The 57,671-nt window shown below is 35.9% G+C and carries 54 protein-coding genes and 1 riboswitch (1 of these 55 running past the window's edge); of the genes, 24 read left to right on the top strand and 30 right to left on the bottom strand.

Annotation, left to right across the window (positions count from 1 at the left end):
• The 3 genes in view from KO509_RS04675 to KO509_RS04665 are tightly spaced (at most 12 nt apart) and all read right to left on the bottom strand, a layout consistent with a single transcriptional unit that may run on beyond the window.
• Positions 1 to 287, bottom strand: partial view of a CusA/CzcA family heavy metal efflux RND transporter gene (locus tag KO509_RS04675; protein ID WP_215972125.1) — the start only. The gene continues 2,836 nt to the left of window position 1, outside the view; the window shows 287 of its 3,123 coding nt (coding positions 1–287); the start codon lies at positions 285 to 287; its stop codon lies beyond the left edge, outside the window.
• 12 nt (positions 288 to 299) lie between these two features.
• A complete protein-coding gene (locus KO509_RS04670; RefSeq protein WP_252727387.1) occupies positions 300 to 1,385 on the bottom strand; it encodes an efflux RND transporter periplasmic adaptor subunit in 1,086 nt (361 codons plus the stop codon).
• 10 nt (positions 1,386 to 1,395) lie between these two features.
• The gene (locus KO509_RS04665; protein ID WP_252727386.1) at positions 1,396 to 2,784 is read right to left on the bottom strand and encodes a TolC family protein; all 1,389 of its coding nucleotides are present in this window, start codon (positions 2,782 to 2,784) and stop codon (positions 1,396 to 1,398) included.
• Between the two features lie 172 nt (positions 2,785 to 2,956).
• Between KO509_RS04665 and KO509_RS04660 the strand changes: the two genes are divergently transcribed.
• Positions 2,957 to 3,376 carry a Cd(II)/Pb(II)-responsive transcriptional regulator gene (locus tag KO509_RS04660; protein WP_159820685.1) on the top strand — a complete coding sequence of 140 codons (420 nt, stop codon included), beginning with the start codon at positions 2,957 to 2,959 and terminating at the stop codon, positions 3,374 to 3,376.
• Between the two features lie 220 nt (positions 3,377 to 3,596).
• Here KO509_RS04660 and KO509_RS04655 read toward each other — a convergent pair whose 3' ends face one another.
• From KO509_RS04655 to KO509_RS04645, 3 genes are all read right to left on the bottom strand, one after another.
• Positions 3,597 to 4,637, bottom strand: coding sequence for an NADP-dependent oxidoreductase (locus KO509_RS04655; protein WP_215972123.1), 1,041 nt, complete (start codon positions 4,635 to 4,637; stop codon positions 3,597 to 3,599).
• Positions 4,638 to 4,655: 18 nt separating this feature from the next.
• Entirely contained in the window at positions 4,656 to 5,825 is a 1,170-nt protein-coding gene (locus KO509_RS04650) for an iron-containing alcohol dehydrogenase (protein WP_215972122.1), read from the bottom strand.
• Between the two features lie 76 nt (positions 5,826 to 5,901).
• On the bottom strand, positions 5,902 to 6,588 hold the full coding sequence (locus KO509_RS04645) for a type 1 glutamine amidotransferase domain-containing protein (RefSeq protein WP_215972121.1): 687 nt from the start codon (positions 6,586 to 6,588) through the stop codon (positions 5,902 to 5,904).
• Between the two features lie 175 nt (positions 6,589 to 6,763).
• Between KO509_RS04645 and KO509_RS04640 the strand changes: the two genes are divergently transcribed.
• Complete coding sequence (locus KO509_RS04640; RefSeq protein WP_215972120.1) at positions 6,764 to 7,675, top strand: LysR family transcriptional regulator; 912 nt, start codon at positions 6,764 to 6,766, stop codon at positions 7,673 to 7,675.
• Between the two features lie 44 nt (positions 7,676 to 7,719).
• Here the strand turns inward: KO509_RS04640 and KO509_RS04635 are convergent, their stop codons facing one another.
• The gene (locus tag KO509_RS04635) at positions 7,720 to 8,769 is read right to left on the bottom strand and encodes a hypothetical protein (RefSeq protein ID WP_215972119.1); all 1,050 of its coding nucleotides are present in this window, start codon (positions 8,767 to 8,769) and stop codon (positions 7,720 to 7,722) included.
• A 489-nt stretch (positions 8,770 to 9,258) separates the two neighbouring features.
• A complete protein-coding gene (locus KO509_RS04630; protein WP_215972118.1) occupies positions 9,259 to 10,935 on the bottom strand; it encodes an alpha/beta hydrolase-fold protein in 1,677 nt (558 codons plus the stop codon).
• A gap of 239 nt (positions 10,936 to 11,174) precedes the next feature.
• On the opposite strand from KO509_RS04630, the gene KO509_RS04625 reads away from it, so the two are divergent.
• The 6 genes from KO509_RS04625 (at position 11,175) to KO509_RS04600 (ending at position 19,630) form a co-directional block, all read left to right on the top strand.
• Positions 11,175 to 13,301 carry a TonB-dependent siderophore receptor gene (locus KO509_RS04625; protein ID WP_215972117.1) on the top strand — a complete coding sequence of 709 codons (2,127 nt, stop codon included), beginning with the start codon at positions 11,175 to 11,177 and terminating at the stop codon, positions 13,299 to 13,301.
• Positions 13,302 to 13,688: 387 nt separating this feature from the next.
• Positions 13,689 to 13,988 carry a hypothetical protein gene (locus KO509_RS04620; RefSeq protein WP_215972116.1) on the top strand — a complete coding sequence of 100 codons (300 nt, stop codon included), beginning with the start codon at positions 13,689 to 13,691 and terminating at the stop codon, positions 13,986 to 13,988.
• Positions 13,985 to 15,553: a PepSY-associated TM helix domain-containing protein gene (locus KO509_RS04615; protein ID WP_215972115.1), complete on the top strand. Its 1,569-nt coding sequence runs from the start codon at positions 13,985 to 13,987 to the stop codon at positions 15,551 to 15,553. Before KO509_RS04620 ends, KO509_RS04615 begins: the two co-directional genes overlap by 4 nt.
• Before the next feature lie 305 nt (positions 15,554 to 15,858).
• Positions 15,859 to 16,884: an extracellular solute-binding protein gene (locus tag KO509_RS04610; protein WP_215972114.1), complete on the top strand. Its 1,026-nt coding sequence runs from the start codon at positions 15,859 to 15,861 to the stop codon at positions 16,882 to 16,884.
• A gap of 158 nt (positions 16,885 to 17,042) precedes the next feature.
• Positions 17,043 to 18,524 carry an iron ABC transporter permease gene (locus KO509_RS04605; protein WP_252727385.1) on the top strand — a complete coding sequence of 494 codons (1,482 nt, stop codon included), beginning with the start codon at positions 17,043 to 17,045 and terminating at the stop codon, positions 18,522 to 18,524.
• Positions 18,525 to 18,529: 5 nt separating this feature from the next.
• Positions 18,530 to 19,630 carry an ABC transporter ATP-binding protein gene (locus KO509_RS04600; protein WP_215972112.1) on the top strand — a complete coding sequence of 367 codons (1,101 nt, stop codon included), beginning with the start codon at positions 18,530 to 18,532 and terminating at the stop codon, positions 19,628 to 19,630.
• 19 nt (positions 19,631 to 19,649) lie between these two features.
• Here the strand turns inward: KO509_RS04600 and KO509_RS04595 are convergent, their stop codons facing one another.
• From KO509_RS04595 to lysC, 3 genes are all read right to left on the bottom strand, one after another.
• Complete coding sequence (locus KO509_RS04595) at positions 19,650 to 20,297, bottom strand: response regulator transcription factor (RefSeq protein ID WP_215972111.1); 648 nt, start codon at positions 20,295 to 20,297, stop codon at positions 19,650 to 19,652.
• Entirely contained in the window at positions 20,297 to 21,631 is a 1,335-nt protein-coding gene (locus KO509_RS04590) for a sensor histidine kinase (RefSeq protein ID WP_215972110.1), read from the bottom strand. The genes KO509_RS04595 and KO509_RS04590 overlap by 1 nt, the downstream gene beginning before the upstream one ends.
• Positions 21,632 to 22,111: 480 nt before the next feature.
• The gene (gene lysC / locus KO509_RS04585) at positions 22,112 to 23,491 is read right to left on the bottom strand and encodes a lysine-sensitive aspartokinase 3 (RefSeq protein ID WP_215972109.1); all 1,380 of its coding nucleotides are present in this window, start codon (positions 23,489 to 23,491) and stop codon (positions 22,112 to 22,114) included.
• Positions 23,492 to 23,621: 130 nt separating this feature from the next.
• A riboswitch (Lysine riboswitch) is annotated at positions 23,622 to 23,826 on the bottom strand.
• Positions 23,827 to 24,145: 319 nt separating this feature from the next.
• Between lysC and KO509_RS04580 the strand changes: the two genes are divergently transcribed.
• Positions 24,146 to 24,907 carry an ElyC/SanA/YdcF family protein gene (locus KO509_RS04580; protein ID WP_215972108.1) on the top strand — a complete coding sequence of 254 codons (762 nt, stop codon included), beginning with the start codon at positions 24,146 to 24,148 and terminating at the stop codon, positions 24,905 to 24,907.
• A gap of 127 nt (positions 24,908 to 25,034) precedes the next feature.
• On the opposite strand, the gene icd is transcribed toward KO509_RS04580, so the two are convergent.
• The 3 genes from icd to KO509_RS04565 all read right to left on the bottom strand — a co-directional run bounded on the left by icd (position 25,035) and on the right by KO509_RS04565 (position 29,533).
• The gene (icd, locus tag KO509_RS04575; RefSeq protein WP_215972107.1) at positions 25,035 to 26,285 is read right to left on the bottom strand and encodes an NADP-dependent isocitrate dehydrogenase; all 1,251 of its coding nucleotides are present in this window, start codon (positions 26,283 to 26,285) and stop codon (positions 25,035 to 25,037) included.
• Between the two features lie 281 nt (positions 26,286 to 26,566).
• Complete coding sequence (gene pntB / locus KO509_RS04570; RefSeq protein ID WP_215972106.1) at positions 26,567 to 27,976, bottom strand: Re/Si-specific NAD(P)(+) transhydrogenase subunit beta; 1,410 nt, start codon at positions 27,974 to 27,976, stop codon at positions 26,567 to 26,569.
• A gap of 9 nt (positions 27,977 to 27,985) precedes the next feature.
• The gene (locus KO509_RS04565; protein ID WP_215972105.1) at positions 27,986 to 29,533 is read right to left on the bottom strand and encodes a Re/Si-specific NAD(P)(+) transhydrogenase subunit alpha; all 1,548 of its coding nucleotides are present in this window, start codon (positions 29,531 to 29,533) and stop codon (positions 27,986 to 27,988) included.
• 177 nt (positions 29,534 to 29,710) lie between these two features.
• Between KO509_RS04565 and KO509_RS04560 the strand changes: the two genes are divergently transcribed.
• Positions 29,711 to 30,826, top strand: a complete 1,116-nt coding sequence (locus KO509_RS04560) for an ABC transporter substrate-binding protein (RefSeq protein WP_215972104.1) — start codon at positions 29,711 to 29,713, stop codon at positions 30,824 to 30,826.
• Positions 30,827 to 30,842: 16 nt separating this feature from the next.
• Here KO509_RS04560 and KO509_RS04555 read toward each other — a convergent pair whose 3' ends face one another.
• Genes KO509_RS04555 through KO509_RS04540 form a run of 4 tightly spaced genes read right to left on the bottom strand, consistent with a single transcriptional unit; the run spans position 30,843 to position 33,594 of the window.
• Positions 30,843 to 31,709 (bottom strand): DMT family transporter, encoded by an 867-nt coding sequence (locus KO509_RS04555; protein WP_215972103.1) that lies wholly within the window; start codon positions 31,707 to 31,709, stop codon positions 30,843 to 30,845.
• A 37-nt stretch (positions 31,710 to 31,746) separates the two neighbouring features.
• On the bottom strand, positions 31,747 to 32,265 hold the full coding sequence (locus KO509_RS04550; RefSeq protein WP_215972102.1) for a YcgN family cysteine cluster protein: 519 nt from the start codon (positions 32,263 to 32,265) through the stop codon (positions 31,747 to 31,749).
• 14 nt (positions 32,266 to 32,279) lie between these two features.
• The gene (locus KO509_RS04545) at positions 32,280 to 33,320 is read right to left on the bottom strand and encodes a lytic murein transglycosylase (protein ID WP_215972101.1); all 1,041 of its coding nucleotides are present in this window, start codon (positions 33,318 to 33,320) and stop codon (positions 32,280 to 32,282) included.
• Positions 33,310 to 33,594 (bottom strand): YcgL domain-containing protein, encoded by a 285-nt coding sequence (locus KO509_RS04540; protein WP_215972100.1) that lies wholly within the window; start codon positions 33,592 to 33,594, stop codon positions 33,310 to 33,312. The genes KO509_RS04545 and KO509_RS04540 overlap by 11 nt, the downstream gene beginning before the upstream one ends.
• A gap of 113 nt (positions 33,595 to 33,707) precedes the next feature.
• Here KO509_RS04540 and KO509_RS04535 point away from each other — a divergent pair, with 113 nt between their 5' ends.
• Positions 33,708 to 34,118 (top strand): hypothetical protein, encoded by a 411-nt coding sequence (locus tag KO509_RS04535; protein WP_215972099.1) that lies wholly within the window; start codon positions 33,708 to 33,710, stop codon positions 34,116 to 34,118.
• A 110-nt stretch (positions 34,119 to 34,228) separates the two neighbouring features.
• On the opposite strand, the gene rnd is transcribed toward KO509_RS04535, so the two are convergent.
• The 4 genes from rnd to KO509_RS04515 form a co-directional block, all read right to left on the bottom strand.
• Positions 34,229 to 35,380: a ribonuclease D gene (rnd, locus tag KO509_RS04530; RefSeq protein WP_215972098.1), complete on the bottom strand. Its 1,152-nt coding sequence runs from the start codon at positions 35,378 to 35,380 to the stop codon at positions 34,229 to 34,231.
• A gap of 99 nt (positions 35,381 to 35,479) precedes the next feature.
• Positions 35,480 to 36,550 carry a 23S rRNA pseudouridine(2605) synthase RluB gene (rluB, locus tag KO509_RS04525; protein ID WP_289847520.1) on the bottom strand — a complete coding sequence of 357 codons (1,071 nt, stop codon included), beginning with the start codon at positions 36,548 to 36,550 and terminating at the stop codon, positions 35,480 to 35,482.
• 91 nt (positions 36,551 to 36,641) lie between these two features.
• Positions 36,642 to 37,262, bottom strand: a complete 621-nt coding sequence (locus tag KO509_RS04520) for an L-threonylcarbamoyladenylate synthase (protein ID WP_215972097.1) — start codon at positions 37,260 to 37,262, stop codon at positions 36,642 to 36,644.
• A 62-nt stretch (positions 37,263 to 37,324) separates the two neighbouring features.
• A complete protein-coding gene (locus KO509_RS04515) occupies positions 37,325 to 38,230 on the bottom strand; it encodes a PHP domain-containing protein (protein ID WP_215972096.1) in 906 nt (301 codons plus the stop codon).
• A 436-nt stretch (positions 38,231 to 38,666) separates the two neighbouring features.
• Between KO509_RS04515 and KO509_RS04510 the strand changes: the two genes are divergently transcribed.
• The 6 genes from KO509_RS04510 to trpA are packed head-to-tail and all read left to right on the top strand — an operon-like array spanning position 38,667 to position 45,520.
• Positions 38,667 to 40,322: an anthranilate synthase component 1 gene (locus tag KO509_RS04510; protein WP_215972095.1), complete on the top strand. Its 1,656-nt coding sequence runs from the start codon at positions 38,667 to 38,669 to the stop codon at positions 40,320 to 40,322.
• Entirely contained in the window at positions 40,322 to 40,990 is a 669-nt protein-coding gene (locus KO509_RS04505) for an aminodeoxychorismate/anthranilate synthase component II (protein ID WP_252727384.1), read from the top strand. The genes KO509_RS04510 and KO509_RS04505 overlap by 1 nt, the downstream gene beginning before the upstream one ends.
• Position 40,991: 1 nt before the next feature.
• Entirely contained in the window at positions 40,992 to 42,008 is a 1,017-nt protein-coding gene (gene trpD, locus KO509_RS04500; protein WP_215972094.1) for an anthranilate phosphoribosyltransferase, read from the top strand.
• Between the two features lie 2 nt (positions 42,009 to 42,010).
• Positions 42,011 to 43,426: a bifunctional indole-3-glycerol-phosphate synthase TrpC/phosphoribosylanthranilate isomerase TrpF gene (trpCF, locus tag KO509_RS04495; RefSeq protein WP_215972093.1), complete on the top strand. Its 1,416-nt coding sequence runs from the start codon at positions 42,011 to 42,013 to the stop codon at positions 43,424 to 43,426.
• Position 43,427: 1 nt separating this feature from the next.
• Positions 43,428 to 44,678, top strand: coding sequence for a tryptophan synthase subunit beta (gene trpB / locus KO509_RS04490; protein ID WP_215972092.1), 1,251 nt, complete (start codon positions 43,428 to 43,430; stop codon positions 44,676 to 44,678).
• Complete coding sequence (gene trpA, locus KO509_RS04485; RefSeq protein ID WP_215972091.1) at positions 44,678 to 45,520, top strand: tryptophan synthase subunit alpha; 843 nt, start codon at positions 44,678 to 44,680, stop codon at positions 45,518 to 45,520. Before trpB ends, trpA begins: the two co-directional genes overlap by 1 nt.
• 272 nt (positions 45,521 to 45,792) lie before the next feature.
• On the opposite strand, the gene KO509_RS04480 is transcribed toward trpA, so the two are convergent.
• Together KO509_RS04480 and ylqF are read right to left on the bottom strand one after the other, a co-directional pair.
• Positions 45,793 to 46,239, bottom strand: coding sequence for an HIT domain-containing protein (locus KO509_RS04480; RefSeq protein WP_215972090.1), 447 nt, complete (start codon positions 46,237 to 46,239; stop codon positions 45,793 to 45,795).
• A 53-nt stretch (positions 46,240 to 46,292) separates the two neighbouring features.
• A complete protein-coding gene (ylqF, locus tag KO509_RS04475; RefSeq protein WP_215972089.1) occupies positions 46,293 to 47,225 on the bottom strand; it encodes a ribosome biogenesis GTPase YlqF in 933 nt (310 codons plus the stop codon).
• Positions 47,226 to 47,434: 209 nt separating this feature from the next.
• Here ylqF and KO509_RS04470 point away from each other — a divergent pair, with 209 nt between their 5' ends.
• From KO509_RS04470 to KO509_RS04450, 5 genes are all read left to right on the top strand, one after another.
• Complete coding sequence (locus KO509_RS04470) at positions 47,435 to 47,728, top strand: hypothetical protein (protein WP_215972088.1); 294 nt, start codon at positions 47,435 to 47,437, stop codon at positions 47,726 to 47,728.
• 151 nt (positions 47,729 to 47,879) lie between these two features.
• Positions 47,880 to 48,692, top strand: coding sequence for a ribonuclease H family protein (locus KO509_RS04465; protein WP_215972087.1), 813 nt, complete (start codon positions 47,880 to 47,882; stop codon positions 48,690 to 48,692).
• A gap of 2 nt (positions 48,693 to 48,694) precedes the next feature.
• Positions 48,695 to 49,930 (top strand): MFS transporter, encoded by a 1,236-nt coding sequence (locus tag KO509_RS04460; RefSeq protein ID WP_215972086.1) that lies wholly within the window; start codon positions 48,695 to 48,697, stop codon positions 49,928 to 49,930.
• An 18-nt stretch (positions 49,931 to 49,948) separates the two neighbouring features.
• Complete coding sequence (locus KO509_RS04455; protein WP_215972085.1) at positions 49,949 to 50,185, top strand: hypothetical protein; 237 nt, start codon at positions 49,949 to 49,951, stop codon at positions 50,183 to 50,185.
• Positions 50,186 to 50,208: 23 nt separating this feature from the next.
• A complete protein-coding gene (locus KO509_RS04450) occupies positions 50,209 to 50,397 on the top strand; it encodes a hypothetical protein (RefSeq protein WP_252727383.1) in 189 nt (62 codons plus the stop codon).
• Positions 50,398 to 50,439: 42 nt separating this feature from the next.
• Here KO509_RS04450 and KO509_RS04445 read toward each other — a convergent pair whose 3' ends face one another.
• From KO509_RS04445 to KO509_RS04420, 6 genes are all read right to left on the bottom strand, one after another.
• A complete protein-coding gene (locus KO509_RS04445; protein ID WP_215972083.1) occupies positions 50,440 to 50,784 on the bottom strand; it encodes a YajD family HNH nuclease in 345 nt (114 codons plus the stop codon).
• 104 nt (positions 50,785 to 50,888) lie between these two features.
• A complete protein-coding gene (locus tag KO509_RS04440) occupies positions 50,889 to 51,278 on the bottom strand; it encodes a hotdog domain-containing protein (protein ID WP_215972082.1) in 390 nt (129 codons plus the stop codon).
• A 158-nt stretch (positions 51,279 to 51,436) separates the two neighbouring features.
• On the bottom strand, positions 51,437 to 52,093 hold the full coding sequence (locus KO509_RS04435) for a LiaF domain-containing protein (protein WP_215972081.1): 657 nt from the start codon (positions 52,091 to 52,093) through the stop codon (positions 51,437 to 51,439).
• A gap of 350 nt (positions 52,094 to 52,443) precedes the next feature.
• Positions 52,444 to 52,977: a sugar O-acetyltransferase gene (locus tag KO509_RS04430; RefSeq protein ID WP_215972080.1), complete on the bottom strand. Its 534-nt coding sequence runs from the start codon at positions 52,975 to 52,977 to the stop codon at positions 52,444 to 52,446.
• A gap of 26 nt (positions 52,978 to 53,003) precedes the next feature.
• Complete coding sequence (locus KO509_RS04425) at positions 53,004 to 53,576, bottom strand: tRNA-(ms[2]io[6]A)-hydroxylase (RefSeq protein WP_215972079.1); 573 nt, start codon at positions 53,574 to 53,576, stop codon at positions 53,004 to 53,006.
• A gap of 57 nt (positions 53,577 to 53,633) precedes the next feature.
• Entirely contained in the window at positions 53,634 to 54,269 is a 636-nt protein-coding gene (locus KO509_RS04420) for a sulfotransferase (RefSeq protein WP_303495720.1), read from the bottom strand.
• Positions 54,270 to 54,422: 153 nt separating this feature from the next.
• Here KO509_RS04420 and KO509_RS04415 point away from each other — a divergent pair, with 153 nt between their 5' ends.
• Entirely contained in the window at positions 54,423 to 56,285 is a 1,863-nt protein-coding gene (locus tag KO509_RS04415) for a GNAT family N-acetyltransferase (protein WP_215972078.1), read from the top strand.
• Positions 56,286 to 56,391: 106 nt separating this feature from the next.
• Positions 56,392 to 57,351, top strand: coding sequence for a histone deacetylase family protein (locus KO509_RS04410; RefSeq protein WP_215972077.1), 960 nt, complete (start codon positions 56,392 to 56,394; stop codon positions 57,349 to 57,351).
• Positions 57,352 to 57,671: the final 320 nt, after the last annotated feature.

Genomic DNA, 57,671 nt, shown 5'->3' with positions numbered 1-57,671 from the left:
ATAATAGTCACTTGCGATAACCCATAACGAGAAATAGATCGCGTATATGACAAAGCAGGAATGCCTCTAATCGCCGTTTCAATAGGTACAGTGATTCGCTGTTCCGTCTCCAATGGTGAATACCCAGGCGCACGCGTGTTAATTTGTACTTGGACATTAGTTATATCGGGTACAGCATCAATAGGAAGCTTTTGATAACTCCAGTAACCTATAGCAATAATAACTAAAATCATCGCCATCATTAGCCCACGACGCGCTATCGAGAAGCGCAATATTGATTCAATCATATTCTCTTCTCCTTAATGAACATGCGCTGCGCCTGCTTTACCTAAATCAGCTTTAAGTAGATAACTATTAATAACGGCATATTGCTCGCCGGCATCAATTCCGGCGAAAACTTCAGTTAATTCACCATCTGTTTGACCCAGCGTTAACTCACGTTTTTCATAACCGCCTTTATTTCTTACAAAAACGACACGCTGACCTTCAATTTCTTGAATAGCTCGATTATCAACGGCAATAGTAACCTTCTCTTCGCTTGTTACTATGCTGCCAGTGAGCATTTCTCCTGGACTCCATAGGTTATTTGCATTATCTACAGCAACTATTGCGGTAATAAACGGCTGATTCTTATTGGCCAACAAATGTAATATTGTTGATTGGCTAGATTTGAATTGAGCAGTTTTTATTGAGAGCAAGTTTGAAGGTGGCTTTGAAGAGTGCTTTGAAGATTGTTTTGGAGATAAGATAGTGACTGCTTGTCCCTTTTTAACACTTACTTGCTGACTTGGAAAAATCTGAAACTTAGCCCACAACTGTGCATAATTCTCTATTGTGATTAATGTTTGTAACTCTGCTATTTCACCAGGATTAGCAAGTCGCTCTGCGACTACACCTGAAATAGGTGCGGTGATATTATATTTTTTTAAACTATCACTCGACTCAACTTCCACGAGAATATCGCCAGCGTTAACATTATCACCAACATCGACATTTACACGTGTAATTAAACCAGCAAAACGCGCTTTTACTTGGCTAATAGCATTAGGTTTTATTTCTGCCTTACCATAAACGGTTATACTTTTTTTTATTTGAGCACTATCGGCAATCAAGTTTACAATGCCAGCTTCTCTTGCGTTATCGACTGAGATCTCAACATGCCCTTCATGTCCATGATCATCTTGATGCTCATTTTCATCTCCGTGCTCATCTGCATGTGTACTTTCTTCTTCATCATGATCTGAATGTTTTTCTATACGTTTGTGCTCATGACTATCATGCTCAGACATAGCAAAGGTGTTTTTACTTATCACAACGCTACTGGTTGTTGCCATGGTTAATAAGAACATAAGTGTATATTTTGTAATTCTCTGGGTAATTGTCATGTAAAAGCCCTTAAAACTGGTCATTTAATTGTGATGTAAAATTATGCTGTGAAGCTGGTAATGGTTCAGCGATAAGCTGTTCTATTTCTATGCCATATCGTAGTGCGGCTGTAGCTGATTCTATAATGGCACGGCGTGCAAAAAGCAGTTCTTGTCTCGCACTTAAATAATCTAAATAGCTATAGCGACCACGTTGGTAGGCTATTTGGGTTTCTTTCAAGGCTTCTGTTAGTGTAGGAATAATGCTATTTTTTAAATTTATCGCTGTAAAAATTGCTTGTTTTCTATTGCTATAAGCTCGATATAATTGGTGATGTAACGCTAACAATTTCTCTTCTCTTTTGTAGTTAACTTCATCTCGTGCAGCTTGAGCAGATATAATGGCACCGGTATTCCGTTGAGATGAATATAAAGGCATAGTAAAACCAGCAGTAAGCGCTGTATCATTAAGCGCATGAATTTGCTTAATACCCACCGACCATTTTATGTCTGCACTTGACTCAGTCCGCGCTAAACGAAGTTGAGCATCTCTTAAACGCTCTTGTGCTGCATAAACTAAAATCTCAGGGTTTTGTTTAACCTTGTTATATAATTTTTCAAACGCTACATCTTTAGAAAACTGGAATAGGTTACCTTCAACGCTTTCAAACTCAGCTGTTGTTTCTTTCCACATCATTGCTAAAAAAACTTTTGCATAATCAAATTGTTGTTGCTCTGATGAAGTCACTAATCTTGCATTTCCTAGTGCAGCAAGTGCGCGTTTAATTTCTGCCTCTGGTGCAACCCCTGCTTTTGCCCGTTTCTCTACTTCAGATAATGTTTCCTCAGCTAATGCCGTTGCTTCTTTAGCCAATGACAATCGCGCTTGTGCCGCTAGAACATCAATATATCGGCGTGCAACTTCACTCAATAAATTTAAGGCCTTAATTTTGCGCATCGCAATCAGTTGGGAGTTACGACTATGACTAACACCTGTACGAGCAGAGCGTTTATCTCCCATCTCAACCACAGAAGAAAGAGATACCGTAAACTCAGTATTTTCAAAGGTACCTATACTGCCAGTACCGGCAAAGTTTTCCATTTCGAAACCGATTTCATAAGCAGGTTTTAAATGCTGACTTTGCAACTGACCTTCAATCGCACGTTGGCGAAATTCAAATACTTTAAGAGAAGGATTATCATTGAGTGTTTTTTTGATTGCTGAAGCTAACGTTAACGTGTTTAACACCACCTCTTTATTTTGTTGGCTTTTGTTATCACTATCAGCTAAAGAGAAAGGACTTAAGAAGCACAAGCTCATCATCAGAAGCTTCACAGGGGATAATTTAATCTTTAATGAGTCTTTTAATCGGTATGATAATTTTGCAACTTTACATGGCACAAAAAACAAATAACGCATTTACATTTCCTACATTTTTATTGACGTAATTAAGGGCGTTTTTTACTCTGGAGTACAAGGTGATAGAAGCCGCTACATCAAATGATGCTGTAGCAGTTTTTATGAATTTATGTTGAATAAGCCCTTATTTTGGCTCATCATAAACCTTACTGTAGGTGTAAGGTCAAATGTTATGAAAATAAATCAACTGTCTAAGTTAACGAACGTACTCAGTAAGACAATTCGCTATTATGAAGAAATAGGATTACTGCCAAAACCATCACGTAATAGTAATGGTTATAGAGAATATAATTTAGCTGATGTAGACAACTTGATTTTTATCCGTAGGTGTCGAGAATTACAAATACCGCTTGAGCAAATAAAAGTATTAATAGCAGTACAATCAGATAAAACATCTTCTTGCCTTGAAGTAGATTTACTTATAGATCAGCAATTAAAGAAAGTTCGTCGTACGATAAGTGAATTAACGCTATTAGAAAAAACGCTTCATACCTTATCTACATCTTGCTCAAATAATATTATTGGTGAATGTGAAATATTGAAGAAATTAAACAAAGAATCTACTGAGCATTTATCAGAAACACCTTACTAAAAAACTCGTGATTCAAACACTAGCTACTAGAAAGACAATCCTTAAAAAACAATTAAAAGAAAATTAAAATCAAAGACTACAAGCATAACAACTTAATTTGATAACTGATTAATTTAATAGAAGTAGTGCAATAACGAATAAACCCACAAATATAAAAAAGGGCTCTTAATTTATAAGAGCCCTTTAAAAATATAAAGCAGTTATTAAATCGGCGTTAAAATCAGAGGTTATCTGGACCAACACGTACAACTAACTTACCAAAATTATCGCCTTTTAATAAGCCGATAAATGCATTAACTGAATTTTCAAGTCCCTCAACCATTTGCTCTTTATATTTGATGTCACCAGCTATTAACCATTTAGCCATTTGTTCGCTAAATTCATTATAACGATGGCCATAGTCATCAAACACGATAAAGCCTTGCATTTTAATACGCTTAATTAACAATGTGCCCATTAATAATGACAATCTGTCAGGACCACTTGGTAATTCAGTCGCATTATATTGTGATATAAGGCCACATAAAGGGATACGGGCTGAGCTATTTAATAATGGCATAACAGCATCAAATACTTTTCCGCCAACATTCTCAAAGTAAACATCAATACCTGATGAACAAGCTGTCGCTAGTTGTTCAGCTAAATCATCTGAATAATGATCTAAACAAGCATCAAAGCCTAAGGTATCAACCGCATATTTACATTTAGTATCGCCACCGGCAATACCAATGACTTTACAGCCTTTCAATTTGGCTATTTGTCCAACTAAGCTTCCTACTGCACCTGTTGCTGCAGCAACGACAACAGTTTCACCTGCTTTAGGTTGGCCAATATCAAGTAGCCCCATATAGGCTGTTAACCCTGGCATACCTAAAACACCTAATGCATATGATGGGTTGACCATATTATTGTCAAGTTTAAGTAATTCACTGCCATTGATAACACTATAATCTTGCCAGCCACCAAAAGCGACAACCCAATCGCCTTTTTTATAATCAGCATGGTTTGATTCTTCTACTCGACAAACACTGCCACCAACCATTACTTCATTAATACCAACTGGCTCGGCATAAGATTTCGCATCATTCATACGGCCACGCATGTATGGGTCTAATGAAAGAAACACGGTACGAAGCAATACTTCATTTGCTTTAGGTGTCGGCTTTTCACTCGTTACTAGGTTAAAATTTTCGCTCACTGGGGCACCAAAAGGTCTTGATGCCAAGAGCATTTGACGATTTATATCCGTTGTTTGAGTCATATTACTTCCTATTATCTTTTATAGTGCTTGAGTTAAAATTTCACGGCTTATGTCTAACGTAATATCGCTATGTTCACCTAACGCGGTCATGCCGTGTTGTTCTAATCGCTCAACTAATAAATCAATATCTTTACTACCAAGCTCGACATCAGATAAACGTGTAGGCACTTGCATTTTTTCGAAGAATGCTTCAGTTAATTGTATTGCTTGGTCAATACGTGTGTTTTCATCACCTTTATTTACTCCCCACACGCGCGATGCATATTGCAGTAATTTTTCACGTTTTTGTTCTTTACAAACCTTCATCACTGCCGGTAAGACAATAGATAATGTCCGCGCATGATCAATACCAAAAGCACCAGTTAATTCGTGCCCAATCATATGTGTTGACCAATCTTGTGGTACACCCGCACCTATTAAGCCATTTAATGCCATGGTTGCAGACCACATAATATTGGCTCTGACTTCTAAATCATCTTTCGTTTCAGCTGCTAAAGCTTTAGGGCCTTCTTCAATTAGCGTTTGCAACAAACCTTCACTAAAGCGATCTTGCACCTTGCCATTAACACTGTAAGTTAAATACTGCTCAATTGTGTGAACAAAAGCATCAACCACACCATTACTAATTTGGCGATCTGATAACGACAAGGTGACTGTTGGATCTAGTACTGCAAATAATGGACGAACTAAAGGGCTAGCAAAAGGTAGTTTATTGCCATCTCGAGTCACTACAGAGTTACCATTACTTTCTGAGCCTGTAGCCGGTAATGTTAATATTGCCCCAAGCGGTAAGGCTTTAGTGATAGTTGCTTGTTTCGCTAGAATATCCCAAGGATCATTTCCTTCAGTATCCCCTTCATACAAAGCCGCGGCAGCAATAAATTTTGCGCCATCAACTACAGAGCCGCCACCTACCGCCAATAAATAATCAATTTTTTCGGCTTTAATGATATCTTGGGCTTTCATCAAGGTATCGTATGTTGGGTTTGGTTCAATTCCTGAAAACTCAAACCAAGTATGCTCAGTAAGCGCATTAACAACTTGTTGATATACGCCATTACCTTTAATGGAACCACCACCATAAACCACTAATACTCTTGCATTTAAAGGGATTTCTTTTGAAATAACCTTGATTTGGCCTTCGCCAAAGTTAATTTTTGTTGGATTTTGAAAATTAAAATTTAACATATATAGTCCTGTATTTGTCTGTAACGATTTAGCTAAGTTAATTAGTTAAATAACTTAGCTAAACGAAGTAATTTATTTAAGCTGAAAGATGAGTGAGTAATTTTTCTGCAGCTAATGCTGAACTAGCTGGGTTTTGCCCAGTAATAATTAAGCCATCTTGTACAGCAAAGGGATGAAAATCTTGCGCTTTTTGATATTCAGCACCACGCTTAATCAGTTCATCTTCTAGTAAGAATGGTACAACATCTGTTAACTGAACTGCTGCTTCTTCACTATTAGTGAAACCTGTTACAGCTTTGCCTTTTATAACAAAATTATCTGACACATCTTTTACATTTAATAAGGCAGTACTTGCATGACAAACAGTTGCAACAGCTTTCTCTGCATTTAAAAAGTTTTCAATTAAAGTGATAGAGTCAGTATTATCAGTAAGATCCCATAATGGGCCATGCCCCCCAGGATAAAAAACACCATCAAAATCTGCCGCACTCACTGAAGCTAGTTTTACTGTTGTGGCAATTTTAGCTTGTGCCTCAGAGTCAGCATCATAACGCTCTGTTGCTGCAGTTTGAAAGTCGGCTAATGTACTTGTTGGATCAATAGGTGCTTGTCCACCTAGAGGTGTAGCTAACGTTACTTCAACGCCGGCATCGATAAAAGCATAATAAGGAGCAGCAAACTCTTCAACCCAAAAGCCTGTTTTATTACCTGTGTTGCCTAGTTCATCGTGCGAAGTAAGTACCATCAATATTTTTTTAGTCATTCTTATTTATCCTTTTATCTATATACTTAGAAGTATGTAAGTCTCTTACAATTGTTTATTCATTTTCAATACAGCTAGTATATGCTTCAGCCTCCAAGTGAACAATGCAGATAAAACTAACAACTTTGTATCAATAATTGATACAATAATTAAAAGGTTTTTATTAGAGGGGTTTATGGATATATCATTTGAACAGCTCAAAAGTATGGTTGTATTTGCACAAGTTATTGAACAAGGAAGTTTAAGTGCTGCGGCAAAACACCTAGGCTTATCCCGAGCAGTGGTCAGTTATCATTTAAAAAAGCTTGAAGCACAACTAGAAGTAAAATTACTTAACCGCTCTACCCGATCCATTAATCTTACCGAAGCAGGCCAAGGATATTATGAACGCTGTCGTATCATTTCTGAACAAGCGAGTGCAGCTAATCAACAAATAGAGAATTTTAAAAATGAGCCTATTGGGCTACTTAAAATAACGTGTCCGGTGAATATTGGTTTACAAACCGTTGTACCGGCACTAAATGAATTTAAAAAAATCTATCCTAAAATATCACTTGATGTAATGCTAACAGATGAAGTTGTTAACATTATGAAAGAAGGCATTGATTTAGCTATTCGTGGCGCGCCTTTACTTGATTCTGGTTTGCAAGCAAGTAAATTAGCCACATTACAAACGTGTTTGTGTGGTGCTCCTGAGTATTTCCTTCAGTATGGCCGACCAAAAAACCCTGCCGATTTAAGTAATCATCAATGGATCATTTACAAGCTAACGTCAGGTGTAGTTACGTTAACTAAAGGTAGTCGTTCATTCAGCATTACGACAAAAGGCAGCATTAGTACCAATAATGCTGCTGCACGAACTTCTTTCGTTGAAGCAGGACATGGTTTAGGCCGGATACCTACTTATGATGCGTTACCAAAAATAAAAGCAGGCACGTTAGAAACAGTACTTGATGATTACCAACTTAGTGATATTAATGTGTATGGCGTATTTCCTCCAGGCACAGCTAATTCGAAAAAGCTTAGGTTACTGCTTAATTATTTAAAAGAATATTTCACAAGTCAAATAAGTATAACAACAGCCTAAAGGTATACTCCCTTATGCATAGCACCAGAGAATACGTAAAGTCATTAAGTATTCTCTGGTAATATTCCTTCAATACCATTGAACGAATTTAATATGTTTCTAATCCGCTCTGAAAATACGCTGGTATTTAATTGTGGAACTCGGGCTAAGTCCACTTGATAATTTTCTTTACGCCAATCTTCTTCAAAGTCCGACTTTTCTGCTGATTTGTGAAGTTCACGTGTATTAGCTGATATTTTAGCAATCGCTTTTATATCATTTTTTTGACTAAAACGAGGAACGCAAGAAAACATAAAGTTTTCGTCTACATGCCTATCACTTAATCGAATTAGCTCTGCCATTAATTGATAACAAACATTATTAAAGGTGAGTTTATTAATGATTAACACAATAAGTTGATCATGCTCTATTTCATCTAAGTGACTTGAAGCCTCAAGACATACTTTTAATTCAAGTATCCAATATTTTTCATGTCGGTTTTCAATATTAATTACCTGAAACTTAGCTTGTTCATAGCGCAAATTATCCAGCTCTTGTTGTAGTTCTAACCATGAAATTTCAGTCTCTTTACTTCTAATTTCTTGGCTATTAATCAACATAGTCACATCATGATGACAATTTAATGGTGTTGTTGTTTTGTTAAACGCTTTTAAACGAAATAGCTCTCTTACTTCATGCTCTCTCACCTTTTTTATCGCAAGAAAAGCGGTTTGTATTATTTCAGCACTAGGTAATTTAGGTTCTACTCGCCATTTACGCCCATACATTATTTTAAGTTTTTTATCTTTTACTGCTGAAACGCCATCACTTGATTTCTGATTCTGATGAAGAATAGAGTGACTTTCATAATTATTACCTTTGTAGTTATCGGCGCCGATGATACCAACTTGTATATAAATCCCTTGATTATCTTCTGAAACAAATATGGGATATCTATCGCAATAACTTATTTTTAAAATTAGCTCCTCTACACTCGCTAACGTGTGTCGATATTTAAGATAATGCTGTGGTATGCAAAAACTGCCATTATCAAGTTGTGCTTTGGGCGCATTTTCAGCAGAAAACTCACCATTAAATAATTGAATGATTTTCATATAGGTAACTCATCAGTTCAGCTTGTCATTATTTTTATCGCAATTGACAGGTAATACGTTTTAATTTCTTACCTAGACCACAAAATTAAAATAAATTATTCATCAATATAAAATTATTTTAATAAAACCGTTAACAACGCAATAATATAAGCTTTAAAAGAAAGATTTATGACAAAAAAAAACACCAAGCCAAAAAGTGATGAAAAAGGAGGGGTATGCACTATATTTCAATAATTTACAATACTAACAACCCAACTGGGCAGCTATGAATATTCTCTCATTCTATAATGCTATTGATTGTAAAACCGTTCCACTTGAATAGAGATAATGCAAATGTAATTAACAACATTTTCAAGCAGAACGGCTATAGTGAATAAATATGCTAAGAAGCTACCTCGATGTAGTGCCTTTCTAAACATTAATAACCAAGTTAGGTCAATAACTTAAGGGGTAACATGAAAAATCATACCTTAGGTTACATTATTTATTCTATTTTTCTCTGAGTTCATTGGTAGCAAAAAGAGATATTAAACCATCTGCTATAACCCCTCGCCAAGAAAAATAATCATGCCCAGCACCGTATTCTTGATAATGAGTTTCGTAGCCTTTTGCTAATAAAACATCACGTAAATGGCGATTAGTCTCTAAAATTCCATCACCAACGCCACGAGAGTTTTCAAATAAACCTGCGCTTAAGAATAAACGAACTGCTTTTTTATCCATCGCTATGACTTCAGAAGCTACAAAATGTTTATCATTTTCAGTCTGAGCTTTGGGACTCCACCAAAATGACCCTGACATAGAGATAACATTGCCAAATATCTCAGGATGACGTAATGCTATCGTCGTTGCTGCTAATCCACCATAACTAGAGCCAGCAATAACCGTTTTTTCTTTTGGTATTATAATTGGTAACCTCTGCTTTATTTGAGGAATAAGTTCATTAGCCAAAACATCAGCAAATATGCTATTAGCTGGCAATTCACGAGCACGAGCTTCACGATCAGGATTACTGATAAAAACGGTAATAACAGGAGGAATAGCGCCTTCTGCCATTAAATTATCGAGTATTGTTGGCAAGTTGACCAATTCTGTGTAAGCCTGCGCATCAAAAATATATAGCAGTACAGAATCCTTTTTATTTTTCTTAGTCATTAGAGGAGAATAAATAGTTATCTCGCGAGTATTCGCTAAGGTACTGCTCGTAAAATAAAATTGAGAAAATGTCCCTTTTGGCTTTATTTCTGTTGAATCGATCATAGGGTTTTTAGGCGCACCTTCAAGAGTGATAGTTGATTTCGTACTAAACTTGTCAAAACCCGAAGATGACCAAGGGTAATGGTTGTACGGATCAACCTGAGCCACAGCTTTTATAGCAACTCGACGAGCAAAACCAGTTAGTGGCGGTTGCGGCACATCAGGGGCTATTTGATAAGATAAATGAGTATTGTCAGGTACAATAAAACTTTTATACCAGGTATCAGAATTAGCAAGCCTTTGTAGGGACTCATGATTGTTAGAAGGCGCCCCAATAAGTTTAACATTTTTGTACGAACCTCTTGCCAAAAAAGTCATCAAAGTTCCGTTAGGTGTATTTTCAACCAATGGCGTCCCTGTTCTCTCTATCATTTTCCAAAAATTCTCAGTACTTTGCCCTTTTCGAAGCTCATCATTTAATGACGATATTACCGGACTTAAAATCTTACTTTGGTCATCAGGGATTTGTTCTTTTAAGCTAATACGATTTTCAAGCACAATATGGTATGAACCAGAGCCTGATATATGCCATATTTCATCACAATTTTTAGCGACTGAATAAAAATCTTGTTTCCCATTTTTGTTATCAATTAAACGTCTTGATAAATCACCCTTTGCATTAATAACATCAACCGTTATAGGGTGACTATTCTCAATATATCCCGTTAGATAGTCTCCTTTTTCACAGGGTACGATTATTTTTATCGTTTTAAAGTTTTGATTGAGTTCATTTTTTTTACTCTGAGTGTCATTAAATCTACCTGTTAAAGCATTACTAACCGTTAAGTTTGATAAAGCTGATGAAGTTATTTCAGCACTCAATACCGAAAATTGAATTAAAGATATTAGACACATAGTTCCAAGTCCACCCCGTTTAGCTCCCTTAACAAACACTTCTTTACTTATCATTAATTACCCCTTTTTACCTTGATTTTCGATTAGTTATTTAACGGAATCACAATAAAAATATACTAAGCATGTGAAAAAAATGAATAATAACCCATTTTTCTCATTAACGCTATTAACAATCATTATCATTTAGGTTAGTATTCGCAACGATTGAACCCCAATAACAATTTGGCAAACCTTATCGATTAATAATCATGCTTTGCCTTTGATCATTTTTCTAAAATATAATGGAATTCTAAATGAAAACTAATAACTTACGGTTAAATAAAGTTGCTGTGGCCTGTGCGGCAGTATTATCAGTAAACTGCTCTTCTGTTCTAGCTTCTGAAGAAACTGAAAAAAAAATAGAAGTAATCAACGTTGTTGGTCACAAGCTGACCGAACTTAGTGAAGAAAATAATGGTGGTGCTTTAGGTAATAGATCCCTACTTGACACGCCATTCTCTGTTGATGTTATTTCACTACAAGATATGGAGATTCGTCAGGTAAATACTTTAGACAGTTTATTCAGTCGTGAAGCTTCCGTTTCTGTAGATGGCAGCGCCTATAGTGCCTTTGGTAATACAGTGCGCGTACGTGGTTTAAATTTAGATTACACGCAAAGCTTTAAAGTTAATGGTATGTCTATTAACAGTTTTAGTGGTGAATTGCCATACGAAGCTTTTGAGCAAGTAACCTTAATAAAAGGTGCGACTGGTTTTATGTACGGTATGGCTGCACCCGGAGGCATAATTAATTATGTCACTAAAAAAGCAACTGATGATGCTATTAGCGTTAATGTAGGAATGCGTAGTGATAGTGTTTTCAGTGGACATCTTGATGCTAGTACTCGCATAGGTGATAACGACGATTACGGCTTACGTGTTAATTTGGTTAAAGAAAAAGGTGATACTTATTTAGATGGTGGCTCGATAGATCGTGAAACAGTATCATTAGCGTTTGATGCTCAACTAACCGACTCTTTATATTGGACAGTAGATATTATATCTAATGACCGATTAGTTGAAAACTCATGGACTCAATTTAGTAATGGTTTAGACAGCGATGACTCTTTACCTAAACCAGTCAATGGCACACATAATCTTGCTGCCGAAGGTACCTTTGACCGTTACGAAAATTTAATAGCGCTAACAAGTTTAAAATGGGAAATCAATGACAACTGGCATGCTAGCATTGATTATGATCATTCTAAAAATGAAACTCGTTGGGTTAAAAACTTAGACAGCATATTAAATAGCGATGGCGATATCAGTATTAGCTTATATGAGCAATATTTTGATGTTGAATATGATCAATTCCAAGGGTTACTTACGGGTAAAATCAATACCGGTAATATTAGTCATAACCTAGTTATTGGAGCGTCTCATCAAAAAGCAATAACATACCGAAATGACGGCGGTATTTACGGTCGTTTAGTAACTCGAGGTTATGCTGTTGACAATTTATATAACCCTGTTGAGGTTAAAACCTACAGCGCTGATTTAGAAAAAGATATACAAATGGCTTGGTCCGATACACAAACGTCTATGTTCATCAGTGACTTTATATCGATAACAAAACAGTGGGAAGTGCTGGTTGGTATTAGATCAAACAAAATTGAACATAGAGCCAGTGACTATTTTTCTTCACATGATGATTTAAATGATTCAGCCGTTAGCCCAACAGCGGCATTAATCTACAAACCCAGTGAAAATACTTCTTACTACATGAGCTATGTAGAATCTTTTGAAGGTAAAACAGGTGTTGTTAGTGAAGATTATGCCAATGCTGACGAATTACTTCCACCGCTAGAGAGCTCTCAGTATGAGCTTGGTCTTAAAACTACTGGAGATGGCTGGTCTATTACCTCTGCACTATTTCGTATTGAACGCGGTGCGACTCTTGTTACCAATGACAATTATTTAATTCAAGACGGAATAAGTCTTTACCAAGGATTAGAATTTAGTGGTGCATTAGAGTTCTCTGAGAATTTATCACTGTATGGTGATTTTATGCTATTGAGTGCTGAATATGACAAAACAAGTGAGCCAATTGAAGGTAACAATGTTGCAGGTGCACCTAAACAACAGTTCACCCTACAAACTAATTACAATGTTGCTGCTATTCCAGGGCTAACAGTAAACTTAGGTGGAAAATACCATGGTGTAACCACGGTAGATTCAAACAATACTTGGGAATTGCCTTCCTATACTATTTTTTATGGTGGTGCGAGTTACAGTACAAAGTTAGCTGAAAAAGACCTTACCGTTATCGCGACGATAGATAATTTATTTGATAAAGAATATTGGGCAAATAGTGATTCATATGGTGGTTTACGCATTGGTGAACCCAGAACCTTTGCTGTGAAAGTAAAAATGGATTTCTAACACTATTTATTTAACAAATAAATAACTATGTCGTTTTATACAATATAGATACCCATACTATTTCTGTTTTGGGTATCTATATTTAACATTGAGAGTTTTTAATATGTGGCAATTATTGGCACTACTATTTATTTTTTTTGGCGTATTTATTGTATATTCCACTAATAAAAATCAAAATTTATTTCGCAAACCATTAACAAAAAAATGGCGAACACTGGGTTACTTATGTTGGCTATTATCACTAGTTTCTTGCCTTCAAACACAGGTGCTTGCTGCTGCACTATTCACTTGGCTTTTTGTACTTTTAACCACTTTAGCTTGTATCCCTTTCCTTAGTTTAATGATTACACCAAACAAAAATAACGGCTCTAATAAAGGAGCATCATCATGAGTAGGTTAACCTCAGAACAAAAGATTCAACCCCATTGGTGGGTTAAAACATTTGCCGGAACAATTTTTGGTTTAACATTAGCTTACGCTTTTGTTGCTATTTTTGCTTGGTTTGGTCCTGGAGGCTTGGATGCCCCTGCAAAAGGTCAATTCAATATGTGGGTGCTTTCTCCCATTGCATTGTTTGTATTGTCATTTACCTATTTATTTAAAACAGCGTTAAAAGCTGTTGTATATCTATTATCTGCGAACATTATCGTTTACAGCGTATTTTTTCTTTTAAGGTGGTTATCATGAGAGTTCGTGGCGATATACTTAGAACCTACCAATCTGTACATACATGGACAGGCATTGTTGCTGGCTTAGTTTTATTTATCGGCTTTTATGCTGGCTCCCTTACTATGTTTGAGGAAGAAATTACTCAATGGGCAACGCCTCCAAGTCATCACCTTCCACAGGTCACTATAGATAAAATAGATAATTTAATCACTAAAGCCCTAGACACCTCAGAAAACGCGCAACAAGGTTTTAAAATAAATTTCAATGACGCAAGCTCCCCGATGACTTGGTATGAAAAAAAAGGAGGACGAGGTTTATATTTAGATAATGTTATGGTGCATGCCACCCTATCAGCTCAAGGAGATTTAATTACTCGAACGGAGCCTACCAATGAACTAGGTGATTTAATTGACATGTTACACCGTACGGCAGGTATTGCAGGAAAAGTTGGACACGAAAACCTAGGTGTTTTAGTGCTTGGTTTTGCTTCTATACTTTACTTTTTAGCCTTAGTTTCAGGTGTTATTTTTCTACTACCTACGTTAGTAAAAACTTTTTTTTCTGTTAGAAAAAATAAAGGCGCAAACCGATTTTGGTTAGACAGCCATAACCTAGTTGGCGTTGTGAGTCTTCCTTTTCATTTAATAATTGCTTGGTCTGTTGTGGTATTTGCTTTTCACGACGTATTATATGATGGTTTAGACTTAGTATATGGTAAACAACCCATATTTGAACAAGCGAAAAGTGCGCCAGTAAACTACTCTGCGAGCCAACTACCACCTATTTCAACATATATAGATAAGGTCAATGAGCTAACTGAGGGTTATAGTATCAAATACATTGAGTTTTCGCGCTTATCAACTCAACGCCCTTCTGTTGCAATAAGTGTGATGAATACAGCAGAAATGATGCGTAATAACACTGGCGACTTTATTTACATGAACCCTTACACTCTTGCTCCTGCATTTAGCAGTATTTCAATGAGCGAAGACGATTATTACGTTTCTTATGTCGCGAGCTTCTTTTCTTTACACTTTGGTGGATTTGGCGGTGAATTAGGCCGTTGGTTGTACTTTGTGATGGGCTTACTCGGTGCTTTTTTATTTTACAGCGGTAACTTGCTTTGGTTAGAAAAACGAAGACAAAAGAAACCGATTCAGAGTAAATCTAACCGTTTTATGGCTAATCTAACTATTGGTGTATGTTTAGGCTCGATATTAGCGGTCGTTGTTACTTTATTAGCAAGTAAGTGGTTATATTTGATTAACGCAAAAATTAACAATAGTTATGTAACTTGTTACTACCTAGTATTTTTTGCTGTTTTAATTTATAGCTTTGTTTTTGGCGCCGCAAAAAGTGCTATTCATATGCAAAAAATCATTGCTTTAACTTGTTTATGTATTCCTATTACAACACTTGTTGCTATAACAACACCAATCTTTAGCCAGTGGAATTTAAATGCGTTTAGCAATAGTGCTATTGATATATCCGCTTTAATTTTTGCCGCTATATTTTATTATGGAGCACTAAAAACTAAAAAACGCGCATATTTTGGAGAGCGTAATAGTATTTGGGCGTTATAACAATTTATTAAACGTATATTAATAAGCCATTATTGCCTTCTACCTAAAGTATAATTAACAAAAGTAGAAGGCTGATCTTATTATGTTGGGCCTAATTAATAATGAGGAATAAAAATATTAAAAGCTGTGATTAATAGAATAACGTAATATTTACTACACCTAAATAAATCAAATGAGAATCGCCATCAAATGAGAATGGTTATCAAATGATATTGACATAGTACAATGTTTTCTTTAATCTTGCCCCCCCTATTTGTATTAAAAACCTATTAAAGAGACTGACATCATATTGTCAGAATTATGTTATGCCTCAAATAACCAAGATTAGAAAAAAAATCCTGTTGACCTTTACTAGCCTATGTCTTATTTCATCTTCTCTTGTACAAGCGAATGAAGAAGTCAATGTGTATTCTTATCGCCAAGCATTTTTAGTTAAGCCTCTGTTCGACAAGTTCACTGAAAATACCGGCATCAAAGTAAATGTTATTTTTGCTAAAACAGGCATGGCAGAACGTCTAGAGCGTGAAGGTAAACATAGCCCTGCAGATGTATTATTAACTACAGATATTAGTCGACTTATTGAATTACAGGACCGTAACTTACTACAAGCAAATGACGCTGAAGTATTACTTGATGTTATTCCTAGTCAATACAGAGCAAAAGACAATACTTGGTTTGCATTAACAACGCGTGTACGAAATATTTATTCTGCCAAACGTTTAGGCACATTAGATATTAATTATGAAGACTTAGCTGATAGTAAGTATAAAGGTAGAATTTGTACACGAAGTGGTAAACACGCTTATAACATCGCACTAGTCTCTTCTATGATTGCTGAACATGGTAGCGCAGAGACACTTGTTTGGTTAGAAAAATTCAAAGCAAATTTAGCACGTAAACCTCAAGGCAATGATCGCGGACAAGTACAAGCTATTCATCAAAACTTATGTGATATTTCACTAGGAAATAGCTATTACTTCGGTAGAATGCTATCAGACGAAAAACAAAAAGTATGGGCTGAAGCGGTAAACATTAACTTTCCTAATCAAAGTAACCGTGGTGCTCATGTGAATATATCTGGCATGGGAATGGCAAAGTTCTCTCCTAATACTGGCAATGCTAAACAATTAATGGCATTTTTAATATCAAAAGAAGCACAACAACTTTATGCAGAAACAAATGTAGAATATCCAGTAAGAGCTGATGTAATGCCTTCTGAGTTAGTTGCTTCATGGGGTAAGTTTAAAGCCGATGACTTACCATTAGAAACTATTGCGAAATATAGAAAAGAAGCCCTTAAATTAATTGATCAAGCTAAATTTGATTTATAAGATGATATAATTACTCCTTGATTGCCCCGTTAAAAAATAATCTCTGGCGAACTGTCTGTTGGTTAATAGCATTACTACTCGTAATACCTATCGTAGTAATGTTGTTAGCGAGTCTCAGTTCGTCGAGTGACTTATTCTCTCATCTTTGGCAAACGGTTTTGCCAGATTATATTACTAATACGCTAATACTTGGTGTACTGGTCGTTTGCCTTACCTTAATTTTTGGTACCTTTAGTGCGGCCTTTATTGTTCACACCAATATAGTAGGTAAACGGTTTCTACGATGGCTGCTTTTATTACCCATGGCAATGCCAGGGTATTTAGTTGCTTATCTTTATACTGATGTTTTTGATTATGCAGGGCCAGTTCAACGCGCATTACGCTATTGGTTTAATTGGCAATCGCCAAATGACTACTGGTTTTTTGATATACGCACTTTACCCGGCGCCGCCGTTATTCTGGCATTTGTATTGTTTCCTTATGTTTATATGTTGGCACGAACTGCATTTGAACAACAAGATCAAAACTTATTAAGAGCCGGACGTCTATTAGGTTTATCATCAAAACAAAGCTTTTTAAAAGTTGCCCTACCTTTGGCGCGTCCTGCTATTGCAGTCGCTGCAAGTTTAGTTCTGATGGAAACATTAGCCGATTTTGCTACGGTAAATTATTTTGCGGTTAATACACTTACAACAGCGATATACGATACTTGGTTAGGTTATGGCGACTTAGCCGCTGCAAACGCATTAGCAAGTATCTTAATGTTGTTAATATTTTTTGTGGTTGTAGCAGAGCAACGTGCAAGAGCTGGACAAGGGCATCAGTCAAACAGGCCCAATAAAAATATAGAAGTAATAAAATTATCTTTTATACAACAATGTTTCATTGGTGCTTTTTGTTGGATATTAGTATTCGCAGGCTTCCTTGCACCTTTCATTTTATTGATTATTATGGCATTTGAATACAGTGACCTAAATCAACTAATAGCACTATTACCGCCAAGTATTAACAGCATTGAGGTATCTTTTTATGCTGCAACTATTGCAACTTTTTTAGCTCTATTATTCGGTTTGTATCGTAGACTTAGCCAAGATAAATGGCGTATGCTTCCATTAAGTTTGGCAGGTTTCGGTTATGCTATTCCTGGTACAGTCTTGGCGATGGTATTACTCGCGACTTTCGGCCCATTAGATCACATGCTTAATGAAGTCGCTGATTATTTAAGATTAGACTCTCCAGGATTATTATTATCAGGTACTATTTTTGCTGTCGTTTTTGCTTTTGTAGTTCGTTTTGCCGCTATTGCTAATGGCACAATATCCAGTGGTATTGAACAAATACCGAGATCTGTCGACTTAGCCCCAGCAAGTTTAGGTGCCGGCTTAGGTAAAATGCTAATAAAAATACATATTCCTATCCTAAAGCCTTCTATTTTAGTGGCTTGGTTATTGGTATTTGTTGAGTCGATGAAAGAGTTGCCAGCCGTACTATTATTAAGGCCTTTTAACTTTGAAACCCTGAGTATTCAAATTTATCAATTAATCTCTGATGAAATGCTAGAGCAAGGTGCATTGGGCGCTATTTTGATTGTTCTTCTGGGATTACTACCTATTGTTTGGCTTAATAAAGAAAGGAAATAACATAAATGAACAACATTGAATTATTAAGCATCAAACAGCTTTCGGTGAAATTACAAAAAAAAATCATTTTATCAGATACTAATTTGACCTTAAATTTTGGTGAAATACTTGGTCTAGTAGGTCCTAGCGGTTGTGGTAAAACAACATTACTTAATACCATTGCGGGCTTTAATGAGCTGAGTACTGGTGAATTAAAAATAAACAATAGTACGCAAACTGCGATGAATATATTGACTATTAGTCCCTCTAAAAACATACCACCAGAACATCGTAATATTGGTATGATTTTTCAAGACTATGCATTATTTCCTCACTTATCGGTTAAGAAAAACATCTATTTTGGTATTGATAAATTACCTAAAAGTGAACAAGAAACACGCACGGCTGATCTACTACATTTACTTAAGTTAACCGGTTTAGAATCAAGATATCCTCATCAGCTATCTGGCGGCCAGCAGCAAAGGGTTGCTATTGCACGAGCATTGGCCCTTCAGCCTAAATTATTATTATTAGACGAACCTTTTTCAAATATTGATGCCCGTTTGCGTAATGAATTAATGTTAGAAATGCGCCAGCTTTTAAAGCAACTAAAAATGAGTGCTATTTTTGTTACACATAACAAAGATGAAGTTTTTACTTTTGCAGATAAAATAGCGGTTATGCACCAAGGAAGAATTTTACAAACAGGCAGCCCTGCTTCAGTTTGCCAATCGCCGAGTAGTTGGCAAGTTGCTGACTTTTTACAATTAGGTAGTTGGATACCCGTAAAGGCCAAAGGTAATGAATACCAAACAGCCATCGGCAGTTTTTCATCAACCAATTCAGCAATTGTAGACACGAATAATGAAGCCAATAATAAGAATTCACAAACCTTACAATTCTTGTTAAAACCGCAAGCTATTGAGTATTGTGAGGATGAAAAGGTTAATGTAACAGTAGATAATATTGCCGTTACTGAACAAGGATTTCGTTATTTACTCAGTAGCATTGAAAGAGATTCATCATTAGCTTTTAAACAACTTAGTTTTTATAGTGAGATGTTACTCGCTCTAGGTCAAAAAATAGCGATAAAAATTAAACCGCATCCATACCAAATATATCAATAAAGTAAAAAATTAGTCTGGCCTAAATAATATTATTTACCATCGCTATATTAGCAAGATCAGCTGAGGTATTCGCATTCAGTTTACTTTTAATTTGTGTATTGTAATTGCAAATAGTTTTATAACTTAAACAAAGCTCGCTAGCGACATTATGAGCATTTAACCCTTTTGAAAGTAAGCGAAACACATCAAATTCACGTGGCGATAAAAGCTTAAGTTTATGCTTTGGTTTTTTAGCTTCGGTTAAGCATATATCATTTACTTCCGGCATTAAGCCTTCTTCAATATAACGTTTACCGCTAGCAATAACAGCAACCGCCTGCGCTAATACTTCAGCAGCACTATTCTTACTAACATAACCACGTGCACCTGCTTCTAATGCACGTTCAATATAAACTTTTTCATCATGAATACTATAAACTAAAATAAGTACATTAGGGTAATGCTTGCAAAGGCGACGAATAGCTTCTAAACCACCAATACCCGGCATTGACAAGTCCATCACAACAACATCAGGTTGGAAACGTTCATACTCCTTCACGGCCAGTTCACCGCGTTCAATGTCTACAATATCACCAATATAGGGTTGAGAGTCGAGCAACATTCTAAACCCTGCCCTAACAACCATATGGTCATCAACTAATAGAACTTTAATTTTTTTTGTTTCCATTACTTTTCCTCCCAGTAAGGTAATTCCACAACAACATTAACACCGGTATTTAATACAGATTCAAATGTAAATGTTCCGCCTAAATTTTCAGCTCGCTCGCGCATTCCCAACAAACCAAAGCCAGGAGTATTAAGCTGTTTTCCTTGACCATTATCAGATACAGTAATCATGACTTTATCACCGCGTTTAACGACTAAAATAACCACTTTAGTTGCATTTGCATGTCGAACAACATTGGTTAAGCACTCCTGAACAATTCGATAGACATGAATAGTAATATCGTGACTTAAATGCTCTAAAGCTTGGTCGTAATCTAAATCGAACTGAACCTCACTACTTCGTCTTTGCCATTCTCTAACCAGCTCAGATAAGGTGGCTCCTAAGCCAAGCTCTGACAAACTTAATGGGTGTAATGTTCTCATCATAGAACGAACGACCACAGATAGATGGTTACAAATATCAACAATTGAACTAGTTACTGCCTTTACATTTGTCTTTGGTTGTTGACATGTAATCGCCATTGCCTTGATTGCTGTTAACGATTGCCCCATTTCATCATGTAACTCTCGAGACAGATTTTGTCTTTCAGCTTCTTGAATTTGCATACTGTGGCGCGCCAAAGCTTGGTTCTTCTCTTGAGCCGTTTTAAGGGCTGATGACATACCATTAATTTCTAACGCTATTGCATCAAATTCACTAATTTTAAAGTGAGGTAGTACATGATCAAAGTGCCCTTTTTCAACTTGTTTAAGTCCAGTTAAAATAGCTTTAACAGAATCCAACATTGCATTAAACACTAGGTTCACTGTCAAAAACATAATAAAAAGCATTAACACAATAGAGCAAAAAAAAGACTTTGTTTCTTGCCAAGCTTCATTTATTTCATCCATTGGATTCGCGGTAATAACAATCGCTTTGATAGATCCATCCGCAATTTTAATATCATAATGATGTATAAAAAAGTCGACCATAACTGACTTTACAAACCAATGAGGTGTCGATTTTTTCTCATCATTTAAATCATCATTTAAATCATCATTTAGCTTAGTAGCATGGGTATTTTTAACTTGATTTTCACTCTTTTTGACAGAAATATTTAAATGCCTTACTGGTTGCATTGTGGCAATCTTGTCTAGCCATGCGTCTTTCTCTTCACTAGTGGAAGAGCTTTGATTAAGGCCAAATTCAATCATTTGTACGGCTAAGTTAATTGAAGAATTCACTTCTCGCTCTACTGAGCTTCTTGCCTGCCATACAGCAATAATTGCACTGAAAATTAAAATCAACAATACTGATGCAATTATTCTCATATTGATCAGAGCACGTATACTCATTTGTAGAATTCCAATAATGAGGTGAATAAGATAAAAAATGCACGAGCTAATTGAACTATAAGTGCTAAAAATATCAAAAATTTAAGAGACAACACCCCTAAAATTTTTTTCCTTATGTTTGTTTTATATAATCAATCATACGCATCATATTTAATATAGGCACTGTACGTTCGAATTATATTTCTCATACTTTTGCACTACACTCGAAATGACAATATCAGTGATGAGAATATAATCGGTGAGATGATTAATTGGGTAATTGGGTAATTGGGTATTAAAATAATAACAAGGAGATATAAACAGGATATACCAATTATTAAGATGAAGGAGTCGCAATTAAAGAAAGCAATAATTGATAGTTTACTGCTTTAGATGGTGCTAAGGGGCTTTTGGAATGATTTATTACCAAGTAAAATCGGAGCTCCTACTTGGTAATAATAAATGACGAGGAAAAGTTAATACTAGTAGAGTGCAAAAAGATTAGTTAAATAATTCTCCATGTAGTTTCTCAACAACATTATTCGCATCTCGCTCATTCACTAAGAAGCATAAGTTATTGGCACTTGCCCCATGACAAATTAAACGAACGCTGATGTCATTAATCGTTTGAAAAATACGTTGCCCTATGCCTTTTGCACAATCTAAGCCATTGCCAATAACAGCAACTAATGACAGACCATGTTCAACCGTTACTTCACAAAGCTGCTCTAATTCTTCTACGACTGTTGATGTTATTAACGCTTGTGTAGAGCCACTTGGGTTATCAAAAGTGAGGGCGACACTAATCTCACTGGTAGTAATTAAGTCTACACTCAGCTCATGTTTAGCTAAAATACCAAATACTTGTGCTAAAAAACCACTCGCGTGTAACATAGCCGGGCTTTTAACTGTGACTAAGGTTTGTTCTCGTCTTAAGGCGATTGACCGGTAAGTAGGATTAGAGGCGACCGATTTTTTGATTTGTGTTCCACCTTTTTCAGGCTCTTTACTTGAACCAACAAAAACAGGAATGTTCTGGCGCATTGCTGGGATCAAAGTAGCTGGATGTAATATTTTGGCACCAAAAGTTGCCATTTCAGCTGCTTCACCAAAACTAATTTCTTTTATAGCACGCGCCTGATCGGTTATACGAGGATCGGTGGTAAAAATGCCAACAACATCAGTCCATACTGATAAATTATTCGCATGAAGTGCTTCAGCCAATAAAGCCGCACTATAATCAGAGCCACCACGACCTAAGGTTGTTGTTTCACCTAAACCATCTTGACCAATAAAGCCTTGTGTTACTAATACTTGTTGAGTCAATTTAGGCGCTAAAAGCTCTGTACATGCTAAACTTAATTGCTCTATATCTACCACTGCTTTGCCGTATAAGCTATTAGTTTTCATAACTTGCTGTACATTAAAATAAGCACCGTTAACATCAATAGACTGTAAAACTTGCGCAAAGATGCGTGAACTTAACTGCTCACCAAATGACAGAATGGCATCACCTTGCTTAACACTATGCTGTTGCGATTGTTTTAACGCATGCGTTGCTAACTCTTCAAGTAACCCTTTTATTTCAGTATTTAAAGCTTGCTCAACATCTTTTGCCAAATGTTGAGTAATATTTAACTGAATAGCTTGAATTTTATCAATAATATCTGCTTGTTCATCAAGGGATAAATTTGCTTGGCTTAAGCGTACTAAATAGTTGGTAACGCCTGCACTAGCAGATACAACCACTAAGCGATTACTACAGTCATTTTTAATAATCTGAGCGCAACGCAACATAGCGGGAAAGTCAGCAACACTTGTACCGCCAAATTTAGCAACGGTAAGGGATAAATTTTCTTTTGGTGAACTTGGGTGTACCATGGGTAATCTTCCTAAATACAATAATTTACATTAGTAAATAATACTCACTAATTAAAACAGGAAGAGCATGACTGAACAGTTCGACAGGCTAGCCTATTTAACAATATAGGCATAGAGCATAGTAACTTTTTCAGCCAGAAGCTCTCCACCTTAGTCTATACAGACACTAAAATCAGGTGACAGTCCTAAGGATTCAGCCTTAGTGACCGAACGTAAACAGCCACGGTGTTTATGTTCTCGGCGATAATCTCCTTCAATAACGTATGTTGGAATGTGGTTCCTAATACTTTTCAGTATAACGTTATCTATCTAGTTATCGCTCCTCTTCTGGTGTTGTAAATATCACTTAAATTAAAAGTGTATAAACAACCCGTCTATTAGACATGAATTCAGTAGTAATTGCAATAGACTTTTAGATGGCTATAAAGAGAGTTAATTTGGAACAATAATTTTTATATTTAATAGTCAATACTAATCAAGCCTATTTCTATTTAACTAAAGATGACTAAAACTTAAGAAACAACTAAGCACATAAAGCAAAATAGTAGAAAAATACAATGCAATTTTTTTTGTGCACATAACTTTCCCCAATTTTACAGTTACATTTGTTATAGTCTAACTACAAACATGTATTACTAGCTTATGTAGAGCCTAATGGATTTATTTTTACTAAAAAAAGTTATTTCGGCTGCAATTATGCCGATTAATTTAGTGTTAATTTTATTAACCTTATCACTTTTGTATTGTCGAAAACGCCCAAAAAGAAGCATTAAGTGCTTAATCTCAGCAGGATTATTATTAACTATATCCTCTATGCCAGTGGTTTCTGATAAGTTAATGGTAAATATTGAAAATAAATATGAAAGCTTTACTCATTCTAGTAAACCTGTTGACTACATTATAGTGCTAGGAGGTTGGCACGTTGCTAATGATGCCTTACCCGTAACTAGCCAACTTAATACAAACTCATTAGAAAGATTAGTTGAAGTATTAAGGATTTATCAATTACATCCAGAAGCAACGATTATCACGTCAGGTTATTATATTAAGGATCAGTTATCTCATGCTCAAACAATGAAGCAATCTTTAGTTCTTTTAGGTGTACCTGCCAATAAAGTCATGACAGAAAATTTCCCTAAAGATACTGAAGAAGAAGCGCAATTAATTGGTCCTAGAGTACAAGGACATAATGTTGTATTAGTAACCAATGCAAGTCATATGCTAAGAGCAATAAAATACTTTCAAGCACAAGGAGTAGAGCCAATACCTGCACCAACAGGCTTTATGGTTAAAAATATAAATGGTCCTAAAGGTTGGGGGTACTACGTTCCTAAAAGTAAATCTCTGCAGATAACAACCGCTGCCTGGTACGAAAGTTTAGGTCTTTTTGTGCAGTGGTTAAAAAGCCTACTTTAAAATCAAATAATAGTATTAACTGTAAACCTAAAAAAACCAGTATCATCTTAGATAATACTGGTTTTAATGCTTTTACTTTGTTTATATTTACTTAGTTACGTTAGCTCACATAGGCTTAGAGGCTTAGTTACATATTTTCAATAATACAATCACCAAATTGTGAACAAGTAACCAAGGTTGCATCATCCATTAGGCGTTCAAAATCATACGTTACTGTTTTTGCACCAATAGCGCCAGACATACCTTTTAGTAGTAAATCGGCTGCTTCAACCCACCCCATATGGCGTAGCATCATTTCAGCAGATAGAATTACCGAACCTGGGTTAACTTTATTTTTCCCCGCATATTTAGGCGCAGTACCGTGAGTTGCTTCAAAAATGGCAACTTCATCATTTAAGTTAGCACCTGGTGCAATACCAATACCACCAACTTGTGCCGCTAAGGCATCAGATAAATAATCACCATTTAAATTCAGTGTTGCAATAACACTGTACTCAGCAGGACGTAACAATACTTGCTGTAACATTGCATCTGCAATTACATCTTTTATAATGATTTCTTTGCCTGTTTTAGGATGCTTAATACGACACCAAGGACCACCATCTATTAATTCTGCTCCAAACTCTTCACACGCTAATTCATAACCCCAATCTTTAAATGCACCCTCAGTAAATTTCATAATATTACCTTTATGTACTAACGTTACTGAGTCTCTATTATGATCGATAGCATATTGGATCGCTTGACGAACTAAACGTTGAGTGCCTTCTTTAGAAACAGGTTTAATACCGATACCACAATTTTCAGTAAAACGAATTTTGGTGACCCCCATTTCTTCAGTTAAGAAGTTAATCATCTTCTTAGCACTATCACTACCTGCTTGATATTCAATACCGGCATAGATATCTTCTGTATTTTCACGGAAAATTACCATATCTACTTCAAATGGCTTTTTCACCGGACTTGGTACGCCAGTAAACCATTGCACTGGACGCTGACATACATATAAATCGAGTATTTGACGTAACGCTACATTTAAAGAACGCATACCGCCGCCCACAGGGGTAGTTAATGGCCCTTTAATACCAACTTTATATTCTTTAAACATTTCTAATGTTTCATCTGGTAACCAAGTTTCAGAATCATATACTTGCGTTGCTTTCTCACCGGCATATACTTCCATCCAAGCAATTTTCTTCTTGGTGCCATAAGCTTTTTCGACAGCAGCATCAACGACTTTAATCATAGGTGGCGTAACATCAATACCAATACCATCACCTTCAATAAAAGGAATGATTGGGTTATTTGGCACGACTAATTTACCGTTAGATACCGTGATTTTATCGCCTGAACTGGGAATTGTAATTTTACTTGTCATAAAGCGCTCTCCTAATTGGAAGAATGAACATTAAAAATGTTTAAAATATTTATATCATGGTAGCGACAAAAGCTAAACATCATGAAAATTAAGTTTTTAAAATATCATTTTGTTACTTGAGCTTAATTGAGATTTAATTAAAATTAACTTAGCTTTCAACAATTATGATTTAAACTTTCATTGTATCTAAAGTAAAGCAAAAAGCGCCTTTACACTATAACCTCACCGTCAATACCTACTATTTATTTGCTGAATATTATTTTTATAATAAATATTTAACATTACAAAGCTCTAAATATTTGTTCGGTTGTAGTTTTAGCATCACCAAAAAGCATTTGCGTGTTATCTTTAAAAAACAAAGGATTTTGAACACCGGCATAACCTGTATTCATTGAGCGCTTGAAGACGATGACTTCTTTTGCATGCCAAACTTCAAGTACAGGCATGCCTGCAATTGGACTGTTAGGATCATCATTAGCCGCAGGGTTTACAGTATCATTAGCGCCAATAACCAATACCACATCAGTATTAGGAAAATCATCGTTGATTTCATCCATGCCTAACACTATATCGTAGGGTACTTTTGCTTCCGCGAGTAATACATTCATGTGCCCAGGTAACCGACCCGCAACAGGATGAATAGCAAAACGTACATCAATCCCTTTACTTATTAATTGTTGAGTCAGTTCATATACCGGGTATTGTGCTTGAGCAACAGCCATACCGTAGCCTGGTGCTATGACTACAGACTTAGCACTTCGTAACAAGTCAGCAACCGCTTCTACTTGTATTTCGCGGTGTTCTCCATAATCTTTATCTTCATCAATCACTACCGTTGTACCAAAACCGCCAGCGATAACACTGATAAATGATCGGTTCATCGCTTTACACATGATATAAGATAAAATAGCACCTGATGATCCAACTAATGCGCCAGTGATAATCAACAAATCATTACTTAACATAAAACCTGCTGCGGCGGCTGCCCAACCTGAATATGAATTCAGCATTGATACCACAACCGGCATATCGGCTCCTCCAATAGAAGCAACAAGGTGCCAACCAAACGCTAGAGCAATAACGGTCATTAAAAACAGTGGGAAATTTGATCCTCCATTTTGCACAAAGATAATCATTAAAACAAAGGAAACAACGCCAGCAGCAAGGTTCATTTTATGACGATGTGGCAACGCCAAAGCGCTAGAGCTAATAGAGCCACTTAACTTACCAAAAGCTACAATAGATCCAGTAAAAGTAACAGCGCCAATAAAGATACCTAAGAAAATTTCAGTTAGATAAATATTCATGGCCGTTTGTTGGCTGGCAGTTATGATAACGTGATGACCAGCCTCAAAGTAACTATTAAAACCAACCAATACTGCAGCTAAGCCAACGAAGCTATGTAATATAGCGACAAGCTCAGGCATTTGTGTCATTTCAACTTTATTGGCTAACTTCAACCCTATGCCTGCACCAATGATCATGGCAAGCACGATAAGCCAAATGCTAGTCACTGCGGGGTTAAAAATTGTCGCCATCAACGCAATGCCCATACCAATCATGCCGTATAAGTTACCTTGTTTGGCGGTTTCTTGTTTACTTAATCCAGCTAAACTAAACACAAAAAGTAATGCTGCAACAACATAAGCTGCACTGATAAAACCATTGGACGCAATTTGTGTGGATTCCATACAGTTCTCCTACTTACTAAACATTTTTAACATACGACTAGTCACTTTAAAGCCACCCACTATATTTATTGTGGCGACCAAAGTAGCTAGCGCTGCGAGTATTTGAACTAAAATATTTTCAGAGCTGATTTGTAATAACGCCCCCACAATAATGATGCCTGAAATTGCATTAGTGACACTCATTAAAGGAGTATGCAAAGAATGACTAACATTCCACACCACGTAGTAACCAATAACACAAGCCAAGACAAAAACAGTAAAATGAGTGACAAAATCAGCAGGTGCTACATTAGCTATCCAACCAAACAATGCCATACCTGCCGTTATAAAGGCATATTTTTTTGTCGATGATACCGGTGCTTCAACTACGTCAACAGCAGGCATTACCTTTTCTTTTTTAGTCGATGACGGTGAAGCGCTCACTTGAATAGGTGGTGGCGGAAAAGTAATTTCATCCTTATTCACAACCGTCATATTACGGATAACTACATCATCAAAGTCGATAGTTAAAGTACCGTCTTTTTCTTTACAGAGTAGCTTAGCTAAATTTAATAAATTATTTGAATATAGTTGAGATGCTTGATTTGGTAATCTTGACACTAAATCAGTATAACCAATCACTTTAACATCATGTGCGTTAACTACTTTACCCGCAACAGTACATTCACAATTACCACCGCCAGCCGCAGCTAGATCTACAATTACACTTCCAGCTTTCATTGATTGCACCATTTTATCTGTAATCAGTTTTGGCGCAGGTTTGCCTGGAATCATGGCAGTAGTAATAATAATATCAACGTCTTTGGCTTGTTCAGCAAATAAAGCCATTTCTGCATCAATAAATGCTTTACTCATTTCTTTAGCGTAACCATCCCCTGGGCCTTTTGATAATGATTCTTCAGGTTCGTTATAATTCATCTCAAGAAATTCAGCCCCCATACTTTCAATTTGCTCTTTTACTTCTGGTCGTGTATCAAACGCCCTGACAATGGCGCCTAAACTACTGGCAGTACCAATAGCGGCAAGACCTGCAACACCAGCACCTATAATCATTATTTTCGCAGGTGGCATTTTACCTGCAGCAGTGATTTGCCCAGTGAAGAAACGTCCAAAATGATGCGAGGCTTCAATAACAGCACGATAACCAGCAATATTTGCCATTGAGCTCAATGCATCCATTGATTGTGAACGGGTCATACGAGGTACCATCTCCATCGCTAGTGTGGTGATGGATTTTTCTTGTAGCGCAGCTAATAAATCAGGATTTTGGGCTGGTGCAATAAAGCTGATAAGTGTAGTCCCTTCATTCATTAGTGCAACTTCATCTAAAGTAGGAGGGTTTACCTTAAAGATTATGTCACTTTGCCAACAAACCTTTTTAGTCACTATTTCTGCCTCAGATTTGCTATACTCTTCATCAGTAAAACTTGCTTTAGTGCCAGCACTTTTTTGTACTCGCACAGTAAAGCCTAACTTGATTAAAGCACTAACAGAGCTAGGAGAGCCTGCAACACGGTTTTCTCCCTTTAATGACTCTTTGGGAATGCTAATGATCATAAAACACCTTTGAAAATTAATAAAAAGGACTAAGTGCTTAATGTTTTACCACTTATAGTGTTATTTTTAAACACCTGTGCTCAGTTATTTTTTAACTACTTGATAATTCTTTAGTAACTTATAGAATTAATATGACAATAACGCATAACTCTTTTTCTATTTATAGGCCTATTCCGATTGTTTAAAAATTTTCTGTTCTTTTCATTTATTGTCAGTGTTACTTTTTTTCCAGGTCAAACATGGTCGGCAAGTCATATAAAGTTAGGCATGTCGAATGCATTAACAGGACCAGCTTCTTATATTGGTAAAGGGGTTAGTAGAGGCGCAACTGTTTATTTTGAACAACTGAATAATGCTGGTGGAATTAATGGTCAACGGGTTGAATTAATCAGCTTAGATGATGCTTACGAACCCAAGAACACTATTAAAAACATTAAAAACTTCATTATCCAAGAAGAAGTTTTAGCCTTACTCAATTTTATGGGAACACCTAGCTCTCATGCTATTTTGCCAATTTTAAAACAATCTAATATCCCCTTTTTAATGCCACTGACCGGAGCAGACTTCCTTCGTACTCCTGTCATTAATAATATTTTCAATCTACGGGCTAGCTATTTACAAGAAGCTCAAGCGCAAATTGAGTTTTTAATTGAAGCGAAAAAGGTAAATAAGATAGCATTAGTTATTCAAGCTGATGAGTTTGGCTTAGCAGCTCAAAGAAGTTACGAACAAATTTTCAAAAAATATAATATAGTGCCTGTTATAACAGAGCGATATAAACGTAATACGAATGATATTGAACGTGTTCTTGATAATTTAGCAACAATGCCATTAGATACAGTTATTTTTGTTGGTACTTATCAACCGCTAAGTTATTTAATCAACTTAGGTTATGAACAGGGAATCAGAGCTTATTTTAGCACCCTATCATTTGTATCAAGTTCATATCTTTTTGCAAGACTTGAGCATCCAAGTAAAGTAATAGTAAGTGAAGTTATACCTTCTCCCTATCAATGTCAGTGGCGCATTTGTAAAAAATTTATTCGTGATATGAAACAAGCTGGATATGTTGATTTTAATAAATTTCAGTTAGAAGGATATCTTAATGCTCATGTTTTTAATCTTGTTGCCAAACGGTGTGGAATAAAATTAACAAGAGCATGCTTACTAGAAGAGTTTAATTCCTTTAAGTATAAACAAGATGGGCTAAATATTTCATTTTCAACCAATAATCATCAAGGGCTAAATCAAGTTTACTTATCTTTTAGTGATTCTTTAAAAATAGAGAATTAATGCGAAAATAAGCTGATTATCGCTCTTTACTGACTGACCAAGTTTCAAACAATGCCGCGCTAATCACCAACATCCCACCAATAACAGTCATGATATTAACTCTTTCATTAAGTAATAAAAATGCTAAAACGCTTCCATATAGTGGTTGTAAGCATGAAATAAGGCCTGCTGTTGTTGCGGATAAATGACGTAAAGATGAGGCAAACAAGGCATGAGGCATAGCTGTAAAAATGGCGCCTGCCAATAAAACGAGTAACCAATCATTAGTGCTCACCTCGAGTGGAGGAACATCAACAAATAACCCTAACATTAAAAAAGCAACTAAAGTCTGATATAACATGGTATGTGGACCAGAGTAGTGACTAAAGTAATTTTTATGAAGGACATTTCGCAATGCAAAGAAGAAAGCTGAAATAACACCAATTATAATTCCTACTGTTACTTGGTTTCCTAAATTTATCTCAGGAATTAATAAAAAAATTCCAATTAAAACAATAACAGCAATAACAATATCTTTAACTTTAGGCCTACTTTTAGTCTTGCTTAACAGGGGCTCTAAAAATACAGTGATAACGGGATAAGTAAAAAAAGCAATCACCCCAACAGTGACACCAGCCATTTGCATACTAGCAAAATAGGTAACCCAATGAATGCCTACGACAGCGCCAAGTAATATAGCAACGCCATAGTCTTTTGGGTTGGCGAGAGCAATTTTCTTTTTTTGAATTGTAAGTAAAATAAATAATACAATTGCCGCAACACCAGTACGATATACGGTAATATCTAACGCCGGTAAACCAATAAGTTTAGAAAATAGCGCTGTCCCGCCAAAAAGTAGAACTGCACTATGAAGAAACCAAAGGCTTTGTTGTTTAGCTGTCATAGGTTAACGTCAATTTTATAGTTAATAAGTACGTTGATTAATCAAGATCGTGAAGAGGCCAGATAACGATGTAATCTTCAAAATCTTCAAGCGCAACATCATCATCTTTGACTATTTTTCCACGAACTGACATACCTGCTTTGTGCATTGCCGATTTTTTCCCTTTGTGAAGCAGCGGATGCCAAGATGGCATACCTCGCCCTTCTTGCAAACGACGATAAGTACAACTTGGCGGCATAAAGAAGACGTCTGCTAAATTATCTTGTGTTAACTGCACACAATCAGGAACTAACGTGGTTCTTTTATCGTATTGACTACATTGACAAGTTTTTTCATTTAACAAATAACAAGCAATATTAGAATAAACGACCTGCTCGCCTTCCTCTATATGATCAGTAGGTTGTAGTTCACTGTGATCATCAGTCTCTTCATCATCAATAAATTTGTTAAGGCAACATTTAGCACAGCCGTCACATAACGACTCCCACTCACTACGTGACATTTCAGCTAATGATTTACTTTGCCAAAATGGTGCATCTTTTTGGAGAACGGTCATAATTAATAATATTCTTATTGAATTGGTGGGTATTTAATTTGATCAGATAAATGACCAACAGAACTAACAAAATAATAAGACAAATTCCAATGCATTAAACTTTTATAATTATCATATGCTAAATATGCACGTCCGTTTATTCCATCAGGAAAAACAAGCGCAGCAGTAATATCTACATTTGGAAGACTCGTGCCATCTGTTCGGCGAATACCTAAAGCTTGCCATTCCGCTAACTTTTTCTCAGTTTTAGCCCAAGCTTTTAACCAATTTTTGCGACTGCCTGTATTTTGAGGTATCGCTAATGATGTATCAAAGTTTTCTGGTAACTTAACCTGGCGTCCCCATGTTAGCTCATTATTCCAACCTTCTTTTTGTAGGTAATTAGCCATTGATGCAAAAATATCAACTTGGTTTTTCCAAATATCTTTTTTACCATCGCCATCGCCATCAACTGCATAACCTAAGAACGATGTTGGCATAAATTGATTTTGTCCCATTGCGCCAGCCCATGAACCTTTCATATCATCTATTTTAATATGTCCTTCTTTTAAAATAGTTAATGCGGCCCATAATTGCTTTTTAAAAAAAGCTTCACGACGCCCTTCATAAGCTAAAGTTGATAATGCAGAAATAACATTATAACCACCGGTAAATTTACCAAAGTTAGTTTCTAGCCCCCAAAGCGCGACAATAAATCGTGGTTGAACAGCATAATCCTGACCTATTTTTGTTAGTATTTCTTCATGCTCTTTAAATAACGCTCTCGCTTTATCAACTTTCCAAGCAGGTATGCGTTTTGGCAAATAAGTATCTAATGTTTCAACTTTTTCAGGTTGTTTCCTGTCAGCAGCTACGGCTCTTTTATGAAATTTAACATTAGTAAAACTTTCATCAATTAAGCTTTGTGAGAAACCTTGTGCTAACGCCGCTTCTTTTAATTCAATAACGTATTCTTTAAAGCCTACTTCGCTCAATGTTTTTGCTTGTAATATTTTACTCGGTATAATTATCAAGCTAACCGCTAATAAAGAAGTGATAATATGATTAAATTTCATTCCCTCCTCCCATATATTCTTTGTGCTGTTTTAGTAAATCTTCTTTTGGTGGCGGTAACTGTAAATAATAGCCCTGCTCTACTAAGCTACTTTTTACTTTAGCTAAGTCAGCAAATGCTAATTTTTCTTTCGTTGCTAAATTAATTAAAGTCACCAATGTAGGAGTACCAAAAGTAAGCATTAATGCTTCAGGCACTGAGGAAAAATCATCGCGTGTTTTAACAAAAAGGTATGTTTGCTCTTTTTTAGCACTTTTATAAATAGCACATAGCATAATGGAGACCTATGATAAGAAATGGATGCATAATATATCACGCACTCGTATTGATATGCGATACAATGACACAATAAATTACATTACTTTTTTTGATAACGTTAGGTACAAACATGAAAGCTCCTTTATACGATGAAATTCTCGGCATTTGTCAACGCATAGCAAACGCCTCTACCGAGAGTAACGATGAACTTAGAGATAATGCCTGTAAAGACTTGCAAAAGTTATGTGCAATTAATCAAGAAACGCCAAAGGATCATCCATTACAGTGGGAAGCATTAGGCGATTTTACTGAAGACGGTGATTTAGCAATGGATATATATGAAATTGCACTAAACACTGCTAACAAACTGAAATTAAACACATTTACAGCTTCTATTTATTTAGCTATGGCACAAAGACAACAAGAATTTGAAGAGTCATCTAAAGCTGTTGAATATGCAAAACAAGCTGAAATTGCGAGTGAAAATATTGATGATGAAGAATTAAAAGAAGAGATAAAAACATTTTTAGCAAGTTTATAAAATAAATTATCGCTAAATTTAGCTGTTATTCAGGTTGATAACAGCTAAAAGATTTATTTTCTTATTCATTGAGGTTTACGTAAATATCAGTATACACCAATGAATACATATCATTTAAACCCCTTTTCAGCAAAATCTTGCAATAACTCGCCAAATAACTCTTTGCGCCAAACGATAAGTATATCAGGGTAAACACCTGTATTTTCGCTATATTTTTTAGCCTCATTTAAATCAAAATACCAAGTTAGAAATTGGTTAATTTGTTTTTTAGACGCTAAGTTTTCAACAGTTAAATCATGTTTATCACCAATTGCCTTAATAAAAGACTTCACCTGCTTAAATATTTGTTTATAACCTGGATATTCATCTAAACGCTGTATTTTTTTCGGGTAACTAGCCTCTTTATCTTTATTTGCTTCCTGTACAATAGCTAACATTGCTTTACCTTTATGGCGAATATCAAGTACTTCAGCGCCATCTAGCTTACTCATTGCAGATAAACTAGCAGGAATATTTGCGGCAACTGCCATCAAGGTATTTTCTTTAACAACATACCCTAAAGGTAAATCGCGTATTTTTGCTTGCTGATAACGCCACTTAGCTAAATGCTGTAAGATATTTAACTGCTTAGCATTTAATCGCCAAGCTAACTTCATTTGGCGATATAATAGATTTTCGTCTACTGGCGTAAATTTTCTCTCAATTAGCAATTGCGTTTCTTGCTGAGCATAATGAAACCTGTCTACCTGCTCAAGTAATGTCACTAATTTAGGATAAATATTAAATAAATGCTCGACATCTGCACTAGCATAATCTAATTGTTTAGCTGACAATGGCCGTCTTGTCCAATCAGTACGAGATTCCGACTTATCAAGCTCAATTCCCGTAAAGTGTTCTACCATCGCGGCATAACCTATTGACAGTCCATGTCCTAGAAAAGACATCATTATTTGGCTATCAAGTAAGTTAACCGGTTTGCAATTAGCACTAGTGAGAAACACTTCTAGATCTTCCGAGCAAGCATGCAGCACTTTAACTATATTTTCATTCGTCAATAATTGCCAAAATGGTGATAAGTCATCAATTGCTATTGGATCAATTAAAGCAAGCGTTTTACCATCATATACCTGTAACAAGCCTAATTTAGGGTAAAAAGTACGAGTACGAACAAACTCAGTATCTATCGCGAGTACACTGGCTTTGCTATATTGCTGACAAAGGGTCTGTAAACTTATAAAATCTTCAATTAATTGATACTGCATAATTTTTACGTTTTTTATCCCTTTATTTCTAAATGTTGCATAATCAACTTAATTTATTAAGTTGATTACTGATACTGGTATTCAATATTTTATCGGTTGCTATTTTCTTCTACGACGTGTCGCTTGTTGATGGCGTTGTTGATGCTTTTTCACTGAACGACGGATTCGGCGACTTTTGGCATTATCCATAGCTTTTTCATCAACTTTTACTTTTGATTGTTTTTCAGGTGTTAATTGTACTAACTTACGAAAGTAATTAACCTCTTGTAATCCTAGCTCTGTCCATCCACCTAAAGGCAATTGACGCTTCATTTCCATGTCACCATAACGAACACGAATTAAGCGACTTACTTGTACTTCTTGGCTTTCCCATAAACGTCTAACTTCACGGTTACGACCTTCAGATAATACTACATGGAACCAATGATTTCTTCCCTCACCACCACGGTAGGTAATTTTTTGAAAACGTGCAGGACCATCTTCCAGTTTTACACCGGTACGAAGCGTTTGTAACATAGCTTCATTGATTTCACCAAAAACACGAACAGCGTATTCACGTTCAACTTTTTGTGATGGATGCATCAAACGATTGGCTAATTCACCATCAGTAGTAAAAAGTAACATACCTGAAGTATTAATATCTAAGCGCCCAACAGCAACCCAGCGACCTGATTCTAAAGGAGGTAAGCGATCAAAAACAGTTGCTCTACCTTCAGGATCTTTTCGTGTACACATTTCGCCTTCTGGCTTGTTGTACATTAATACACGACAAATATCGTCGTCTTGCGCTGTTAGTTTAACTTGATGCCCATCAATTCGAATTTGTTCACTTCCATCAACCCTATCACCTAAAAAAGCGGTTTTTCCATCAACACTAACACGCCCTTGACCAATAATAGTCTCCATTTCGCGACGTGATCCTTTGCCAGCTCTCGCCAAGACTTTCTGCAATTTTTCAGAGTCTTTAACCGTCGCTTTTTTAAAATTAACTTTTACTGGTAACTCTTCAGTCTTTTTACCTTTCCCTTGGCCAACTTTACCAGCTGCTTTACTCTGACCTTTTTTAACTGTGGCTTTTGAACCAGTACCACGGCTGCCATATTTATTATTAGCAGGTTTAGAATCGGTAGAAGTACTTTTACCTTTCGGTATTTTTTTGTCTTGAGACATATTTTTTTACTCTGTTACGTCAGTAGCAGTTCCCTAGAAACTTACTTCTGGCTCATTTATACGTTATTAACGTTTAGACTATTAAAGGGGGTTACTCAAATGGTGAAGGATCACCTTCTCCGACACGAATAATTTCAATATCGTCATTTGAAAAATCAATAACTGTTGTTGGGTGTTCACCTAAATGACCACCATTAATAATTAAATCAACTTGATGCTCTAATAAATCCCGAATTTGTTCCGGATCAAACTCAGCCATGGTTTCCCCTGGCATGATCAAACTGGTAGACATTATAGGCTCTGCTAGTTCAGCCAACAAGGCTTGGCAAATATTATTGTCAGGAATGCGAATACCAATGGTTTTCTTTTTTGGGTTAAGTAACCGCTTGGGTACTTCTTTACTCCCTTTGAAAATAAAAGTGTAAGCACCTGGGGTATTACTTTTCAACAATCTATACGCAGTATTATCAATACGCGTATATTCAGACAATTGTGATAAATCCTGACACACCAAGGTAAAATTATGACTTTTACTAATATCTCGAATTTGGCAAATGCGTTCTAACGCTTTTTTATCACCTATATGGCAGCCTAAGGCATAACCAGAGTCGGTTGGATAAACAATAACACCACCATCTTTGATGATTGTTACCGCTTGTTTCATTAAACGCCCTTGAGGGGTCTCTGGATGAACATAAAAAAACTGACTCATGATAATTTCCTTTTTAATGCTGAACGTTACTACTTAAGAAACATTATCGAAATTAGAAACTATTATTTCCACAATGCCCAGACAGGTGTAGCCCCATCAGGTAAAATTAAATTACGACCAAGATCGGACCATTTATTCGGCTGATGAAAGTCAGAGCCCGTTGATGCATGTAAATTATATTCTAAGCAGTAGTTTAACATTATTTGTCGCTGTTGGGGATTCATTTGCGGTAAAACAACTTCTAAAGCATCGCCTTGGCTTTCCTTAAAATGCACAATTAACCGTCTTAACCATTTTGCCGATAAATCATAACGAATTGGGTGTGCCATAACAGCAGTGCCTCCAGCAGCATGTATAACCTCGACGGCTTCTTCAATAGAACACCATAGCGGCTTCACATAAGCTTTTTGAGTATTACGACCTTTTTTACCTAAATATAGATCAAAGGCTTTTTGCATGGTGGCAACATGTCCTTGCTGAAAGAGTACCTTAGCAAAGTGTGCTCGAGTTATTGTTCCTGTGCCTGCGAGTACTTTAGCATCATGATATACATCAGGAAAACCACAGTTAGCTAGCTTTTCGCCTATCGTTATAGCTCGCTGTTCCCGTGCTTGTTGTTGTGAAGTAATTAAGGATTGTAACGCTAAATTATTTTTATCAAAATTAAGACCGACAATATGAATCTCAAAACCTTGCCAAGCAGTAGAAATCTCAATACCTGTGATTAATTTTAATGGAATATTATTTTCCATTATATAATCTTGCGCTATATTAAATCCTTCAATTGTATCGTGATCTGTAATAGCTAAAACATCTATTTGATAGTTAACAGCCCTATCTATCAAGGTTTGTGGCGATAAACTTCCGTCAGAACAATGGGTGTGACAATGTAAATCAATACGGCCATGAGAAAAACCGTCGGTTTTTTCAATTAAAAAAGGAAAATCAGTGGTTGACAGCAACGCCATAATAAGGTCTTCTATAGGAACTTTTTTGTAAGTCGATTTAAAATTGACTTAATGAAATGACAAGTTTACTGATAAGAGCAAAATAATGATACAAACAAAGCAATTTAATTTAACAAATACCCAACTCCGTTGGTGGTGGCATAACTCTACATAAGTGGGTTGTGATAATTGCGTGTGTCTTACGATAAGCTAACAAATTAAAAGCTAAAGTAAATCAAAACAAATTTCAAAACCCGCTAGAACTAGCGGGTTTTCTGCTTTTTAAAGCCTTACGTTTATTAGCAGTAATTTGTAAAATATGCTGTTAATACTATTTTAACAATAACGAATAAGAGAAAAGACAATGAATAAAACAAGAACATGGTTTCTTTGGTGGCTTCAACCAATTTATGCAGGATGACACTCTAAAAATAACCAATGAAAAAAGAAGATACAAATGACAAAGTTTAATCAAAGTACCTACGACCAAGCTACCGCAAGTGTTTGCACCTTAACGGATAACGCTAATTATCAAAGCGACCCATTAAGTGTTTATCAATTGCTTTGCCACGATAAAAAAAATAATTTACTCCTAGAATCCGCAGAAATAGATCAAAAGCATTTATTAAAAAGCCTATTACTTGTTGATGCTGCATTAAAAATTGTTTGTAATGACAATGTTGTTACTTTTACCGCTTTAACACACAATGGCCAAACAGCTTTACAATTTGCCGCGGCTCAATTGCAAAACCATGCAAAACTTACCTTGTGTGAAAAGAATCAAATATTAACCGCTACTTTTCCTGATACACCTACTGAGCTTGATGAACAATCTCGATTAATGGCAATAAACCCATTCGAAAGTTTGCGTTTATTTAATCGTATAGAGAATAGCGATAATCATCACTTTGCTATTTTTCTTGGGGGAGCATTCGCCTTTGATATGATCAGCATGAGCGAGACCTTACCCAAAGTTCCAGATGGCGAAAATACCTGCCCTGACTTCGTTTATTATTTGGCTGAAACAGTTGTTGTGATTGATCATGAAAAAAGAAGTACTGAAATCATCGCTAATCTATTTTCTTCATCAAGTGAAGAAAATAGTATGCAGGCTGATCCAACAGAATCAGCTGAACGTATTGCCCATATAAAGCAGCTATTATCAAAAAACATTACCACTGAATCGATTCTTCCTTTAATTGAAAGGAATGACTCGAATTTTAATGATGCGCAAGTTGTCTCTGTTGATATTAGTGACGAACAATTTTGTAAAAATGTTGAGACGTTAAAAGAAAACATTCGTGCCGGAGATATTTTCCAAGTGGTACCTTCTCGCACTTTTTCGTTACCTTGTTTAGATAGTATCGCGGCTTATCAAGCATTAAAGCTGAGTAACCCAAGCCCTTATATGTTCTACCTTAAAGATAGTGACTTTAGTATGTTTGGTGCTTCTCCTGAGTCGGCTATCAAATATCAACAAAACTCTCCTGAAGGAAAGCGACAAGTTGAAATTTATCCTATCGCCGGCACTCGTCCACGAGGGCTAAATGCTGATGGTAGTATCTCATTAGATTTAGATTCACGAATAGAGTTGGAGTTAAGGCAAGATAAAAAAGAATCTGCTGAGCATATTATGTTAGTTGATTTAGCACGTAATGATATTGCGCGTGTTTGTAAAGCTGGCACTCGTTATGTTGCCGATTTATTAAAAGTAGATCGTTATTCCCATGTAATGCACTTAGTATCACGTGTATGCGGTACTTTACTAGAAGAGCTTGATGCTTTACATGCTTATCAAGCGTGTATGAATATGGGAACCTTATCAGGTGCGCCTAAAGTAAAAGCAACCTCTCTAATTAGAGAAATTGAAGGCAAGCGTCGCGGTAGTTATGGTGGTGCTGTTGGCTACTTAACTGGCGAAGGTGAAATGGATACCTGTATTGTTATTCGATCAGCATTTGTCAAAAACAACATCGCTCATGTACAAGCAGGTGCAGGTGTTGTTTATGATTCTATCCCTCAAGCGGAAGCTGATGAAACTAAACAAAAAGCACAAGCGGTTATTAACGCGGTACTAACATCAAATGAATCACTCGCTCAAGGAGTGAACTAATGACTTTAGCTGAAAATAAAATGAAAACGAATAATAAAAACACAAAACTTTTTATGCTCGATAATTTAGACTCTTTTACTTATAACTTAGTCGATGAATTTCAATGCCTAGGTTTTGAGCCGACCGTTTACCGAAATACGTTAAGCAGTGATTTTATATTCAACAAGATGCTTGAACACACTAAAAAAACTGGCGAAAAAGTTATTTTAGTATTATCACCTGGACCAGGCGAACCTAAAAAAGCTGGCTGCTTAATGGCATTAATCAAGTTATGTGCGGGCAAAATTCCAATGATTGGTATTTGTTTAGGACATCAAGCATTAATTGAACATTATGGCGGCACCGTTGGGCGTGCAGAAGAAATAGTACACGGTAAGTCGTCACCTATTACTCACTGTGCTAGTGGCGCTTTTGCTAATATTCCTAATCCATTACCGGTTGCTCGTTATCATTCACTCGTTGGCATTAAAGTACCAGACTCTTTAACTGTCATTGCCGACTACAACAATATGCCGATGGCCATTTGCCAAGAAAAGGATGCGATATTAGCATATCAATTTCATCCAGAATCTATTTTAACAACTTTTGGCTCTACATTATTAGCGCAAAGTTTTGATTATTTACTTACCTTGAGTGAAAACCTAAGCACTAAAGCGCGAGGAGTATAACATGACGAATATATTAGCAACCTTAGTTGACGGGCAAGACCTTGATCAACAAACGATTAAAACGTTTTTTGAAGAAGTACTTAAAGGCGAAACTGACCCTATTGTACTCGCTAGTGTTCTTACTGCATTAAAGATGAAAGGCGAAACGCCCGAAGAGATTTCAGGTGCTGCTTTAGCGATAAAGAATGCTGCAACTGGCTTTCCACTTCAAGCCCACAACGTTGCTGATTGTGTCGGTACCGGTGGCGATGGTGCCAATACCATTAATATTTCAACTACCGCGGCTATTTTAGCAGCAACCTGTGGTTTAAAAGTGGCAAAGCATGGTAATCGTAGTGTTTCTAGCATGTCGGGCTCTGCCGATTTACTTGAAGCATTTGGCGTAAACCTAAATATGTCACCAGAAACAGCCAGCAACTGTTTAGATAAAGCAAATTTATGTTTTTTATATGCTCCCGCTTATCATACCGGTTTTAAACATGCTGCAAGTGTACGTAAAACCATGGGGGTACGAACACTGTTTAATATTTTAGGACCTCTAGCCAACCCTGCGAATCCTAAGGTGATGTTACTTGGCGTTTATACTCCTGATTTATTATTACCTATGGCAGAAGCTTTACAATTAACAGGTGTTGAACGTGCCTTTGTTGTTTATGGCAGTGGTTTAGATGAAATAGCACTTCATGGTGAAACCAATGTGATTGAACTTAACGCAGGAAAATTAACCGAACGCACTATTTCACCACAAGATTTTGGTTTAAAAAATTACTCCCTTGAACAAATCAAAGGAGGTACGCCGCAAGAGAATGCTGACATTATTAAAACAATTTTATCCGGTAAAGGACAAGAAGCTCACAATGCTGCAGTCATTATTAATTGTGCTGCATTGCTTTATTTACATGCCAAAGCGGATACTTTGAAAGGTGCAGCTCAACTGGCAGGCGATATATTAAAAAGTGGCAAAGGCTTAGCAACACTAGAGCAACTTGTTGTACTTTCTAACGAGGAATGTAAATAATTATGGCTAATATATTAGAAAAAATAGTTGCTGATAAGCGTATTGAAATAGATGCCCTTAAAAAATCAAAACCATTATCAAGCTTTATTGATGAGCTAAAACCAACAACGAAAGACATGTATACTGCCTTAAGGCGTACTAAAGAGAAACCTGAAGCCGGTTTTATTTTAGAATGTAAAAAAGCATCACCATCAAAAGGATTAATTCGCCCTGATTTTGATGTAAAAAGTATTTGCCAAGTTTATGATAAATATGCAGCGGCAATATCCGTACTAACCGATGAAAAATATTTTCAAGGTAATTTTGAATACTTAAAACTAGTGACAGAAACTGTAAAATGTCCGGTACTCAATAAAGACTTTTTTATTGATACATACCAAGTACATTTAGCTCGTTACTACGGCGCAGATGCTATTTTATTAATGCTAAGTGTTCTATCAGATGAAGAATATCGAGCATTATCAGCAGTGGCTGAACAATATAATTTAGCTATATTGACAGAAATATCAACAGAAGATGAACGTGATCGTGCAATAAAGCTCAACGCTAAAATGATTGGTATTAACAACCGTAATCTACGTGATTTAAGTACCGACATTTCACGTACTTTTGATTTTGCGCCAACATTACCAGACGAAAGCATCATTATCTCAGAATCAGGGATCTACAATAACGCTCAAGTACGCGAATTAGCGCCTGCTGTTGATGGTTTTCTTGTCGGTAGCTCTTTAATGGCAATGGATAATAATGCCTATAACGATATAGACTTAGCATGTCGTAAATTGATTTTTGGCAATAATAAAGTTTGTGGTTTAACTACTCCAGAACATGCAATTGCAGCAGCACAATCAGGCGCTCGATTTGGCGGATTAATCTTTGCTGAAAAATCCCCTCGTAGTATAACCAAAGCACTAGCATTGAATATTATAAAGTCTCAACCACACTTAGACTACGTGGGTGTTTTTGTAAATCATCCCTCTTTAGAAGTCGCTAATTTAGCTAACGACTTAAAGTTAACTGCAGTTCAGTTACATGGTGATGAAGATCAAACTTATATTGATTCTCTTAAAAAGCAATTAGCTGAAAATAATAATGCTGAATGCTTAGTGTGGAAAGCACATTCTGTCACAGACGAAGTTCCTGAATTAGATGAAAGCATAGCTCACCATATACTCGATGGAAAATCTCCTGGCTCTGGTCAAGCTTTTGACTGGCAAACGTTATCTGATAGCAAACAAGATTTATCAACCAGCTTACTTGCCGGTGGATTAAATCCCGAGAATATTAATTTAGCACTAACGCAGTTAACCAATTTAGATTTATTTGGCTTAGACCTCAACTCAGGCGTTGAAGTTAGCCCAGGTATAAAATCTAGCGAAAAACTGAAGCAAGTTTTTACGCAAATAAGGAATTATTAAAATGACTAAAACAGTAAAAAATACAATCAAAGAAACACTACCGGCTTATTTTGGTGAATTTGGCGGCATGTTTGTCGGCGAATTACTTGTTCCCGCTTTAGAGCAATTAGAGCAAGCATTTATTGAATCGCAAACCGATGAAGCCTTTCTTACTGAGTTTAATAATCTACTCACTAAGTATGCAGGCCGTCCAACGCCACTAACCTGTTGTCGTAATATTGTTAAAAACCCATTAGCAAAGATTTACTTAAAACGTGAAGACTTATTACATGGTGGTGCTCATAAAACCAACCAAGTTTTAGGACAAGCCCTACTTGCTAAGCGTATGGGTAAAACAGAAGTTATTGCTGAAACTGGCGCCGGTCAGCATGGTGTTGCTACAGCTATTGCTTGCTCATTATTAGGCTTAAAATGTAAAGTTTATATGGGTGCTGTAGATTGTCAGCGTCAACAACCCAATGTATTTAGAATGAAATTAATGGGCGCTGAAGTCATTCCAGTTACCGCAGGATCTGGGACTTTAAAAGATGCTGTTAATGAGGCTTTGCGTGATTGGTCTGCCAATTATGAAAATGCACACTATTTATTAGGAACTGCCGCAGGCCCACACCCTTTTCCAACTATTGTGAGAGAGTTTCAAAAAATGATAGGTGAAGAAGCAAAAGCGCAATTCTTAGCTGAAGAAGGACGCTTACCTGATTATGTTATTGCGGCTGTCGGTGGTGGCTCTAATGCTATTGGCATGTTTAATGATTTCATTCAACATGAAGAAGTCAAACTAATTGGTGTTGAAGCTGGTGGTAAAGGTATAGATACAGACCAGCATGGTGCAACCTTGGTTGCTGGTACTAAGGGCATGTTACACGGTAATTATACCTATATCATGCAAGATAAGTATGGGCAAATTGAAGAATCTTATTCTATTTCTGCTGGGCTAGACTATCCTGCTGTAGGCCCACAACATGCATTCTTAAAAGAAACTGGTCGTGCACAATATGTTCCTATTAATGATGATGAAGCATTGAATGCTTTTCAAGCGTTAGCACAAAGTGAAGGTATTATTCCAGCACTTGAATCATCGCATGCGTTAGCACAAGCACTTAAAATGGCAGAGTCAGCAACCACAGAAACTATTTACTTAGTTAATTTATCAGGACGTGGAGACAAAGATCTTGCCCATGTTCATGCTGTTTTACACCCTAACGAGCAAACCAACGAAACGGCAAATGTTAAGCACAGAGGAGAAGCATAATGGCAGAGCAGAAACTACAGGCGGGCTATCGCTATCAACAAGCTTTTACTGATTTGTCAGCAAAACAAGAAAAAGCATTTATTCCTTTTGTGATGATTGGCGATCCAAATGCGGAACAATCGCTTAACATTATTAAAGCATTAATCGATGCTGGTGCTGATGCGCTTGAACTAGGTATTCCTTTCTCAGATCCAAGTGCAGACGGTATTACTATTCAAATGGCGGCATTGCGTGCAATAAAGTCTGATATTAATACCGATATATGCATTGATATACTTGCTAAAGTTCGTGAATATGCACCTAATATCCCTATTGGTTTATTACTTTATGGTAATTTAATTTTTGCTCGTGGTATTGATACTTTTTATGCTGATATGGCAAAGGTAGGTGTTGATTCTGTTTTAATCGCTGATTTACCTATTCGTGAAAGCTTACCATTTAGAGAAGCGGCGTTAAAACACAATATTGCGCCAATCTTTATTGCACCACCTAACGCTGATGATAGCACTTTACGCGACGTATCTTCTTATAGTAAAGGTTATACATATGTATTGAGCCGAGCAGGTGTAACTGGAGTAGATGTATTAGAAGAAAAAGTTCAAACAAGCTCGCCTGCACAAGCGTTAATCAATACATTAAATCAATATCAAGCTGCGCCACCAATCCTAGGTTTTGGTATATCTACACCGCAACAAGTTAAAGACGCATTAGCAGCGGGTGCAAGTGGTGCTATTAGCGGCTCTGCTGTAGCAAAAATAATTGAAAATAACTTAAACGATCATAAAAAAATGCTAGCGGAATTAACAACGTTCGTCATAGATATGAAAGGCGCAACTAAATAAGTCGACTCAATAAACTTAAGTAAACTCGGGAGAACAGCCTATCTATTATCGTGATTTTCAATGTTTTATCATTATTGAAAATCAAATTGAACTTTACAATAGATAGGTACTCTTACTTAATAGTTATGTTATCCCTTTAGTGTTTTATATTTTATGCGTCTATTTTTATAGATGCATTTTTTTTGCGCTTCATATCAACATTTAAACCAACCAACTGCCGAGCTAGCATCTTATTAACCGCTTAAGGTAGTTGATAGTCGAATCACTTTTATTTATAAAGCATCTAAAATAATCGATAGTTTGGGTAATAATTTTTCTTTTAAAGCAACTATAGCTTCGTCAGAATAAGGTGTTAGCGGTTGTTGACCCCAGATAGGTTTAGGCCAACTAACGTCTTTTTTATATCGTACAACATGATGAATATGTAACTGCTCGACTACATTACCCAGTGCAGCTACATTCATTTTATCCCCATCAAATACCTGAATAAGCAATTCACTTAACAAACTTGATTCATTAAGTAACTGCTGTTGCTGTTGCCAATCTAACTGATAAATGTCATTAATATCACTAACTTTAGGGACCAAAATAAACCAAGGGTAAGCACTATCATTACACAGAAGTAATTTGCATAACGGAAATTCAGCCAATTCAATACAATCTTGAACTAATTGTGGGTGTAAACTAAAAGACTCTGATACAGGTATAACTTCTGTCATTATATATTCCTCAACGATAATTTGTTAAATATTGTCAGCTAGTGCAAACGTTACTATCTTTTATTTTTTCGGCCTCGACCCCGTGCTAATTTTTTCGCTTCACGAGCCGCAACTTTCTTTGCTTCTAGTTCAGCAAAGTGTGCATTTTCTTTTTCTATATTTTCTGGCATTTCAAAAGTAATTGCCCCTAAAGTTTTATCACGTATTTCATTAATTAAAATAACTGAAGCTTTATGCATATCAACATGACCACCACTACGAACGCAACCACGCCTGCGGCCAATTGCTTCAATTAAATCTTCTTCATGCACAGGCTGACTTGCTAGTTGATAACGTTCCATCAATCGCTCAGGATAACTTTCAAGTAAATATTCTGCTGCAAAATAAGCAATATCATCATGATCAAACGCTGTATCTTTAACAGCCCCAGATACTGCTAAGCGATAACCACTATTTTCATTAGCGATTTTGGGCCACAACATACCTGGTGTATCAAAAAGATATAATCCATCTTCTAAACGAATGCGTTGCTGACCTTTAGTAACGGCTGGCTCATTACCCACTTTCGCTTTTGCTTTACCTACCAGTGTATTGATTAATGTTGATTTTCCGACATTAGGAATCCCCATAATAACGGCATTGATTTGCTTGCCATCTTCATCTTTACTTGGCACTAATTTCTTTATTAATACAGGAATTGTTTTCGCTATCGCATTATTTTCTGTGGTTAATGCAATGGCTTTAACATTATGTTGTGATTCAAAATATTCTAGCCAAACTTTTGTTTTATCAGGATCCGCCAGATCACTTTTATTCAGTATTTTTATTAGCGGCTTATTACCCCTAATTTCAGTAATCATTGGATTTTCACTACTAAATGGCAAGCGGGCATCACACACTTCTATGACCACATCTATTTGCGGTAGAATTTCTTTAATTTCTTTTTGAGCTTTGTGCATATGGCCAGGAAACCAGTTAATTGCCATGAAAAGTCCTAATTAAGTAACAAATATATAGTGTGAATTTTAGCAAGGTTTACCTTAGGTACAAAGGTTATTCGAAAACAATGAGAAAAACAGTCTAAAAAAGTTAAACTTTTTTATTTTATTGCCGATTAAACATACAAGTCATAAAAAATAACTAAGGTATATACTCAAGTTTAATAAACTATTTTCTTGTGTACGAAGTAAGTTCGATGAATTATATAAATGATTTAGCTTATGCTAGCCATATAGCACAAGCAAAAAAACTAGCGAAAGACAAAAAACAAAAAAACAAATACAGTCAAATGGCTTTATTAGCAACTCCAAGTTCTGAAGATAACTCAGAATCTGAAATTTCACCTGAAGAATCACCTGTTATTGCAAAAGAGAATGACCGTCGTACTGGTCAGGACAGACGGAAAAATCAAGAAGAGCGTGGCCGCTATGTAGAGTCTCGTTTACAAAAAAACCGTCGTTACAAAAAAGAAGTTTCCCTGATAGTATAATTCTATCAAAGCATATAATTAGCCACCGTTTTAACAATTTTACTCTCTAAACATTAGCTAAATTGTATTTCTTACCTGTTTTTTTACTAGCTATACAATACGTTATTAATGATAATACTTAGTATTGTCATTAATAAAATAATTAATTTTTATGAGTAAAAAATTTTACGTGATCTGGAAAGGCGCCAAAACAGGTATATTTTCTACTTGGGTTGAAGTACAAAATTATACCCAAGGAAGATCTGATGCTCAGTTTATGGGCTTCCCTTCAAAAGCAGAAGCTGAAGCAGCTTTTGCATCAACTTATACTAAAGCATTAATGAAACGCTCTTTAGCCAACAAAGGTGCTGCTAGTAATAAGGTAAAAGCAACAAGTGGTGCTACAAGTAAGAAGTCATCTACGAGTAATAATAATATTTCAGCTCATGGTTTATCTAACTCAACAGCTGAAATACAAATATACTGTGATGGTGCTTGTTCACCAAACCCAGGAAAATCAGGCACTGGTATCGCAATTTATCAACAAGGTAAAATAGCCGCACTCTATTATGGTTTGTTTCAAGCCAATGGTACAAATAATACAGCTGAATTAAATGGTTTACTTTATTCGTTCAAACTCGCTAAAAAATATTTAACCAGTGTTAAGCAAGTTCAAATTCTTTCTGATTCTAAATACTCAATTGATTGCATTACCAAGTGGGCTAAAGGCTGGCAAGTTAAAGGCTGGACACGTGGCAAAGGAGAAGAAATTAAAAACCTTGAACTAATCAAAGAATGCTTTACTTTGTATCAAGAGATTAAACAGCACATCATTATTACCCATGTTAAAGGACATGCCAATATTGAAGGTAATGAGTTATCTGATCGAATGGCGGTATTAGCTAGGTTACAAAAACAAGAAACACTTGTTAAATACCAAGGTGAACTTGATATAAAAACTATTTTAGCGATGGAATCTGGCTAATAATGTCAATTATTTTATTCGTTATCACCCTTATTGTTATTTCAGCTATTTTACTAACCAAAAGGTTTAATTTACCTAGAAATATCAGTTTGCTTTTTATCGCACAGCCGCTAGTAACTTGTTCTGCACCTATTATTGTTTTTATTGGTGGTTTATTAGCAAGTGAATTAACGACTGACGCTTCATTGGCTACACTACCTATTAGTTTAATGATATTAGGTGTGGCTGCAGGATCAATTCCTGCGGCAATGATTGCTAAAGTAAAAGGACGCAAGTTTGCTGTATTTACAGGGTTTAGCTGCCTTTTAATTGCAGTATTACTGGCTATTTTAGCAACTAAATTAGCATTATTTGAAATATTTTCTCTGGCAAGCTTCTTATTTGGTATTGGTGGCTCTTTCACACAACAGCTAAGATTTGCCGCGATAGAAAGTAGTAATAACGAAGAAGATATCCCCAAAGTTTTATCCATTTTAATGTTAAGTGGTGTGTTTGCTGCTTTTTTAGGGCCTGAAATAGCCGTAACAGCTAAAGATTGGTTTAGCTCACCTCATGGTTATGTTGGTTCATTTTTTTTACTCGGTTTATTCATTTGCTTAGCTACTCTTATTATGTTCTTTTTCGAAGAGCCTGAAATAAAAGAAACATTAAAATCCGGAGAAACAAGAGCGTTATCTGTTATTGCTAAGCAGCCTATTTTTCTTGTTGCCATCAGTACCGCGACAATAGGTTATGCACTAATGAGTTATTTAATGACTGCAACACCATTAAGTATGCATCACATGCAAGGACATAGCTTAAATGAAACTAAATGGGTAATTCAAAGCCATATTGCTGCTATGTATCTTCCTTCCTTGTTCGCTCCTTGGTTAGTCAAAAAAATAACATTAAAAGGCTTATTAATGACAGGCACGACTATTTATCTTCTTGTCACTCTCATTGCCTTTTCAGGCCAAAAAGTAATACATTATTGGTGGGCATTAATTTTATTAGGTATTGGATGGAATTTTCTGTTTTTAACCGGTACTTCTTTATTACCGCAAAGCTATAACGCTTGTGAACGCCATAAAGTACAAGCAACAAATGATTTTGTTTTGTTTGGCTTTCAGGCATTTGCCTCATTAATGGCTGGCTGGGTATTATTTGTTGGTGGTTGGAATTATGTGGTACTAACAAGTCTCCCTTTAATTGCCGTATTATTTATAATAAACATTATTTATTTTCGACATAAAATTTAACTTAGTTAGGAGTATCTTATGAGTGGAACAACAATGCTTGTTGTCATTGTGTGTGTGGTGAGTGGCGTATTATACAAAATGTATAACAGATATTTAGAATTTAAATCAAAAACGCTAAATCAAAATAAAGCTTATGGGGAAGAAAATGATCAATTAGCAATACAAGTTAGTAAATTAACTGAACGCGTACAAGTACTTGAAAAAATTGTAACTGATGAAGGCTATCAAGTTCAAAAAGATATCAAGAATTTATAACGGTTTATCTTATGCAATTAATCATGAAAACTGAATTTGATAACCTTAGAACGAATGACCTGCATAGTTATGACAGTGATTCCAATGGTAACAAACAAGTTGTGAAAATTTATTGTGGTGAGCAACTGATTGCTAAAAAACTAACACAAAAAAAATCGGTTCGGTATTTTGGTATTAACGACTATAAAAAATACTTAACACCAGAGTCATAAAAACTAAAGTGTTAAGTATTGTTAATTAATAATTAATAAGCGTTACTTTTTCAACATTGATTTTAAATCAGCAAATGGATTGTAAGTAGCGGTATCTTGATTAGTATCCCCTGCTTTTACTTCAGTTTGATAGTTAGCATGTTCTGTGTATTTGGCATGCTCATTATCATGACAATAAATGCACAATAACTCCCAGTTACTTCCATCATTAGGATTATTTGTATGATCATGATCCATATGATGTACAGTTAACTCCTTAATGTTGGAGTAGACAAATTCACGCGCACAACGCCCACATACCCATGGATACAACTTTAAAGCACGATCACGATACCCTTGTTCTTTTTGCTTATAATTGGCACTTGTGCCAAATCTATCTGAAGACATAATAACACTGGAAATAAGTAAATAATAACGTCATTGTATTGCTAAGTTAAAACCTTATCAATGACTCTTTCGTGGGTGATTAACCAATAACGTCATTACTATTATTAAATTTTTTCTGAATTCTGTAACTGCTCTAGCGTTTTACCATGAGGCACAGGTTTTCGGGTTTCAGGGTCAACTTTTACAAAAACAATATCATCCGCTAAACAAATTGTTTTTTTCGTTGCTTTATTACGCACTAAACACGTAATGGTTATTGAAGTAGTCCCTACTTTTTTAGTTTCTAAACCAAACTCAACAACATCACCTTGTCTTGCTGCTGAATCAAAACTAATAGCACCAATATGCTTAGTCACTAAGCAGTTGGTTTCTAGTCGACACATTGAATAAATGGCCGCTTCTTCATCTATCCATTCAAGGGCACGACCACCAAATAAGGAATTGGCATAATTCAAATCATTAGGCATTACTAAACGACGAGAGAAAAACTTCATAAACAACCTTTATAGGTTAAAATTAAAAATGTGAATTTTCATTATAACGGCTATTAATAAGCAGCTCTAGTTAATTATTATAATATAAATTCATATACTTATATTATAATAAAAGTTTCTGTTAGCTTAGTTAAAATATAACTCGCTTTTATTTATTATTAAATATTATGAAAAAATATACTTTTAAATTTATCTGCCATATCAACAAATTTTTCTTTCATTGTTCTTCTTACTTTTATATCGATTCCACTAAAAATACAAATCCCTTCAATAATAATTGTTGGTACAACAACATTGGGATTTACTTGAGTAGATGTTTGATAGTCAACACCACCAAAAATACAGAAGGCTTTAGAAACAACATTAACATTTTCAGGTATATAAATATCACTGCCACTAAATAGGCTAAATATTTTTATACGAAGTTCATTTTGTGTAAATTTCGCATCAGTTAAGTCTATATCACAACCACTAAAAATGCTTAGCGCACGAATTTCTTTTGGTACAGTCCAAACGCCGCCGCGTTTATTACCGCTAAACACGTTAATCATATACTCAACATCTTCTGTTTCACCAGAAACAACATTGGGCGCTAAGCCTTGCTTTTTATTTTCAACAAAAGCTTTATCAACGGTTAAAGGTAAATCTTCTGTCAGTTCGATCAGTGCTTGATTACATTGTAGTTCCATAGCTTGATCTAAACGTCGCTCGAAAGCTTCATACGATAATTCACCATGACTATAATTCATAATTAATTGATCAATAACTTCACTGCGCACTGTTTCTGTAGGTCGATCTTCTAAAATAACTGACATGTTAGTTCCCTTTGTTATTATTTGATGATTAAAAACATCTATATTGCTTTAACAAGCAAGTGCCAAGCCAATAAAATATCACTTAGAATACAATAAGATAAAAATAAGTAGGATAACTATAACGTAAATTAAACGAGATATTAGTAAAATACACCAGAAGTTAGTAAGTTTATGTAGTAATACGATTTTGGATAGAGTACTGTTATAAATAAAGGCGACCGGACACCATATTATGTTAGATGTTATGCACTTATGAAGTAACGGGAAATAGAGTCTCTATTCTATTCAATCCACACCGCCATCCTGAACTTGATTCGGAATATGTACCAGCAGAAGTCATAAAACTTAAATTATAAATCACGAATTTTCACAGCAGGGTTTCCAGCATAAAAACTATTCGCTTCAATATTTTTAGTTACGACACTACCCGCACCAACTGTACTGTTGTCGCCAATATTTACACCTGCCAGTACAATCACGCCACCACCTAGCCAAACATTATTGCCAATAAAAATATCGTCAACATAGTTATGTTTAGCTAGTCGCTCATTAGGATCAATATCATGCGAAACAGCCAATAGTTGTACTTTTGGTCCTATAAGGCAATCAGCACCAATATTTATTTTGCTATTAGTTTCTTTTGAACCATCAACAATAGTGCAATGCGAATTAATAAAGGTTCTATCGCCAATACTAACAGTATCGCCATAATCCATATGAAAGCCATATTCAATAAATACATCATCGCCACATGAGGAAAATAAGGCTTTTAACCGTTTTAAGTTACCTTTACTTGGGCTACGCGTAAATTGACGGCACAGCTCATGAACAGATTTTCGGTGGTTTATTAATACAGGTGTAATACTATCAAAACATCTTTTCATATTTATATAAAATCAACTAGTCACAATCAATGAAGTACTGCTTTAATCGGTAATGCTTTGCATATTTCAGCCTCGACAATTAATAGCTCTTCTAAACGCTGATCGACTTCTGCTTTATCAAAGTATTCATATGCTAACTCAACAAACAGGTTTTTGTGCTTTTCTTCAGATTTAGCAATGGCGTCATATAGATCTTTATCTTTGCCTTCAGGTAAAGCTTGTGCAACTAGCCAAAATTTTTCATAGCCTCGTGCTTCAATTACTGCTGCGACTAATAATCGATCCATTAAAAAGTAACTTGTACCATTACGAAAATGTTGTCTGATTTGATTAATATAAGGATCTTTTTTATCTTGTCCCAAGGTGACATTTCGAGCAACAAGTAACTTTAGAACTTGTTTAAAGTGTATTAATTCTTCAATCGCCAAATCCGTCATTGCTCTAACCAATTTTGCTTTATCTGGGTAATGCGACAACATTGCCATTGCCATGCCTGATGCCTTTTTTTCAGCTGCAGCATGGTCTTGTAAGAAACTAGGGAAATCCGCCATAACAGCATCAATCCACTCTTGCGTGGTGTTATACTTTAATTCAAACATAAATAGTATTTCGAGAAGGTTAAATAATTAGAAAGGATTTTACAGATCAAACCCCGATTAATAAAGGATCTTATCAATACGCCCTTTATTGGTTGATTCTATTTTTAATACATTATTAATATCTTGCCAAGCTCTAACTTTGCCGCCGATATTAATTTTTTCAAAACCAGTGCTTCTCCCCTTTTCAGGTGGAATGTTAAGAAAAGTCAACAGTTGTTGGTAGCTCGTTTCATCGCTAACATCTATCGTTAAAAGATCATCAGATCTATTTTGAAAATAATCGAATACCCCTTGCTGATGATTTTGATAACATTGAAAAAGAAAATCATCTTGCTCTATATTATCAGCTGTCAACGGCGCAAAAGTTTCATTGTAACAACGTTTTAAATATGGATTAAAACCACCATCAATCCGTTGTAAATTAACAATCATACGCTGCAATAACTGTTTTATTGAAGGTATCCAATTATCTTTGTTTCGCGTTAAATAAATAAACTTACTGTTTGGAAAATGCTTATCCAGTTTTTGGTAGTCACAAAATACGGGGGTATCGGCAATCACTTCAGCGTCACTAAAAGCGTTTGCAGTATAAGCATTATGTGCTGTTTTGAAACCTAGACCTAACATGGCTAAACATACACTCGTCGTCGCAGTTCTTGGTAAGCCGATTATAAATATCTTATTAATGGTCACTTTCTTACTCTAAATAAATAAAAATAATTATACCATTGACTAGGATCAATAAATATTAAGTCATACTTATATCTAATAGCTTACATTGATGTAAAGTGCTTTAATAAGGTAACCTCTTAATATTGCAGTATAAGAATTAAAATAGGAATTTGTATGGCAGGCCAATATGAAGAACGTGACAATATAAATTGGGAAGATTATTTAAAGTCAGGAAACCGAATTTTTATCGGCTCAGGAGCTGCGGTACCTAACGCCTTAATTGACAATTTAATCGCTAATTCAAATAAATTACATGACATTGAAACAGTACACATTTTAACTTTATCTGAAAACGTTTGGGCAAAACCTGAACATAAAGATCTTTTTAAAGTGAACAGTTTGTTTATCGGAGGAAAGAATATCCGAGAAGCGATTGCTGAAGGACGTGGCGATTACACGCCTTGTTTCATTTCTGATATTCCACGTTTATTTAATGAAAACAGTTTACCTCTTGATGCTGCATTAATTATGGTTAGCCCACCAGATGAATATGGTTATTGCTCTTTAGGTGTCAGCGTCGATGTAGTGTCAGCGGCAGTTAAAGCTGCAAAATATGTGATTGCACAAATCAACCCACATATGCCTCGTACTAATGGCCATAGTTTTGTTCATTTAAATCAAATTCATGCGTGGATAAATCAAGAACAAAAATTACCTGAAGTTATTCCTCCTGCACTCGACCGACGCACTGAGCAAATAGGTCAATACGCTGCCATGCTAGTCGAAAATGGAGCCACTTTACAAATAGGCATAGGTAAAATTCCTGAAGCCGTTTTACGCTACTTAGCTAACCATAAAGATCTAGGAATTCATAGTGAAATGCTATCTGACGGTATTATTGACTTAATGCTAAAAGGCGTGATAAATAATCGCAAAAAAACATACCATAAAGGAAAGGCAGTGGTCACCTATTGCGTAGGTAGCCAAAAAGTATATGATTTTGTTGACGGGAATCCCCACATTGAATTTTATCCTTCAGAACACGTTAACTCTCCCGTTAAAATTGCCAAAAATGACAACATGGTGTCCATCAATAGCGCAATTGAAGTTGATTTGACAGGGCAAGTGGTTTCAGACTCTATTGGTTATCAATTTTACAGTGGCATAGGTGGACAAGTCGATTTCGTGCGAGGTGCATCATTAAGTAAAGGTGGTAAACCTATTATCGCTCTACCTTCTACTACCAAAGATGGCAAAATATCACGTATTGTAGCGCATATTACCGAAGGCGGTGGCGTAGTGACTTCACGTGGTCATGTCTCATATGTTGTCACTGAATTTGGTATTGCCTCATTACAAGGTAAAAGCATTCGAGAACGTGCATTAGAGCTTATTCGTATTGCTCATCCTAAGTTTAGAGAACAATTATTAGCTGATGTCCGTAAACATTATTGGGTACCTGAATATCAAGAAAGCTCACCTAGTTCAGTGCCTGAGCTCGGGGATGTTGAGCTAAAAAAATTCAACTTTGCTAATATTGATTACATTTTACGCCCACTCTCCCCATCAGACGAACGTAAACTGCAAGAGTTCTTTTATTCACACAATAAAGAAACCTTAATCATGCGTTACAATCATCATATAACTCAAATGACACGAGAAAAATCATGTAATTTGGTTAGCGTGAATCAACACGTAGATTTAGCCTTATGCTTTACCCGCAAAGATTATTTAGGCGAAGCAATACAAGCAGTAGCTCGGTATTATTATATTGAAAGTATTAATTCTGGTGAAGTCGCTTTTGTTATTAAAGAAAGTTTACGTGGTCGAGGTATGGCCAGTACTTTATTAGGTCAAATGATCGAGATTGCCAAAATTAGAAAGCTCGACAGTTTAGTTGCCTGTGTGCGTAGAGATAATGCCTCTATGTTAAAAGTTTTTGAAAGAGCAGGATTTGTTCGTCAACCTAGTGACGACTTTGATGAAATCAGCTTAAAACTTCCATTAAGCGAAGAAAAAGATTTAATTGCTCAATAATCAACAATTAAATAGATAGACGCTATAAATAAACATCATAGAAAATATACAATAATAACAATATTGTATTAATAAAGAACAAGCATCAAAAATTAATGAGAAATGTATGACTATTGGAATAATTGGCCACTACCGATGTGGAGACCACCATAATTTAGGAAAAGATCATCCTGAAAATGGCAAACGTTTAACCGCCATTTCAGATCAACTAATACGAAGTGGACTTGATTATGTTGTACGACAATTTGATGCTAAGCCTATTGATAAGTCATTACTCTCTTTAGCACACACGCAAAAATACATTGATTTTGTTTTCAATAATGCACCCACTTCTGAAAATGAAAATTTTGTTATTGGTGAAGATTCTGTAATGGATTCAAAAACGTTAACCTCTATTATGCTATCTGCTGGTGCTGTAATTGATGGTGTAGATTTAGTAATGGACAATACGTTAAATAGTGCTTTCTGTACTACTCGACCGCCAGGACATCATGCTGAACACGATAAAGGAATGGGATTTTGCTTTTTTAATAATATTGCTATTGCCGCAGCCTACGCAAAAAAAACATATAAGTTAAAACGAATCGCTATTGTCGATTTTGACGTACACCACGGTAATGGAACAGAAGATATTGTTAGAAATTATTTCCCTACCGTTGATGATACATCAGAAGGCGCATATTTATTTTGCTCTAGTTACCAATATCCTTTCTACCCCTTTGATATTAACGAAAGTGATACACCGCCTATAATAAATACTCCTTTAGCTGCAACAACTAAAAGCGAAGGATTCCGCAAGACTATAACTGAACACTGGCTACCGGCTTTAAACAAGTTTAAGCCTGAAATTATCTTTATTTCTGCAGGTTTTGATGCTCATATTGAAGACGAAATGTCACAAATTTGCCTAACAGAAAGTGACTACCGTTGGATAACTGATGAACTCAAGGTAATTGCTCAAGATCATGCTAAAGGACGTATAGTATCTGTATTAGAAGGTGGTTATAGTTTAAGCTCTTTGGGCAGAAGTGTTGTAGCCCACATTAATGGTTTAATCGGTAATTAGCTTAGTTCAGCTAAGCCTATAACTGCGTCGTACTTAGTTTGAATTAAATACATTAACTGATATATCGAGCTGTTAAATTATATAAATGGTTGAAGTCGCCCCTTTAAAAACGCCTTACGAAGGAATTAATTATTCTCACTGTAGGGGCGAATTAATTCGCCTAATAATGGGACATAACATAATACCAATGTTATTGGCGTGTATTGTGATCAGGCGACTGAAGTCGCCCCTACAAAATGTTCGACGACGGAGTCGAATATTATCACCGTAGGGACGAATTAATTCGCCTAATAATGAGATATAACATAATACCAATGTTA

Origin of the sequence: Colwellia sp. C2M11, from assembly GCF_018860915.1 — a bacterium.
Lineage (GTDB): Bacteria > Pseudomonadota > Gammaproteobacteria > Enterobacterales > Alteromonadaceae > Colwellia.
The sequence above is the reverse complement of the archived record's forward strand: the minus strand, read 5'-3'. Positions and strand labels throughout refer to the sequence as shown.

What these genes read in the sequence shown, in the direction of transcription:
- KO509_RS04600 (WP_215972112.1), top strand. Translation starts at nt 18,530, where the DNA reads ATGAACAACATTGAATTATTAAGCATCAAACAGCTTTCGGTGAAATTA.
- rnd (WP_215972098.1), bottom strand. Translation starts at nt 35,380, where the DNA reads ATGCAGTATCAATTAATTGAAGATTTTATAAGTTTACAGACCCTTTGT.
- KO509_RS04665 (WP_252727386.1), bottom strand. Translation starts at nt 2,784, where the DNA reads ATGCGTTATTTGTTTTTTGTGCCATGTAAAGTTGCAAAATTATCATAC.
- KO509_RS04620 (WP_215972116.1), top strand. Translation starts at nt 13,689, where the DNA reads ATGAGTAGGTTAACCTCAGAACAAAAGATTCAACCCCATTGGTGGGTT.
- KO509_RS04595 (WP_215972111.1), bottom strand. Translation starts at nt 20,297, where the DNA reads ATGGAAACAAAAAAAATTAAAGTTCTATTAGTTGATGACCATATGGTT.
- KO509_RS04635 (WP_215972119.1), bottom strand. Translation starts at nt 8,769, where the DNA reads ATGAAAATCATTCAATTATTTAATGGTGAGTTTTCTGCTGAAAATGCG.
- trpD (WP_215972094.1), top strand. Translation starts at nt 40,992, where the DNA reads ATGACGAATATATTAGCAACCTTAGTTGACGGGCAAGACCTTGATCAA.
- KO509_RS04540 (WP_215972100.1), bottom strand. Translation starts at nt 33,594, where the DNA reads ATGCTATGTGCTATTTATAAAAGTGCTAAAAAAGAGCAAACATACCTT.
- KO509_RS04445 (WP_215972083.1), bottom strand. Translation starts at nt 50,784, where the DNA reads ATGTCTTCAGATAGATTTGGCACAAGTGCCAATTATAAGCAAAAAGAA.
- KO509_RS04425 (WP_215972079.1), bottom strand. Translation starts at nt 53,576, where the DNA reads ATGTTTGAATTAAAGTATAACACCACGCAAGAGTGGATTGATGCTGTT.
- KO509_RS04615 (WP_215972115.1), top strand. Translation starts at nt 13,985, where the DNA reads ATGAGAGTTCGTGGCGATATACTTAGAACCTACCAATCTGTACATACA.
- KO509_RS04440 (WP_215972082.1), bottom strand. Translation starts at nt 51,278, where the DNA reads ATGAAGTTTTTCTCTCGTCGTTTAGTAATGCCTAATGATTTGAATTAT.
- pntB (WP_215972106.1), bottom strand. Translation starts at nt 27,976, where the DNA reads ATGGAATCCACACAAATTGCGTCCAATGGTTTTATCAGTGCAGCTTAT.
- KO509_RS04415 (WP_215972078.1), top strand. Translation starts at nt 54,423, where the DNA reads ATGGCAGGCCAATATGAAGAACGTGACAATATAAATTGGGAAGATTAT.
- KO509_RS04430 (WP_215972080.1), bottom strand. Translation starts at nt 52,977, where the DNA reads ATGAAAAGATGTTTTGATAGTATTACACCTGTATTAATAAACCACCGA.
- KO509_RS04645 (WP_215972121.1), bottom strand. Translation starts at nt 6,588, where the DNA reads ATGACTAAAAAAATATTGATGGTACTTACTTCGCACGATGAACTAGGC.
- KO509_RS04625 (WP_215972117.1), top strand. Translation starts at nt 11,175, where the DNA reads ATGAAAACTAATAACTTACGGTTAAATAAAGTTGCTGTGGCCTGTGCG.
- KO509_RS04580 (WP_215972108.1), top strand. Translation starts at nt 24,146, where the DNA reads ATGGATTTATTTTTACTAAAAAAAGTTATTTCGGCTGCAATTATGCCG.
- KO509_RS04655 (WP_215972123.1), bottom strand. Translation starts at nt 4,637, where the DNA reads ATGACTCAAACAACGGATATAAATCGTCAAATGCTCTTGGCATCAAGA.
- KO509_RS04660 (WP_159820685.1), top strand. Translation starts at nt 2,957, where the DNA reads ATGAAAATAAATCAACTGTCTAAGTTAACGAACGTACTCAGTAAGACA.
- ylqF (WP_215972089.1), bottom strand. Translation starts at nt 47,225, where the DNA reads ATGGCAATTAACTGGTTTCCTGGCCATATGCACAAAGCTCAAAAAGAA.
- KO509_RS04630 (WP_215972118.1), bottom strand. Translation starts at nt 10,935, where the DNA reads ATGATAAGTAAAGAAGTGTTTGTTAAGGGAGCTAAACGGGGTGGACTT.
- KO509_RS04550 (WP_215972102.1), bottom strand. Translation starts at nt 32,265, where the DNA reads ATGACCGTTCTCCAAAAAGATGCACCATTTTGGCAAAGTAAATCATTA.
- trpCF (WP_215972093.1), top strand. Translation starts at nt 42,011, where the DNA reads ATGGCTAATATATTAGAAAAAATAGTTGCTGATAAGCGTATTGAAATA.
- KO509_RS04470 (WP_215972088.1), top strand. Translation starts at nt 47,435, where the DNA reads ATGAATTATATAAATGATTTAGCTTATGCTAGCCATATAGCACAAGCA.
- KO509_RS04435 (WP_215972081.1), bottom strand. Translation starts at nt 52,093, where the DNA reads ATGTCAGTTATTTTAGAAGATCGACCTACAGAAACAGTGCGCAGTGAA.
- KO509_RS04590 (WP_215972110.1), bottom strand. Translation starts at nt 21,631, where the DNA reads ATGAGTATACGTGCTCTGATCAATATGAGAATAATTGCATCAGTATTG.
- KO509_RS04510 (WP_215972095.1), top strand. Translation starts at nt 38,667, where the DNA reads ATGACAAAGTTTAATCAAAGTACCTACGACCAAGCTACCGCAAGTGTT.
- KO509_RS04460 (WP_215972086.1), top strand. Translation starts at nt 48,695, where the DNA reads ATGTCAATTATTTTATTCGTTATCACCCTTATTGTTATTTCAGCTATT.
- KO509_RS04505 (WP_252727384.1), top strand. Translation starts at nt 40,322, where the DNA reads ATGACTTTAGCTGAAAATAAAATGAAAACGAATAATAAAAACACAAAA.
- KO509_RS04670 (WP_252727387.1), bottom strand. Translation starts at nt 1,385, where the DNA reads ATGACAATTACCCAGAGAATTACAAAATATACACTTATGTTCTTATTA.
- KO509_RS04545 (WP_215972101.1), bottom strand. Translation starts at nt 33,320, where the DNA reads ATGAAATTTAATCATATTATCACTTCTTTATTAGCGGTTAGCTTGATA.
- trpB (WP_215972092.1), top strand. Translation starts at nt 43,428, where the DNA reads ATGACTAAAACAGTAAAAAATACAATCAAAGAAACACTACCGGCTTAT.
- KO509_RS04610 (WP_215972114.1), top strand. Translation starts at nt 15,859, where the DNA reads ATGCCTCAAATAACCAAGATTAGAAAAAAAATCCTGTTGACCTTTACT.
- KO509_RS04450 (WP_252727383.1), top strand. Translation starts at nt 50,209, where the DNA reads ATGAAAACTGAATTTGATAACCTTAGAACGAATGACCTGCATAGTTAT.
- KO509_RS04465 (WP_215972087.1), top strand. Translation starts at nt 47,880, where the DNA reads ATGAGTAAAAAATTTTACGTGATCTGGAAAGGCGCCAAAACAGGTATA.
- trpA (WP_215972091.1), top strand. Translation starts at nt 44,678, where the DNA reads ATGGCAGAGCAGAAACTACAGGCGGGCTATCGCTATCAACAAGCTTTT.
- KO509_RS04640 (WP_215972120.1), top strand. Translation starts at nt 6,764, where the DNA reads ATGGATATATCATTTGAACAGCTCAAAAGTATGGTTGTATTTGCACAA.
- KO509_RS04455 (WP_215972085.1), top strand. Translation starts at nt 49,949, where the DNA reads ATGAGTGGAACAACAATGCTTGTTGTCATTGTGTGTGTGGTGAGTGGC.
- KO509_RS04515 (WP_215972096.1), bottom strand. Translation starts at nt 38,230, where the DNA reads ATGGCGTTGCTGTCAACCACTGATTTTCCTTTTTTAATTGAAAAAACC.
- KO509_RS04480 (WP_215972090.1), bottom strand. Translation starts at nt 46,239, where the DNA reads ATGACAGAAGTTATACCTGTATCAGAGTCTTTTAGTTTACACCCACAA.
- KO509_RS04535 (WP_215972099.1), top strand. Translation starts at nt 33,708, where the DNA reads ATGAAAGCTCCTTTATACGATGAAATTCTCGGCATTTGTCAACGCATA.
- KO509_RS04410 (WP_215972077.1), top strand. Translation starts at nt 56,392, where the DNA reads ATGACTATTGGAATAATTGGCCACTACCGATGTGGAGACCACCATAAT.
- KO509_RS04650 (WP_215972122.1), bottom strand. Translation starts at nt 5,825, where the DNA reads ATGTTAAATTTTAATTTTCAAAATCCAACAAAAATTAACTTTGGCGAA.
- KO509_RS04520 (WP_215972097.1), bottom strand. Translation starts at nt 37,262, where the DNA reads ATGAGTCAGTTTTTTTATGTTCATCCAGAGACCCCTCAAGGGCGTTTA.
- rluB (WP_289847520.1), bottom strand. Translation starts at nt 36,550, where the DNA reads ATGTCTCAAGACAAAAAAATACCGAAAGGTAAAAGTACTTCTACCGAT.
- lysC (WP_215972109.1), bottom strand. Translation starts at nt 23,491, where the DNA reads ATGGTACACCCAAGTTCACCAAAAGAAAATTTATCCCTTACCGTTGCT.
- KO509_RS04565 (WP_215972105.1), bottom strand. Translation starts at nt 29,533, where the DNA reads ATGATCATTAGCATTCCCAAAGAGTCATTAAAGGGAGAAAACCGTGTT.
- KO509_RS04555 (WP_215972103.1), bottom strand. Translation starts at nt 31,709, where the DNA reads ATGACAGCTAAACAACAAAGCCTTTGGTTTCTTCATAGTGCAGTTCTA.
- icd (WP_215972107.1), bottom strand. Translation starts at nt 26,285, where the DNA reads ATGACAAGTAAAATTACAATTCCCAGTTCAGGCGATAAAATCACGGTA.